Source organism: Alcanivorax sp. DP30, assembly GCF_009882945.1.
Lineage (GTDB): Bacteria > Pseudomonadota > Gammaproteobacteria > Pseudomonadales > Alcanivoracaceae > Alcanivorax.
Map to the genome: position 1 here is coordinate 1 of NZ_WTUY01000024.1, position 57,671 is coordinate 57,671.

The 57,671-nt window shown below is 56.6% G+C and carries 45 protein-coding genes (1 of these 45 running past the window's edge); 27 read left to right on the forward strand and 18 right to left on the reverse strand.

Annotation, left to right across the window (positions count from 1 at the left end; genetic code table 11):
* Nucleotides 1-405 precede the first annotated feature (405 nt).
* On the reverse strand, nucleotides 406-1,149 hold the full coding sequence (locus tag GQF00_RS15830; protein ID WP_161320221.1) for a ParA family protein: 744 nt from the start codon (nucleotides 1,147-1,149) through the stop codon (nucleotides 406-408).
* A gap of 197 nt (nucleotides 1,150-1,346) precedes the next feature.
* Between GQF00_RS15830 and GQF00_RS15835 the strand changes: the two genes are divergently transcribed.
* The gene (locus tag GQF00_RS15835; protein WP_161320223.1) at nucleotides 1,347-1,625 is read left to right on the forward strand and encodes a DUF4124 domain-containing protein; all 279 of its coding nucleotides are present in this window, start codon (nucleotides 1,347-1,349) and stop codon (nucleotides 1,623-1,625) included.
* 74 nt (nucleotides 1,626-1,699) lie between these two features.
* Nucleotides 1,700-2,437, forward strand: coding sequence for an FKBP-type peptidyl-prolyl cis-trans isomerase (locus GQF00_RS15840; RefSeq protein WP_161320225.1), 738 nt, complete (start codon nucleotides 1,700-1,702; stop codon nucleotides 2,435-2,437).
* Nucleotides 2,438-2,654: 217 nt separating this feature from the next.
* On the opposite strand, the gene GQF00_RS15845 is transcribed toward GQF00_RS15840, so the two are convergent.
* Nucleotides 2,655-3,047: a hypothetical protein gene (locus tag GQF00_RS15845; RefSeq protein WP_161320227.1), complete on the reverse strand. Its 393-nt coding sequence runs from the start codon at nucleotides 3,045-3,047 to the stop codon at nucleotides 2,655-2,657.
* Between the two features lie 113 nt (nucleotides 3,048-3,160).
* On the reverse strand, nucleotides 3,161-3,796 hold the full coding sequence (locus tag GQF00_RS15850; protein WP_161320229.1) for a TetR/AcrR family transcriptional regulator: 636 nt from the start codon (nucleotides 3,794-3,796) through the stop codon (nucleotides 3,161-3,163).
* 89 nt (nucleotides 3,797-3,885) lie between these two features.
* Here GQF00_RS15850 and GQF00_RS15855 point away from each other — a divergent pair, with 89 nt between their 5' ends.
* Nucleotides 3,886-5,046 (forward strand): efflux RND transporter periplasmic adaptor subunit, encoded by a 1,161-nt coding sequence (locus GQF00_RS15855; protein ID WP_161320231.1) that lies wholly within the window; start codon nucleotides 3,886-3,888, stop codon nucleotides 5,044-5,046.
* A gap of 11 nt (nucleotides 5,047-5,057) precedes the next feature.
* Nucleotides 5,058-8,120 (forward strand): efflux RND transporter permease subunit, encoded by a 3,063-nt coding sequence (locus GQF00_RS15860; protein ID WP_161320233.1) that lies wholly within the window; start codon nucleotides 5,058-5,060, stop codon nucleotides 8,118-8,120.
* A 363-nt stretch (nucleotides 8,121-8,483) separates the two neighbouring features.
* Here GQF00_RS15860 and GQF00_RS15865 read toward each other — a convergent pair whose 3' ends face one another.
* The gene (locus GQF00_RS15865) at nucleotides 8,484-8,861 is read right to left on the reverse strand and encodes a hypothetical protein (protein WP_161320235.1); all 378 of its coding nucleotides are present in this window, start codon (nucleotides 8,859-8,861) and stop codon (nucleotides 8,484-8,486) included.
* Nucleotides 8,862-8,982: 121 nt separating this feature from the next.
* Here GQF00_RS15865 and GQF00_RS15870 point away from each other — a divergent pair, with 121 nt between their 5' ends.
* Nucleotides 8,983-10,038 (forward strand): transporter substrate-binding domain-containing protein, encoded by a 1,056-nt coding sequence (locus GQF00_RS15870; protein ID WP_237440582.1) that lies wholly within the window; start codon nucleotides 8,983-8,985, stop codon nucleotides 10,036-10,038.
* A gap of 125 nt (nucleotides 10,039-10,163) precedes the next feature.
* Here the strand turns inward: GQF00_RS15870 and GQF00_RS15875 are convergent, their stop codons facing one another.
* Nucleotides 10,164-10,589, reverse strand: coding sequence for a PaaI family thioesterase (locus GQF00_RS15875; RefSeq protein ID WP_161320237.1), 426 nt, complete (start codon nucleotides 10,587-10,589; stop codon nucleotides 10,164-10,166).
* 142 nt (nucleotides 10,590-10,731) lie between these two features.
* On the opposite strand from GQF00_RS15875, the gene GQF00_RS15880 reads away from it, so the two are divergent.
* From GQF00_RS15880 to GQF00_RS15915, 8 genes are all read left to right on the forward strand, one after another.
* Nucleotides 10,732-11,028 carry a hypothetical protein gene (locus GQF00_RS15880; RefSeq protein ID WP_161320239.1) on the forward strand — a complete coding sequence of 99 codons (297 nt, stop codon included), beginning with the start codon at nucleotides 10,732-10,734 and terminating at the stop codon, nucleotides 11,026-11,028.
* An 89-nt stretch (nucleotides 11,029-11,117) separates the two neighbouring features.
* On the forward strand, nucleotides 11,118-12,365 hold the full coding sequence (locus GQF00_RS15885) for a TolC family protein (protein ID WP_161320241.1): 1,248 nt from the start codon (nucleotides 11,118-11,120) through the stop codon (nucleotides 12,363-12,365).
* 121 nt (nucleotides 12,366-12,486) lie between these two features.
* The gene (locus GQF00_RS15890; RefSeq protein ID WP_237440583.1) at nucleotides 12,487-13,737 is read left to right on the forward strand and encodes an efflux RND transporter periplasmic adaptor subunit; all 1,251 of its coding nucleotides are present in this window, start codon (nucleotides 12,487-12,489) and stop codon (nucleotides 13,735-13,737) included.
* 195 nt (nucleotides 13,738-13,932) lie between these two features.
* The gene (locus GQF00_RS15895; protein ID WP_161320246.1) at nucleotides 13,933-17,064 is read left to right on the forward strand and encodes an efflux RND transporter permease subunit; all 3,132 of its coding nucleotides are present in this window, start codon (nucleotides 13,933-13,935) and stop codon (nucleotides 17,062-17,064) included.
* A gap of 716 nt (nucleotides 17,065-17,780) precedes the next feature.
* Nucleotides 17,781-19,031 (forward strand): Shedu immune nuclease family protein, encoded by a 1,251-nt coding sequence (locus tag GQF00_RS15900; protein WP_161320247.1) that lies wholly within the window; start codon nucleotides 17,781-17,783, stop codon nucleotides 19,029-19,031.
* Nucleotides 19,032-19,156: 125 nt separating this feature from the next.
* Nucleotides 19,157-21,790 (forward strand): AAA family ATPase, encoded by a 2,634-nt coding sequence (locus tag GQF00_RS15905; RefSeq protein WP_161320249.1) that lies wholly within the window; start codon nucleotides 19,157-19,159, stop codon nucleotides 21,788-21,790.
* 301 nt (nucleotides 21,791-22,091) lie between these two features.
* Nucleotides 22,092-23,072, forward strand: a complete 981-nt coding sequence (locus GQF00_RS15910; RefSeq protein ID WP_161320251.1) for a transposase — start codon at nucleotides 22,092-22,094, stop codon at nucleotides 23,070-23,072.
* A 116-nt stretch (nucleotides 23,073-23,188) separates the two neighbouring features.
* Nucleotides 23,189-24,601: a hypothetical protein gene (locus GQF00_RS15915; RefSeq protein ID WP_161320253.1), complete on the forward strand. Its 1,413-nt coding sequence runs from the start codon at nucleotides 23,189-23,191 to the stop codon at nucleotides 24,599-24,601.
* Nucleotides 24,602-24,750: 149 nt separating this feature from the next.
* Here the strand turns inward: GQF00_RS15915 and GQF00_RS15920 are convergent, their stop codons facing one another.
* Nucleotides 24,751-25,170: a MarR family winged helix-turn-helix transcriptional regulator gene (locus GQF00_RS15920; RefSeq protein WP_370519517.1), complete on the reverse strand. Its 420-nt coding sequence runs from the start codon at nucleotides 25,168-25,170 to the stop codon at nucleotides 24,751-24,753.
* Nucleotides 25,171-25,289: 119 nt separating this feature from the next.
* Between GQF00_RS15920 and GQF00_RS15925 the strand changes: the two genes are divergently transcribed.
* Nucleotides 25,290-25,736 (forward strand): hypothetical protein, encoded by a 447-nt coding sequence (locus GQF00_RS15925; protein WP_161320256.1) that lies wholly within the window; start codon nucleotides 25,290-25,292, stop codon nucleotides 25,734-25,736.
* A gap of 33 nt (nucleotides 25,737-25,769) precedes the next feature.
* Here the strand turns inward: GQF00_RS15925 and GQF00_RS15930 are convergent, their stop codons facing one another.
* The gene (locus tag GQF00_RS15930; RefSeq protein ID WP_161320258.1) at nucleotides 25,770-26,432 is read right to left on the reverse strand and encodes a cupin domain-containing protein; all 663 of its coding nucleotides are present in this window, start codon (nucleotides 26,430-26,432) and stop codon (nucleotides 25,770-25,772) included.
* A gap of 325 nt (nucleotides 26,433-26,757) precedes the next feature.
* On the opposite strand from GQF00_RS15930, the gene GQF00_RS15935 reads away from it, so the two are divergent.
* The gene (locus GQF00_RS15935; RefSeq protein WP_161320260.1) at nucleotides 26,758-27,645 is read left to right on the forward strand and encodes a metal-dependent hydrolase; all 888 of its coding nucleotides are present in this window, start codon (nucleotides 26,758-26,760) and stop codon (nucleotides 27,643-27,645) included.
* A 110-nt stretch (nucleotides 27,646-27,755) separates the two neighbouring features.
* On the opposite strand, the gene GQF00_RS15940 is transcribed toward GQF00_RS15935, so the two are convergent.
* On the reverse strand, nucleotides 27,756-28,280 hold the full coding sequence (locus GQF00_RS15940; RefSeq protein WP_161320262.1) for a helix-turn-helix domain-containing protein: 525 nt from the start codon (nucleotides 28,278-28,280) through the stop codon (nucleotides 27,756-27,758).
* Nucleotides 28,281-28,423: 143 nt separating this feature from the next.
* Here GQF00_RS15940 and GQF00_RS15945 point away from each other — a divergent pair, with 143 nt between their 5' ends.
* A complete protein-coding gene (locus GQF00_RS15945; protein ID WP_202560575.1) occupies nucleotides 28,424-29,248 on the forward strand; it encodes a metal-dependent hydrolase in 825 nt (274 codons plus the stop codon).
* 58 nt (nucleotides 29,249-29,306) lie between these two features.
* Entirely contained in the window at nucleotides 29,307-29,738 is a 432-nt protein-coding gene (locus GQF00_RS15950) for a PaaI family thioesterase (protein WP_161320517.1), read from the forward strand.
* Between the two features lie 245 nt (nucleotides 29,739-29,983).
* On the opposite strand, the gene GQF00_RS15955 is transcribed toward GQF00_RS15950, so the two are convergent.
* From GQF00_RS15955 to GQF00_RS15970, 4 genes are all read right to left on the reverse strand, one after another.
* Complete coding sequence (locus GQF00_RS15955; protein WP_161320266.1) at nucleotides 29,984-31,813, reverse strand: ATP-binding protein; 1,830 nt, start codon at nucleotides 31,811-31,813, stop codon at nucleotides 29,984-29,986.
* A 560-nt stretch (nucleotides 31,814-32,373) separates the two neighbouring features.
* A complete protein-coding gene (locus tag GQF00_RS15960) occupies nucleotides 32,374-32,709 on the reverse strand; it encodes a hypothetical protein (RefSeq protein ID WP_161320268.1) in 336 nt (111 codons plus the stop codon).
* Nucleotides 32,710-32,760: 51 nt separating this feature from the next.
* Nucleotides 32,761-35,217, reverse strand: coding sequence for a YbcC family protein (locus GQF00_RS15965; RefSeq protein WP_202560576.1), 2,457 nt, complete (start codon nucleotides 35,215-35,217; stop codon nucleotides 32,761-32,763).
* Nucleotides 35,214-36,767: an NADH-quinone oxidoreductase subunit L gene (locus GQF00_RS15970; RefSeq protein WP_161320270.1), complete on the reverse strand. Its 1,554-nt coding sequence runs from the start codon at nucleotides 36,765-36,767 to the stop codon at nucleotides 35,214-35,216. Before GQF00_RS15970 ends, GQF00_RS15965 begins: the two co-directional genes overlap by 4 nt.
* 106 nt (nucleotides 36,768-36,873) lie before the next feature.
* On the opposite strand from GQF00_RS15970, the gene GQF00_RS15975 reads away from it, so the two are divergent.
* The gene (locus GQF00_RS15975; protein WP_161320272.1) at nucleotides 36,874-37,764 is read left to right on the forward strand and encodes a LysR substrate-binding domain-containing protein; all 891 of its coding nucleotides are present in this window, start codon (nucleotides 36,874-36,876) and stop codon (nucleotides 37,762-37,764) included.
* Between the two features lie 25 nt (nucleotides 37,765-37,789).
* Here the strand turns inward: GQF00_RS15975 and GQF00_RS15980 are convergent, their stop codons facing one another.
* On the reverse strand, nucleotides 37,790-38,287 hold the full coding sequence (locus GQF00_RS15980; RefSeq protein WP_202560577.1) for a DUF2938 domain-containing protein: 498 nt from the start codon (nucleotides 38,285-38,287) through the stop codon (nucleotides 37,790-37,792).
* Nucleotides 38,288-38,350: 63 nt separating this feature from the next.
* Between GQF00_RS15980 and GQF00_RS15985 the strand changes: the two genes are divergently transcribed.
* The 3 genes from GQF00_RS15985 to GQF00_RS15995 all read left to right on the forward strand — a co-directional run bounded on the left by GQF00_RS15985 (nucleotide 38,351) and on the right by GQF00_RS15995 (nucleotide 41,218).
* Nucleotides 38,351-38,806, forward strand: coding sequence for a helix-turn-helix domain-containing protein (locus GQF00_RS15985; protein WP_161320274.1), 456 nt, complete (start codon nucleotides 38,351-38,353; stop codon nucleotides 38,804-38,806).
* A gap of 33 nt (nucleotides 38,807-38,839) precedes the next feature.
* On the forward strand, nucleotides 38,840-39,880 hold the full coding sequence (locus GQF00_RS15990) for a spermidine/putrescine ABC transporter substrate-binding protein (RefSeq protein WP_161320276.1): 1,041 nt from the start codon (nucleotides 38,840-38,842) through the stop codon (nucleotides 39,878-39,880).
* Between the two features lie 189 nt (nucleotides 39,881-40,069).
* Nucleotides 40,070-41,218: a zinc-binding dehydrogenase gene (locus tag GQF00_RS15995; protein ID WP_161320278.1), complete on the forward strand. Its 1,149-nt coding sequence runs from the start codon at nucleotides 40,070-40,072 to the stop codon at nucleotides 41,216-41,218.
* 77 nt (nucleotides 41,219-41,295) lie between these two features.
* On the opposite strand, the gene GQF00_RS16000 is transcribed toward GQF00_RS15995, so the two are convergent.
* A complete protein-coding gene (locus GQF00_RS16000) occupies nucleotides 41,296-42,897 on the reverse strand; it encodes a GMC family oxidoreductase (RefSeq protein WP_161320280.1) in 1,602 nt (533 codons plus the stop codon).
* A gap of 247 nt (nucleotides 42,898-43,144) precedes the next feature.
* Nucleotides 43,145-43,507 (reverse strand): DUF6164 family protein, encoded by a 363-nt coding sequence (locus tag GQF00_RS16005; RefSeq protein WP_161320282.1) that lies wholly within the window; start codon nucleotides 43,505-43,507, stop codon nucleotides 43,145-43,147.
* A gap of 269 nt (nucleotides 43,508-43,776) precedes the next feature.
* Between GQF00_RS16005 and GQF00_RS16010 the strand changes: the two genes are divergently transcribed.
* Entirely contained in the window at nucleotides 43,777-44,646 is an 870-nt protein-coding gene (locus GQF00_RS16010; RefSeq protein ID WP_161320284.1) for an oxygenase MpaB family protein, read from the forward strand.
* Nucleotides 44,647-44,734: 88 nt separating this feature from the next.
* Here GQF00_RS16010 and GQF00_RS16015 read toward each other — a convergent pair whose 3' ends face one another.
* On the reverse strand, nucleotides 44,735-48,871 hold the full coding sequence (locus GQF00_RS16015) for a tandem-95 repeat protein (protein WP_161320286.1): 4,137 nt from the start codon (nucleotides 48,869-48,871) through the stop codon (nucleotides 44,735-44,737).
* Nucleotides 48,872-49,062: 191 nt separating this feature from the next.
* On the opposite strand from GQF00_RS16015, the gene GQF00_RS16020 reads away from it, so the two are divergent.
* On the forward strand, nucleotides 49,063-50,034 hold the full coding sequence (locus GQF00_RS16020) for a helix-turn-helix transcriptional regulator (protein ID WP_161320287.1): 972 nt from the start codon (nucleotides 49,063-49,065) through the stop codon (nucleotides 50,032-50,034).
* A 235-nt stretch (nucleotides 50,035-50,269) separates the two neighbouring features.
* Nucleotides 50,270-52,393, forward strand: coding sequence for a response regulator (locus tag GQF00_RS16025; RefSeq protein WP_161320289.1), 2,124 nt, complete (start codon nucleotides 50,270-50,272; stop codon nucleotides 52,391-52,393).
* Nucleotides 52,394-52,464: 71 nt separating this feature from the next.
* Here GQF00_RS16025 and GQF00_RS16030 read toward each other — a convergent pair whose 3' ends face one another.
* The gene (locus GQF00_RS16030) at nucleotides 52,465-53,871 is read right to left on the reverse strand and encodes a dicarboxylate/amino acid:cation symporter (protein ID WP_161320291.1); all 1,407 of its coding nucleotides are present in this window, start codon (nucleotides 53,869-53,871) and stop codon (nucleotides 52,465-52,467) included.
* 199 nt (nucleotides 53,872-54,070) lie between these two features.
* Between GQF00_RS16030 and GQF00_RS16035 the strand changes: the two genes are divergently transcribed.
* The 3 genes from GQF00_RS16035 to GQF00_RS16045 all read left to right on the forward strand — a co-directional run bounded on the left by GQF00_RS16035 (nucleotide 54,071) and on the right by GQF00_RS16045 (nucleotide 56,048).
* Nucleotides 54,071-54,433 (forward strand): DUF3817 domain-containing protein, encoded by a 363-nt coding sequence (locus GQF00_RS16035; protein WP_237440584.1) that lies wholly within the window; start codon nucleotides 54,071-54,073, stop codon nucleotides 54,431-54,433.
* A 154-nt stretch (nucleotides 54,434-54,587) separates the two neighbouring features.
* On the forward strand, nucleotides 54,588-55,598 hold the full coding sequence (locus tag GQF00_RS16040; RefSeq protein WP_161320293.1) for a hypothetical protein: 1,011 nt from the start codon (nucleotides 54,588-54,590) through the stop codon (nucleotides 55,596-55,598).
* 75 nt (nucleotides 55,599-55,673) lie between these two features.
* On the forward strand, nucleotides 55,674-56,048 hold the full coding sequence (locus GQF00_RS16045; protein ID WP_161320295.1) for an STAS/SEC14 domain-containing protein: 375 nt from the start codon (nucleotides 55,674-55,676) through the stop codon (nucleotides 56,046-56,048).
* Between the two features lie 261 nt (nucleotides 56,049-56,309).
* Here the strand turns inward: GQF00_RS16045 and katG are convergent, their stop codons facing one another.
* On the reverse strand, nucleotides 56,310-57,671 hold the 3' portion of the coding sequence (gene katG, locus GQF00_RS16050; RefSeq protein ID WP_161320297.1) for a catalase/peroxidase HPI. 801 nt of this gene lie beyond the right edge of the window; 1,362 of the gene's 2,163 nt are visible here — the last part of the coding sequence; its start codon lies off the right edge, out of view — the gene reads right to left on this strand; the stop codon is at nucleotides 56,310-56,312.

Consider the following 57,671-nt stretch of genomic DNA (forward strand, 5'->3'; position numbering starts at 1 on the left):
AGCTACAAGCTACAAGCTACAAGCTACAAGCTACAAGCTACAAGCTACAAGCTACGCTTGGATAGACAAAACCCAACAAGTTCCCGAGAGTGTCGGCTATTCTACGAAGCCGCTGTAGGAGCTTGCCTGCAAGCGATCCGAGCCTAAGCGAGGTAAAGATTCCAGAAACGGTTTTGAGCCACCTACAGGAACCGGAGTAAAACGAAGGTAACAGTTGCAATACGTGCCCGCGGGGTGAGCGTAGCTTGCAAGCGAAGAGGTGCCTGGAGAGGCTGATTCGCTTGCAGGCAAGCTCCCACAGAAGGAACGCACACAGTGCGGCCCGCAGGCTGAGACCGCTCAGGTCCCCACGGCCTCAGCAGCATGGCTCGCGTGTTGCCTGTTGCGTGAAGTGTGCTGGGTCTCCTATCGAAACCCCGGCATCGCCTGAATCAGGTGGCGCTGTACCTCCAGCCATTCACCGATTAATCGCCAGTGCTGCTTGTCGTCCAAGTGGCGGGAGACGGCGGCGTCCATGATGCCTTCGCCGCGGCTCATGGCCTGCACATAGGACTGGGTATCGCGCAGGGTCACCAGATAGGGAATCTTGAGACTGGAGAGGAACTGGCGCAGGGCCTCGTACATCTTGGTGCGCGTGCGCACCCGGTTGGCGATGACGGCCAGGCGGCGCGGACGTCGTCGATAGCTGGGGGTGAGCATCACGTTTTGCAGGAAGCGGGTAGTGGCACGAATATCAATGGGGCTGGGCAATACGGGTACCAGCACGATCTGGGAAAGCCGCATCAAGTGGTCAAGCTGGTGTGCATCCAGTCCGGCAGGAGAGTCAATGATCACGATTTCGCCGGCCTGATCCAGACGCTGCTGCAGCCGGCCAAGAGAAATGGGCTCCCCGGCGGGCCAGCCAATGCCGTGAATATAATCGGAGTTGCGCAGCTTGAGCCACTGCAGGGAGGACTGCTGAGGGTCCAGATCCATCAGGGTGACAGGGCGCCCCAGGGCTTCGTAATAACAGGCAAGGTTGGTGGAAATAGTGGATTTGCCGCAGCCACCCTTGCTGTTGGCAACCAGAATAACGGTACGTTTGGCCATGGAAGGGGCCTGCTGGTAAGTGTTGGCGCGATTTGTCGGTTTGTTCTGTGCGCTATTCATGCCGTTCGTTGCCGCATATTTCGTATCATTCTACCCCTCATGATAAGGGGGATGTTATCCCGGTCATGAAAAAGAGTGATCCCGCTCATACAACTCACACTACCCCATTTGATATGAAAGTGGTGTAAATTGTGGGCGATTTGCCATTACAGGGAACCTTCACGGGTTTTCCTGTCTTAACAGGGGGAGAAAACACCATGCGTTACTTTCTGATTCTGGTCGTGCTGATCCTCGTGGTGGGTGCGGCGCTGTTCACGGTGCCCATGGAAAATGGCAAGCCCTTGCTGGATTGGCAGCATGTAGAACAGAACTGGCAAAATCCTGACAAGTTGATGGAAGAAGGTCTGGATGGTCTGGCCGGTAAATCGAAAGAAACCACGCTATATCGCTGGCGTGACCCGCAGGGAAACTGGCAGTATGGCCAGATTCCGCCCCCGGGGATTGACGCAGAAGAGACGACAATCAAGGCCCGCTAGTCCACAACGCTGGCTATGCCGGTGTGGGATTGGGGTAACGAACACACAATAAGATGAGTCCATTTGGAGGCAGAATGAAGAAGTTGGGAATCGTGCTGGCAGGTACCGTGCTGCTGGCAGCCTGTGGTCAGGATAAAGCCGAGCTGAAGACTGACGACCAGAAAGGCTCTTACGCACTGGGTTTTGTCAGTGCTGAGCAAATGCAGCAGCTGGGCGTCCTGGACAAGGAAGCCTTCATGGCCGGCCTCAAGGACGGCCTGGTGGAAAATGCGGAAGGCCAGCTGACAGATGAAGAAATGGAAGCCGCTCTGCAGGCTTTTCAGCAGCGCGTGATGGAAGCGCAGCAGGAAAAGATGAAAGAGGCCATGGAACAGCAGCAGAAAGACATGGAAGAAGCGGGCGCCAAGAACAAGGCTGACGGCGCAGCTTTCCTGGAAGAAAACGCCCAGCGTGATGGCGTTACTGTGACCGAGAGTGGTCTGCAGTACGAAGTGCTGGCTTCCGGTGAAGAGGGCGCTCAGTCTCCGACGCTGGACGACACCGTTGAAGTGCACTACCACGGAACCCTGCCTGACGGCACTGTGTTCGACAGCTCTGTAGAGCGTGGCAACCCGGCGACCTTTGGTCTCAAGCAGATCATCAAGGGCTGGCAGGAAGTGCTGCCGATGATGAAAGAAGGCGACAAATGGAAAGTGGTTGTGCCTTCCGAACTGGGCTATGGCGAGCAGGGCGCAGGCCCGGGCAGCGACATTGGTCCGAACCAGGTGTTGATTTTCGAAATCGAGCTGCTGGATGTGAAAGGCGACGAGTAAAAGCGTTCGCGAGTTCTCGTAAAAAAGGGCGCCTTCGGGCGCCCTTTTTTGTTTGTATGCATGCCCCGGAATATGGGCCGACCGGAGACCTGATGTCGCAGGTCTCAAGGCAAAAAATCGAAACCCGCCTGCATTCAACACTTCCTGCTAGTCCGCGATGACCAAAAACCACCCCGGGGGTCGCGTTAAACGAGGAATTGCTGGTGCATGCCGTGCGTCAGTCGCCCCAGCCGTTCACCTTGCCGGAGCAGACCCAATCCTTGGAGGCCTTGGTCACGCCGGTCCATTCATAACTGTATTGCCCGCTGGCCTTGTAGGTGCTCCAGCCCTTGGTGCCACCCGGTGCAATGCCGGACGCGCCGCAGTCCGCCGAGCCGGATTTGCGTTCGTTGCAGAAGCGGGCGTAGATACGATGGCTGCACACATTGCGGTAGCTGACGATAAATTTGCCGTCAGTGTGGCTGCTCCATTTGGCGTCTGCGACCACCATGCAAGGGCCGCCGGTGTTGGTGAGGCCGTCCCAGCAGGTGTCGCTATCCACCGAGGACGAATAGTCTGCCGCCGCCAGCTGTGTGCACAGCAAGATTCCCAATCCGATTACCTTTCTCATTTCCCGCTCCTGTTGTGCCCGGTTTACCAATGGAGACCAAACGAAATCAGGGTAGCCGAAGCGACGGGCCTGCGCGTCACCCAAATAGGGTATCGCCCAGCATCAAGGTATTGTCAGGAATGTCCGTAGGCCCGCAGGAACATGTCTACCGCCTGCTCCACGTGAGGCTGGGCTTCGGTGGCTGTCATGGGCTCGCGGTAGCCGATCATGGTGCGCATGTGTTCGCAGCCCTGCAGCAGCGCGAAAAAGTTTTCCGCTGCGCTCTGGGGGGCGGGAACGGCCAGTAGCCCTTGCTGGTTGGCCGCGCGGATCAACTGTTCCATGGCGGTCAGTGTGCGCTGGGGGCCGGCTTCGAAGAACAGCCGGGACATCTCGGGATCCTGGGTGGCCATGGTGCACATCAGCCGTTCCAGCGCGATCACTTCCTGGCTGGTGATCAGATCAATAAACGCCAGACCGATGCGGGAGAGGGTGGCACGAATCGGCTGGGAGGGGTCCAGATCAAACAGGGGTTCCGGCAGGGTGTTATGACACTTTGCCGCCACCGCGGACGAAAATAACGTTTCCTTGTCGCTGAAGTGGCTATAAACCGTAAGTTTGGAGACGCCGGCCTGTTTGGCCACCGCATCCATGCTGGTGCCGCTGAATCCGCCGGACAGGAACAGTTGCTTGGCCGCATCCAGGATGGCGGCGCGTTTGGCTGGATCTTTGGGACGGCCGCGATTGGCCGTAGCGACAGGTGTGCTCATGATTTCAATACTGGACGGTTCAGTTTAGTAAACTTACTATACCGGTCAGTATAGGATACCGGCAAGCAGCCGGAGACGAGGGGAGTGCCATGTTGCGTTACGCGGTTATTCCGGCCCTGATGGCCGGTTTGCTTGGTCTGCAGGGATGTTCTGATTCGGATCAGGCGCATCAGGAAGCGCCCAGACCGGCGCTGGTCACACAGCCACTATCATCAGGTGCCAGCCAGGATGTTTTCCCGGGTGAGGTGCGTGCCCGCTATGAGCCAGAACTGGGCTTCCGCATTGGCGGCAAGATCAGCGAGCGTCTGGTGGACGTGGGCGATCGCGTCAGCGCGGGGGCCACGCTGGCACGTCTGGATACCGATGACGTTCGTCTCCAGCTGGATGCTGCCCGCGCCCAGTTTGCGTCAGCCCAGGCAGACCACAAGTTGGCCAAGAGCGAACTGGACCGTTACCGCGAGCTGCAGGAGCGTCAGGTTATCAGTCGCTCACAGTTTGATGCGGTGGAAAGCCGTTTTGATGCCAGTGCCGCGCAACTGCGTCAGGCCCGCGCCAATCTGAATGTGGCCCGCAACCAGGCCGACTACGCTTCGCTCAAGGCTCCCCAGGATGGTGTTGTGGCGCAGCGTCTGGCGGAAGCGGGTCAGGTGGTGTCCCCCGGGCAGCCGGTCTTTGTGCTGGCCGTAGATGGTGACCGCGAGGTGCGCATTGATCTGCCGGAACAGGATGTGGGCCGTTTCACTATCGGAATGCCGGTCGCCATCGAATTGTGGTCCCGTCCGGGCCAGTTATTTACCGGCAAACTGCGCGAACTCTCGCCCGCAGCCGATCCCCGTTCGCGGACCTTTGAAGCCCGTGTGACGTTTGATAATGACACCGCCGGTGCTGAGCTGGGGCAATCTGCCCGCGTATTTGCCCAGACTGCGGCCAGCGAGACGCTCAGCATTCCCCTCTCTGCACTCACTGCGGAACAGGAAGAAACGTTTGTCTGGGTGGTGGACCCGGCCACGTCTACGTTAAAGAAAACGCGGGTGGAGGTCGGCCCTTACCAGGAGCAGGTGGTGCCGGTGTTGTCCGGTCTGCACGCCAGTGACTGGGTGGTGGCGGCAGGAACCCATCTACTGCGCGAAGGCCAGCCGGTGATTCCGGTGGATCGCAGTAACCGTCAGGTAGAACTGACGCAGGCTTCCATGGATGTGGCCACCGAGGCGGATCACTCCGCTGACGCTCCCGCCGAGCAGCCGGAATAAGGAGCGCCGCCATGTCTTTCAACCTGTCCGAATGGGCGCTGAAGAACCGGGCCCTGGTGCTCTACGCCATGATCCTGCTGGGTGCCATGGGGGCGATCTCCTATGCCAATCTGGGGCAAAGTGAAGATCCGCCGTTCACCTTCAAGGTGATGACCATCAACACCCTTTGGCCGGGTGCCAGTGCCGAGGATGTGTCCCGACAAATCACCGAACGCATCGAAAAGAAATTGATGGAGACGGGTGACTTTGAACGCATCCAGTCCTACTCGCGGCCGGGTCAGTCGCTGGTCATGTTCATGGCCCGGGATGAAATGCGCTCGGCGGAAATCGGCGATCTCTGGTATCAGGTGCGCAAGAAGGTGGGCGACATTCGCCACACCTTGCCCCGCGATGCCCTGGGTCCGTTCTTCAATGATGAGTTTGGCACCACCTTCGGCAATATTTATGCACTGAGTGGCGAAGGCTTCGACTACGCCATCATGAAGGATTATGCCGATCGTCTGCAGCTTGCCCTCCAGCGTGTTCAGGATGTGGGCAAGGTGGAACTGATCGGGCTGCAGGACGAAAAAATCTGGATCGAGATTTCCAATACCAAACTGGCCTCACTGGGCATTCCTCTGGTGACGGTGCAGCAGGCACTGGAATCGCAGAACGCGGTGGCCGATGCGGGCTTCTTTGAAACGCCAACGGATCGGGTGCGTTTGCGCGTGTCGGGTGAGTTCACCAGCGTGGATGACATTCGCAACTTCCCGATTCAAGTAGATAACCGCACCCTGCGACTGGATGACATTGCCAATGTGTTCCGGGGTTTCAGCGACCCACAGCAGCCGCGCATGCGGTTCATGGGGGAAGATGCCATCGGCATCGCCGTGTCCATGAAAGACGGCGGGGATATTCTCCAGCTGGGTGAAAATCTGGATCAAACCTTTACCGAATTACAGAAAAGCCTGCCCGTGGGCATGGAGCTGCGCAAGGTATCCGATCAGCCGGCAGCCGTAGAGGCCGGCGTGGGTGAATTTGTTCAGGTGCTCATGGAAGCGCTGGTCATTGTGTTGCTGGTGAGCTTCTTCTTCCTGGGGTGGCGAACCGGCATGGTGGTCGCCCTGTCGATTCCCCTGGTACTGGCCATGACCTTTGCGGCCATGAAGTATTTCGACATCGGCCTGCACAAGATTTCTCTTGGCGCGCTGGTGCTGGCGCTGGGCTTGATGGTGGATGATGCGATCATTGCGGTAGAGATGATGGCCATCAAGATGGAGCAGGGTTTCAGTCGTCTCAAGGCGGCGGGTTTCGCCTGGACCAGCACTGCCTTCCCCATGCTTACCGGGACGTTGATCACCGCGGCCGGTTTCCTGCCCATCGCCACCGCAGAATCCAGCACCGGTGAATACACGCGCTCCATTTTTCAGGTAGTGACCATTTCCCTGCTGGCATCCTGGGTGGCGGCGGTGGTGTTTGTGCCGTATCTGGGTGACAAGCTGCTGCCGTCGCTGGCCCGTCGTAATGATGAAGGTGAAGTGCACGATCCTTACCAAAAGCCCTTTTATCAAAAAGTGCGGCGCTGGGTGGAATGGTGCGTGCGGTATCGCAAGACGGTCATCGCGCTGACCGTGGGTATCTTTATCTTCTCGGTGTTCCTGTTCCGGTTTGTTCCGCAGCAATTTTTCCCGGCGTCGGGTCGTCTGGAACTGATTGTGGACATGAAGCTGGAAGAAGGTGCGTCGTTGACCGCCACCCAGGAAGTGGCCATGCGCCTGGAGGAGCATCTGGGCGAGAATCCACTGATCGAAAACTATGTGGGTTACATGGGTAGCGGCACCCCCCGTTTTTATCTTTCCCTGGATCAGAAATTGCCGGCGGCTTCCCAGGCGCAGTTCGTCATTCTGGCGCGCAACGTGGAAGAGCGTGAAGAGATCCGTAGCTGGCTGATCGAACTCACAAACAAGGAATTCCCCACCGTGCGCACCCGGGTGTCGCGTCTGGAGAATGGGCCGCCAGTGGGTTACCCCTTGCAGTTCCGGGTGTCCGGCGAACACATTCCTGAAGTGCGGGCGCTGGCGCGCCGGGTAGCAGACAAAGTGCGCGCCAATCCCCATGCCATGAATGTACATCTGGATTGGGAAGAACCCAGCAAGGTGATTCGTCTGAACATTGATCAGGATCGGGCGCGTACCCTGGGGATTTCCACCGCCGAGCTGTCGGTGGCCTTGCAGGCCAGTATCTCGGGTGTGGCGGTGAGTCAGTACCGGGAAGATAACGAACTGATCAACGTGGAAGTGCGCGGTGATCGCCGCGAGCGCCATGCGCTTGGCTTGCTGGGTAACCTGGCGGTGCAGACCGAAAATGGCCGGGTGCCCCTGAACCAGATCGCCACACTGGAATATGGTTTCGAGGAAGGCATCATCTGGCACCGGGATCGCTTGCCCACGGTAACGATTCGGGCTGATATCGCGGATGAAGCATTGCCTGCCACACTGGTCAACCAGATCATGCCGACGCTGGCCGACGTTCAGGCCGACTTGCCGCCGGGTTACCTGCTGGAAGTGGGCGGCACGGTGGAAGAATCGGCCCGTGGCCAGAAATCGGTCAACGCCGGCATGCCGCTGTTTGTCCTGGTGGTAATCACCTTGCTGATGCTGCAACTGCGCAGTATGCCACTGTCGTTGATGGTGTTTGTCACCGCGCCGCTGGGTTTGATCGGGGTGACCCTGTTCCTGTTGTTGTTCCAGAAACCGTTCGGCTTTGTGGCCATGCTCGGCACCATCGCCCTGGCCGGGATGATCATGCGTAACGCGGTGATCCTGGTGGATCAGATTGGCCAGGATATGGCGCAGGGGCTCACTGCCTGGGATGCCATCATCGAATCCACCGTGCGCCGCTTCCGTCCCATTGTGCTCACGGCGCTCACCGCGGTGCTGGCGATGATTCCGCTGTCACGCAGTGTGTTCTTCGGTCCCATGGCCGTCGCGATCATGGGTGGTCTGATCGTTGCCACCGCGCTGACGCTATTGTTCCTGCCGGCACTGTATGCCGCCTGGTTCCGCGTCAAGGAAGAGCATGCTGAACCCCAGTAACGAACGCTGAGTCTGCCGGAACAATCCGGCCTCCTCTTGCCCCGGCAATTTGCCGGGGCTTTTTTATGGTTCATCGCGGATTTGAAGGAATGGCTTGCAGCAAAGGCCTTCCCGTAGGAGCGTCGCTCGCGGCGCGATTGCCAACGTCTTTAAAGGCCGATTTACCACAGCGTGCACAGAAACCACTGCGGGGAAACAGGTTTTCTTTGTGCTCTCTGTGGTGAAAACGCTTTTGACCCTGGCCTCGAATCGCGCCGCAAGCGACGCTCCTACGGAAAGGGGCTGGGAGAATTAAATCGGGCTTTTCCCGCTAATCCGCGATGAACCTTTTTTATGCTCCACTCTGCCTATTGCAAAAAAAAATCATCGCGCTTCCGGCACCACCGAAATTATCAGCGGCGCTTCCTGGTCCTGATGATCCGCCCGCACACAACGCAGTTCGAAAGTGCCCGTCACATCAAAACGCCAGGCAAGGCTCACTGTGCTGCCGGGCTCGCTGAGTCGGGTGTTGGGATAGTCCTTGCGAAGGTCGGGCATCAGGCGGTGGATCAGGTTCTGGTCACGCAGGGCGGTGCTGTCACCGAGAGCAAACAGGTGCCAGTCCGGGGTGCTATTGGCAAGGATCAGGGCGCGGGATGAATCTTGTATCAGCGACAGCGTCTGCGGTTGCCATTGACCGGAGAAGACAGCCTCGACTTCTGTCAGGGCGCCAGGCTCCCGCAGGGCCGTACCGGCGGCCATGGGGATCTCGTCTGGCAGAATGCCGTGGCCCCGGCTACCCTGTGTCCATAAAAGTGCTATGCACAGTATGACTGGAACGATCGTACGCAAAGCAGCATCCACAATTGAACAAGGAGGGATAATGTCGCTCAGAATGCGTGTCTTGGCTACCGGCTTCATGTTGCTGGCGGCGTCATTGGTGAATGCGGCTCCCCTGACGGTAGGCGTAAAGTCGTCGCCCCCATTCAGTTTTCTGAGCGGAGATCGCTGGGATGGTCTCAGTGTAGAACTGTGGGAGAACATGGCCGAGCAGGGTGGCCTGGAATACCGCTACCGGGTTTACCCGTCGGTGAGCGACATGTTGGTGGCGGTGGAGCAGGGCCAGGTCGATATGGCCATTGGCGCCATCAGTGTCACCGCCGACCGGGAACGGCGTCTGGATTTCTCCCAGCCCATGTATCGTGGTGGCTTGGGGATCACCACCCGCAGCGAGCCGGGTGGCTGGCTGGTGACCCTGCAAAGTCTGTTTTCCTGGAAGTTCTTCTCTGCCGTGCTGGCGCTGGTGCTGGTGTTGCTCATCGTCGGTGTGTTGATCTGGTTGTTCGAGCGGCGTCGTAACCCCGAACAGTTTGGCGGCTCAATGAGTGAAGGGATCGGCAGCGGCTTCTGGTGGTCTGCGGTCACCATGACCACGGTGGGTTATGGGGACAAGGCGCCGGTCAGCAGGGCGGGCCGGGCGTTGGGTCTGGTGTGGATGTTTGTCAGCATCATCACCATTTCCGGTTTCACGGCGGCCATTGCCTCCAGCGTTACCGTCAACCAGCTGCAGACCCGCATCAAGGGTGCGGCGGATCTTCCCAGAGTGAACGTGGGCAGTGTGGAAAATACCAGTGGTGCGCAGTGGCTGGCAGCGCAGGGGATTCAATTTCGGCCTTACAATAACCTTCAGCAGGCCATGCGTGCTGTGGCCCTGGGGGAGGTGGATGCGCTGGTGTCAGATGCGCCGGTAATGCGTTACATGATCCGGGACCGCGGTGACAAGAATCTGCTGGTTCTGCCCAACCTGATCCGCGAAGAAAGTTATGCTTTCGCCATGGCCAATGGCAGTCCCCTGCAGGAAACCGTCAACCGCGCCATGCTGGAAATGTTGCCCACCGAACAATGGCGCATGATCCAGAACCGTTACCTGGGACAGTAAGAATAGCTGCGAGCTTCGAGCTATGAGCTTTGAGGAAAAGAAAGGGCAAACCCCTTGTGCCCTTTCAATGGGCGGTTTTACTCTTTAACGCTTGTAGCTTGTAGCTTGTAGCTTGTAGCTGATAGCTAGTCCTTTAGCGTCAGGATCGATTTGGTCACCGAGCCGGTGGCAATCAGGCGCTCTTCGCCGTCCTTATTCACGGCGTAGGCTTCCGCACGCATGGCAGCCAGAGTGCGACCGATGCGGTCCGCCTTGCCACGCAAAATCACGCTTTCCCCTTTCTGCGCGGCGCGCAGTACGCTGTTGTGGGTTTCCACCGTTACCGGCGCCTGGTTATCTTGCAGGCTCGGCACCGCCGCAAAGAAACAGGCCACGTCCATCAGCGCATAAAGAATACCGCCGTGCAGGGCGCCCAACGGATTGGCGGTGAAATCATTCACCTGAAAGCGCAGCTCACTGGTGCCTTCCCCGGCGTGCAGCAGTTCCAGCTCGCAGGCGCGGTGCAGGGGGTGGGCAAGGACTTCATCGCGGGCAACATCCAGGCGGCTCATGGCAGTCATTCTCGTCGGTTGGCTTGAACGGACGCTACTTTGCCTGTGGCCGGAGGGGAAGTGAATGACCGCAGGGAACGTTACGGTTTGACTGCGGTCTCAATAATTCGCAGGATAGCCCCTCGACACTGTTGGCGGTTTCATGAAATCACTGGTCTGGACATTGCTGCTGGTCATCTGCACTCATGTGCTGGTGCTCGATGCGGTGCATCATGAACATGATGCAGCGGGCGGCTATGCACAGGCCGAGCAGGCAGAGCCCGCTCACCAGGACGTGCTCGATCAAGGCAGTGAACATTGCTGCCAGTGCCACGGTTTCATGACCGGCGTGGATTGCGCGCCGGCACGACAACCGGCCCCGTCGTCCATCCGTCTGGCTTTCCTGCCCCATCTCCCGGACACTCCGCCGGAATCCTTGTACCGCCCTCCCATCGCCTGATCTTTCTCGCGTTTCCTTGCAGCGTTGAGCCCTGTTTTCAGCATGGCCCCGTTGCGATTCATCGTGTCTGAAATATCAGGAGACTTCCCATGGGAAGCCATCATCTCGTGCGTGTCAGCGTGTTGCTGGCCGTGCTGTGCGGCGGGCCACAGGCCGCCGTTGCCGCTCCGTCAGCAGGGGCGGATACCACCGAATGGGCGCAGTGGGTGCGCCAACAGGTGCGCCAGTTGCCTGCCAGCCGTGCCATCACCGCCCGCCAGGAACAATGGCTGGCAGAAAGCCGCAAGGCGGAGCAACCGCTCTATAACCCCAATCTGAACATCGGTTATGAAGACAGCGTCGATGTGACCCAAACCGTTGGACTCAGCCAGACCCTGGACTGGTCCGGCAAGGCACGGGCCAGTCGCGATGTGGCCTCGTTGCGTACTGCCCTGGCGGATCTTCGCGCACAAAAGGCCCGTGCCGATCTGCTCGCGCAATCCCTCAGTGCGTTGATCGCCTACCACGCAGCCCAGGCACGTTTGCAAGCCGCACGCCAGCAGGAGCAACAGCTCATGGAGCTGGCGGACCTGATGCGTCGGCGTCAGAAGGCCGGTGACGTGGGGCAGGTCGATGCCCGCCTGTCCCTGCTGTCCGTGGGGCAGGCCCAGCAAGCCCTGGCCGAAGCCGAAGCCGCATCCACCCGTGCACAAACCCGCCTGCGGGAAAGCATGGCGTTGTCGTCCCCAGCGTATCCGTTGCCCAGCCAGCTCCTCGCTATGGATGCGTTGTTGCAGGCCCGCGTCGACGATGCGCTGGCGAACAACTTCGACCTGCAACTGGCCGAGCAGCAACTGGCCCTGGCCGAGCAGGGCGTCACCCTGGCTGACAAGCAGCGCAACAGTGATCCCTCGCTCGGGGTGTACGTGGGCAAGGAGGGTGACGAAAACATGTGGGGGGTGGATCTCAGCCTGCCGCTGAAATTCTTCAATACCGACAAACCCGCCTACCAGCAGGCCATGGCAGACAGCGATGCCCAGCGCGCCCTGCTGGAGAAAACCCGCAACGACATTCGTGCGCGCCTGCAAGGTGCTCTCGACAATGCACAGCAGCAACAACAGCGCTGGCAAGGCTGGCAGCAACTGGCCGCCACCTCACTGGATGACAATGACGCCTTGCTGAAACGGGTCTGGCAACAGGGCGAGCTCACCACCCAGAGCTATCTGCTGGCACTCAACCAAAGCCTCGACACCCGCCTGTCCGGCATCGCCCTGCGCGAAGCCTCGCAACAGGCCTGGATCGAATGGCTCCAGCAAAGCGCCCAGCTGGATGACTGGCTGAATAGCCTCGCTAACTAACAATGCCTCTGTAGGAGCACCTCTCGAGGTGCGAAAGGTTTAGGCACGGAGCCTGTGCAACGGCTTCGCGCCGCGAGCGACGCTCCTACAAAAAAAATGGAAATTTTTTATGAAAACCAAAATGAAATTTCAAAAAACGCCGCTGGCCATTGCGCTGCTGGCCACCCTGTCTTTTCCCGTCTGGGCAGAAGACGAGCACGGCCATGATCATGAGGCTGCGACTGCGAAAAGCGAATCCCATGGGCAAGAATCCCATGACGATCATGACAGCCACGATGACCATGAAGTCGATGAAGTCGATGAAGGTAACGAGGCAACCGCGCACAATCATGAAGCCGAACACGGCGGGCACGACGATGAAGAAACCGGCCTGCAACTGACGCCGGAACAGCGAGCCATGCTCAACCTGCAAGTCATCACCCTGCAGCCACAAACCAACGCCACGCAAACCCTCACCGTGCCGGCGGAGATCACCAGCAACCAGTACCGTACCTGGGTGGTGCCGGTGCGCATCGATTCCCAGGTGCAATCGCGAAGCGCCACCCTGGGTCAGCACCTGAACAAGGGTGAGCCCATTGCCACCCTGTTCAGCCCGGCCATGGCACAACTGCAAAGTGATTTGCAGGTGGCCGCCGATGCCTGGCGACGGGTGAATAATCTGGGCCGTCGCACCGTGGGCAATCAGCGTTATCTGGATGCCCAGGGGCAGTACCAGTCCCTGCGCGCCCGCGCCAAAGGCTACGGCCTGGATGATGACGCCATTGCCGCCATTGAAAATGGCAAGAGTGAAAAGGGTGTCTACACCCTCACCGCCCCGGACGATGGCCTGGTGCTGGAAGATGCCTTCCAGCAAGGCCAGTGGCTCACCGCCGGCAGTTCCCTGGTCACGTTGGTGGATGAATCCGAACTCTGGGCGGAAGCGGCCCTGCCACCCAGCCCCGGCCTGCACATTGCCACGGGCACCCCGGCCAAGGTGATCATTGGCGAAACGCAAGTGGCCGGGGAAGTGATCCAGTCCGGCCACCGGCTCAATCCCGTCACCCGCACCCTGTCCGTGCGCGTGGCTATTCCCAATGCCGGCCACCTGCTGCACCCGGGCATGTTCGCCGATGTGGCGTTGTCGTTAGCCGCACCGGAGAACGCGCTCACCGTCCCGGAAGAAGCGCTGACCCGAAGCTCCGATGGGGATTGGCAGTTGTTCGTGGAAGAAGCGCCGGGCCATTACGCGCCCATGGAAATCCAGCTCAACGGCCAACTGGAAAACCGTCGCATCGTCACCGGCATCGAGGCAGGCACGCGAGTCGTCACCCGCGGTGCCTTTTTCCTGGCCAGCGAAATGGCCAAGTCCGGCTTCGACATCCACAACCATTGAAGAGCCTGTCGGCACTCTCCCGATCACTGAGACAGCTGCGCTGTCCCTTCGGGATGCGACCAACTATCCGTCCAGGCGGTGTTGCTCGTCGCTCATTGGGCGTTGCCCAACCACGCTCCTCGCGCCTTGCCTGGCCAGATATTTGGCCTGCATCTCAGCGACCGGGAGAGCACCGACAGACTCCAGGAGTCCACCATGTTTAATCGCATTGTCGATTGGGCGGTGACCAACCGTCTGATTGTGTTGTTGCTGCTGGTGATCACCCTCGGTGTGATCGGCTGGCAATTGCCCAACCTGAAACTGGATGCCTTCCCGGACGTGACCAACGTCCAGGTACAAGTGAATACCGAAGCGGAAGGTCTGGCCGCCGAAGAGGTGGAGCAGCTGATCACCTACCCCATCGAGGCGGTGATGTACGCGCTGCCCCAGGTGGCCGAGGTACGCTCCATTTCCAAGACCGGCCTGTCCATCGTCACCGTGGTGTTCGAGGAGGGCACGGATATCTACTTCGCCCGTCAACTGGTGTTCGAACGGCTGCAGGCAGCGCGGGAAGATATTCCCGAGGGCGTGGGCACCCCGGAAATGGGCCCCAACACCTCCGGGCTTGGTCAGGTCTATCAATACCTGCTCACCGCCCAACCCGGCTCCGGCATCGATGCCATGCAACTGCGCAGTCTTAACGACTGGGTGGTGAAGCTGTTGCTGATGCCGGTGGGCGGCGTCACCGATGTGCTCAGCTACGGCGGCGACGTGCGCCAGTATCAGGTGAACGTGAACCCCACCCGCTTGCTGGCCTACGACCTGACGCTGCAACAGGTCATGGATGCCATCGCCGCCAACAACCGCAACGCCGGCGGCTGGTATCTTGATCGCGGCGCCGAGCAGCTGGTCATTCGCGGCATGGGCTGGGTAGGTAGCGGCGAGCAGGGGCTCGGCGACATTGCCGCCATCCCCCTCAAGGAAGTGGACGGCACCCAGGTGCGCGTCAGCGATGTGGCCAAGGTGGAGTTCGGAGGCGAGATCCGTCAGGGCGCGCTCACCATGACCCGCCGCGATGCCAACGGCGAACCGGAAGCGTTGGGCGAAGTGGTGGCGGGCATCGTGCTCAAGCGCATGGGCGCCAACACCAAGGCCACCATCGATGGCATCAAGGATCGCGAAGCGCGTATCCGTCAGGCCCTGCCGGACGGAGTGGAATTCCAGGTGTTCTACGACCAGGCCGACCTGGTGGAAAAAGCCGTGGGCACAGTCGTCACCGCCTTGCTGCTGGCCTTTGTGTTTATCGTTATCGTGCTGGCGCTGTTCCTCATGAATCTGCGCGCCACGGCCCTGGTGCTGTTGTCCATTCCCCTGTCCATTGGCCTGGCGCTACTGGTCATGGCCAGCTTGGACATGTCCGCCAACCTCATGTCCCTGGGCGGCCTGGCCGTGGCCATCGGCATGCTGGTGGATGGCTCCGTGGTGATGGTGGAAAACATCTTCAAACACCTGAGCCGGGTAGAGGGAAGCCATGATCAGCCGGGCGGCATCGCCCTGCGCGTGAAAGACGCCGCCCAGGAAGTGGCCCGCCCGGTGTTCTTCGCCGCCAGCATTATTCTGGTGGTGTTCATGCCCCTGTTCGCTTTCGAAGGGGTGGAAGCAAAAATGTTCGTGCCCATGGCCATCAGCATCATGCTCGCCATGGCCGCCGCCGTGCTGGTGGCGTTGATCGTGGTGCCGGCTCTGGCAGGCTTCCTGTTCCGCCACGGGGTGGAAGACAAACCCAACCGGCTGATGCAGTGGCTGGAAGCCCGCTACCGGGCCGTGCTGGCCAAGGCCATGCAGGCGCGCAAAGTCGTCATCGGCGGCGCGGTAGGGCTGTTCGCCCTGGCGCTGGCCACCACGCCTTTTATCGGCACCGAGTTCGTACCGGTACTGGAAGAAGGCACCCTGGCCCTGCGCGTCACCCTGGCCCCATCCTCCAGCCTCGATACCGCGTTAGCCGTGGGGGAAAAACTGGAACAGGAAATCATGACCTTCCCGGAAGTCACCTATGCACTCAGCCGGGTAGGGCGCGCGGAAATCGGTGGCGACCCGGAGCCGGTGAGCAACGTGGAAATCTACATCGGCCTCAAGCCGGTGAGTGAATGGGAAAGCGCCAGCAATCGCCTCGAGTTGCAGGAAAAAATTCAGCAAAAACTCGATGTGCATCCGGGCCTGTTGCTCAACTTTTCCCAGCCCATCGCCATGCGCGTGGATGAACTGCTCTCCGGCGTCAAAGCCCAGCTGGCCATCAAGCTGTTCGGCCCGGATCTCGCCGTGCTTCAGGAAAAAGGCGAGGCCATCACCCAGGCCGTGAAAGCCGTGGACGGTGCCACCGACGTGCAACTGGAACAGATCGCCGGGGAAGCCCAACTGGTGGTCACCCCGGATCGCAACGCCCTCAGCCGCTATGGGCTCAGCGTCAATCAAGTCATGGATCTGGTCAGCAACGGCCTGGGCGGCGGCAGTGCCGGGCAGGTGATCAACGGCAACGAACGCTACGACATCTACGTGCGCCTGGAACAAAACGCCCGCAACAACGCCGAAGCCATCCGCAACCTGCGCCTGAAAGCCGCCGACGGTGCCTGGGTGCGCCTCATGGAGGTGGCGGATGTATCCCTGGTGTCCGGCCCGCCGCAAATCAGCCGCGACGACGTGCAGCGCCGCGTGGTGATCCAGGCCAACGTGGCCGGTCGCGACATGGGTTCCGTAGTGGCCGACATTCAAAGCGCCATCGATACCGAGGTGGACCTGCCCGCCGGCTACAGCGTGGACATCGGCGGCCAATACGAAAACCAGCAGCGCGCCCAGCAACGCCTGGCCATGGTGGTCCCCGTGGCCGTGGGGCTCATCGCCCTGTTGCTCTACTTCGCCTTCGGCTCCGTGGCCCAGGCCGCCCTGATCCTGGTCAACGTGCCCCTGGCCCTCATCGGCGGCATCCTCGCCCTGGCGATCAGCGGCCAGTACCTGTCCGTGCCCAGTTCCGTGGGCTTTATCACTCTGTTCGGGGTGGCGGTGCTGAATGGGGTGGTGATGGTGGAAGCCATCAATCATCGCCTGCGCGATGGCGAAGCGCTGGAGACGGCGATCTTTGAAGGCGCGGTGTCGCGCCTGCGCCCGGTACTGATGACGGCGCTCACTTCCATGCTGGGGTTGATTCCCATGTTGTTGGCAACTGGGGTGGGCAGTGAAGTGCAGCGGCCATTGGCAGTGGTGATTGTGGGAGGGCTGGTGTCGGCCACGGCGTTGACCTTGTTGGTGTTGCCGAGTCTTTATGGGGTGTTTGACGCACGGCGTAAGACCTGACCCCGATATCCCGGTTGGCCTGTAGGAGATCCAGCTTGCTGGACGAATGCGGAGGTGATCGTGGTTCCTGCCTGTATGGCAAGTTGCCTGGCTGGGATTTTATCGCACCGATAACCGTGCTTGTCCTCGCCGGACGGGCCCAAAGGGGTGCTACGCGGCACCCCTCTGGACTCCCCCGCGCCCCGACTCCGTTCGGCCTGCTCCGCAGGCACACTCCGGTACTCGCCCTGTGACGGACGCAAAAAAGACTCGCTCCGCTCAGACAGGTTTTTTGCTCTACGCCGTCAGATCCTTCCGTTCCTCGACTCACTCTAACGGGGAAGGTGCCGTGCTGATGGCATTGGCGTTCTTTATCGCGCAAACGCTCAATGTTGCTGTAGGAGCTTGCCTGCAAGCGATCCATGGCGACCGTTTTTCACCCGCGCGCACGTTGAATTTGTAGGATATGGCTTACAGAAATTTGTAAGTGGCTGAGATAAGGTGGGTTTTCAGAAAAGCGGATGCAAGAAAAGTCCGAGTAAAAATTCCTGTTCAACACGCAAGTGCAAGAAAAATCTGTTGAGAGTGATTTCTGCTTGTAGGGCAAGTCACTGATTGGTAGACAGTTTGTTGGGGTGTTTGGGGTAGGGTAAATCGGGGATATACAGCAAAGTGATATATCGCATCTGCAATTGAATAAACTGTTATAAGCCCTGACCCTTGGCGATGGAGAACGAATGAAAGACGAAAAGCTAGAAAAAGACTTAAAAACAAAAAAAGTCTACAACTTCGTGGATACGGAAGCTGATATAAATCAACTCTCTAAAGAGGTCTACAAAAATAAAGATTTGGTAGTGCACTATCCGCGGGGGTTCGAAGGCGGGCAGAAATACAAAACGATCAAAAAGATTTCCTTTATTGGATTCGCCGGCAAGATTCCTGTCGGAATGTATAAATCTCCTTCTTATGGTTATGGCTTCACTAAAACTTTAGGTCCATTTGCAAGGTATATTGATGACAATTTCAAATTTAAGGAAGTTTTCGTTAAGAAAGGAGGTTTGACGAAGATAGATGGCGGGAAAAAGACGCTTCACTTAAATGAAATTTCATTGCAAAAGCTTAATACAGCTTTTTCTACAGTTTTTTCCAAGAATAAGGCCGAAGTACAGGTTGTGTTGGAAAGAGTAGTTCATGACTTGTTTCCAAAAGATGTCAGAGAGCCGAAGGCTAAATATATCAAAAACGCGCTCTCGCAGTCATTGGCGACATGGGGAAACTCGATTGATGAATTTTCAGAGCAAGACAAAGAGGCGATAGCGGAGCTTTTCGAGGCTTTATCGACTTCAACTGATTTTCTAACAACTGATTCTCTAAAGAGCACAAAGGGGATAGTTGATGTCCGGCTAATAGAGAAGGCTCTCTCAGAGTTCGATGAGCTGTACTCACAATCTAGCAATACAACAACATTAGAGAAAAAGTGGCAAAATTATTTAAAAGAAAATGCGTGGATATTCTCATCTATATTTGCTCAGCCGGTAATCCTATATCAGGACGAGGCGTATGCGGGTGGCAAGACCATTGACAATAAAAACGGGAAATATACTGACTTTCTCGTTAAAAATAGTTTAAGTGATAATGTTGCATTTTTTGAGATAAAAACTCATAAAACCAAACTCCTGGAAGACAGGTCGTACAGGGGTAATGATGTCTTCAGTACAACTAAGGAGCTAGCCGGATGTATAAATCAGGTTTTAAATCAAAGGGATAAATTTCAGAAATCATACGCAGTTCTAAAAATGGAAAGTGAAGAAGATTTCGAGTCATGCAACTCGGCATGTTTTGTTTTGGTTGGGTCTCTAGAATCTCTCACTAAGAAGCAAAGGTATTCCTTTGAGCTATTTAGAAGCAATAATCGGGATGTTGAAATAATTACATTCGATGAGATTAAGAAAAAAATAGAGATGCTTAGGTCGCTTATTAGCGGATAAGCTTATAACAAAGCGCTGCTGTCGGATAAATTTTACGCTGTGCTTCAAATTTACCGCAAAGCGCGGCTATGTGCCTTCATAGCCTCTGCTGTCGAAAACGAATATTCGAACTATAAGGAAGTAATATGGCTGGCGTTATCGCTGAATATCAAAGGTTTTTGGAGGTGTTAGCCGTCAGACCTGTAGATGATGATATTCGTCGAATGGCAAACCTAATATATTCAAATCTTCCGCACTTAGCACAGGTGGGCGCTGTTCGTAGAGCTCGATCATCACGATTAGCTCCAATTGCAATAAACCAATTTACAGAAACCTCCCCAGAGTTACCTGAATTTAATAATATAAATGCTGATGGCCATAATGTTGGCCGTCTGCATCAGTTAACCGTAGGGCCATTTAGAGGGTTTACAACTCAAGAGATTTTTGACTTAAGTAAACCAATTACTCTTGTCTATGGCGCCAACGGTACAGGGAAGAGTAGCTTTTGTGAGGCTCTAGAAACGGCGTTGTTGGGTTCTATAAGTGAGGCTCAAGTAAAACGGATTGATCATAACACTTATTGTAGAAATGTAAGACTAGGGCGATATATTCAACCCGTTATATCAACAGTAAATGAAAATAATCCCCCGGTTAATTTACAGCCAAATGAAGAAAAGTATAGATTTTGTTTTATTGAAAAAAACAGGCTTGATGATTTTGCTCGAATTGCTTCAAGAACTCCAAGCGATCAAAGACAATTAATTGCTACGCTTTTTGGTATTGACCAATTTTCAGACTTTGTAAGAGGGTTTAATCCTTCTCTTGATGAAAACTTAAATCTCACTGGCCAACGAGCACAAGAGCTTGCAATAAGACGGTATGCATTGGCGAGCGCAGAAAAAGTAATTCAGGAATACCCGCAACGTCTTTCACAAATTAATTTAAACGAAAGCCAAATTGCAGAAAGAATTCAGCCAGGAAGCAACTATGAAGCTGTTAAACTGTGGTTGGTTGGCAGTCAGGAGCAGCAAGGTCGTCTCCCATATGTGCAATCTCTGCTTGATGCCCCTTCGCCAACTGTTTACGGCCTAACTTCAGAACAACTTACATCTGCGTTTAATCGAGTATTCGCTATAAATAGTACATTGCAGGGCATCAACACTGAATTGGCTCGTCGTGCAGGTGAAGTTTCATATAAACAACTATATGAATCAGTGCTCCAGTTATCTTCTTCAAATCCACAAAGCTGCCCAGCATGCGGCACTAACCTCCAGTCAGTAGTTAAAAATCCATATGAGGCTGCGACCACTGGTCTTGAACAACTTAGTGAACTAGCTGATTTGCAAGAACAAGCAAAAGAACAAAATAACTCACTGAGTGAGTCGATGCGAAACTTACATCAATTGATGTTCAATACGATTAATGCGGCAAATCAAGTTTGCCCTCAAGTGCTCAGAGAGAATGCGCTACCAGTTTTACCACCGGCATCAACTGGTCAATGGCTGCAGGCATGGGTTAATGACAATAATAAATATTGGAATGCATTGCTAAATCTATGCGCACACATTGAAAGATCAGATGGTGAAGCTCGAATAGCTATAGCTCAACGCCAACAGCTAGCTGAAGAAAGAGCAAGACTTGATGGATATCGTATCGAGATAGAGAAAGCTAAGTTAATACGACAAACTGCAGAAAGTGAAATTACAGAAGCAAGAACAACTGTTGCTAATTTTGAGGAGGCTAATAGAGAGCTAATTGAGTTAGTAGCCTCTGAGACGCAAGTAGTCGAATTTCATAACAGAGTTAAAAGTTCATATGATGGGTTTTTGCAAGAGATCCAATCATATCTACGCGATCTACCATCTCAATTGCTTCAAGGTTTGGGACAAAGAGCTCGCGACTTATACAATTCATTCAATCGTGATGACTTACCAGTAGATTTATTACAAAACCTTTGGCTGCCAATTGCTGAAAATGGAAAAATTGAACTGGAGTTTCAGGGGCAATTAGGGGTTCGTTATGATGCGTTAACACTGCTTAGCGAAGGGCACATTAAGTGTTTGGGGTTGGCAATATTGCTTGCAAAGAATATTGAGGAAGGTTGTCATCTCGTTATTTTTGATGACGTAGTAAATGCTATTGATGATGATCATAGAAATGGGATCTGGAGAACATTCTTCGAAGATGGTTTGTTGGATGGAAAACAGGTCATTTTAACATCTCACGCTGAGGAGTTTCTTCATAGAATCCAACAAGAGCTTGGCACGGCACGAGTAGGTGATATAGCTTTGTATAAATTTTTGCCGCATCAAGGGGAGCATCATTTGCGTGTTGACACTAATCCTCCCTCGAAGAATTATGTTCTTAAAGCCCAGCAGGCATTTGCTAATGATGATAAACGAGAAACTCTTTATTACTCTCGAGCAGCTATAGAAAGTCTAACGGACCGACTATGGACTTGGATGGGAAGGCGTGGAGATGGACGCATTGAACTTAAGCTTAGTGGGCCACGATCACCCTGGGAGTTGAATAATAAGTGCAATAAAATTCGTTCTTCTTTGAGAAGGAATCAGAACCCGTCTAATGCAATTATATCCTCGCTAGGGGCTCTAGATGCGTTGTTGGGAGTAGCTGGCGGCTCAATAGAATGGGGATACCTAAATAGTGGGACTCATGATTCTCAGCGAGATGGCGAGTTCGACCGATCGGCTGTTGAAACTATTGTCCAAGCTGTGGGTACTTTAGATCAAGCGTTAACGGAGCTTCAAAATGGGCGATAAGCAAGTAGCACACGGAGATCCGGGCTCAGGTCTTGAATCGTGCATCGATAGGGCGAGGTGCGTTTGATTTTTCGCGCGGAGCAAGCGCTGCCCCCAATGTTTGCTTACTGTTTTGGCGGCAGATCAGGACGTTATCGGTCCATAGAGACAGCGATTCGCTTAAGCACAGACAGTGTTGTTTGAGGATAATCGGGGACACCCAAGAATTGGAAGATCTCCTACAGGTCTTTTAGCCTTTATCTGATATTGGTCTTTTCGGTTGGTCAGTATTGTTGGGTCATGGATAAGCAAGGAGGCTGCCATGACCCGTGCTCGCTATACCCAGGTTTCGCTGGATTCCACGTCTTACTATCACTGTATTTGCCGTTGTGTGCGGCGGGCCTTTCTGTGTGGACGCGATCACTATTCAGGCCAGGATTATGAGCATCGCCGTCAGTGGGTGCTGGATCGCCTTGCGGTGTTGGTTGAGGTGTTTGCCATCGACCTCTGTGCCTATGCAGTGATGTCCAATCACTATCACGTTGTTGTGCGTATCAATGAGAAACAGGCAAGCGCCTGGAGCGACACCGAGGTCGCTGAGCGGTGGATGCGGTTGTTTCGTGGCCCGGAGGTGGTCAGGCGTTGGTTGTCCGGTAAGGCAGAAGGGGGAGAAACACTGAAGGCGCTTGAAATCATCGGACTGTGGCGAGAACGGCTTTATGATCTTGGTTGGTTTATGAAGTGCCTGAATGAGTATCTTGCCCGTCGTGCCAATGAGGAAGATTGTTGTAAGGGGCGCTTCTGGGAAGGGCGGTACAAGTGCCAGGCATTGCTGGATGAAAAGGCGGTGCTGCAGTGCATGGCGTATGTGGATCTGAATCCTGTCAGGGCGGCGATGGCGGCGACACCGGAGCAGTCGGATTATACTTCGATCCAGCAGCGGGCGAGAGCGATCAACGATACTGACAAGCAGGCACAGACACCGCGGTTATTGCCGCTGGTGGATGAGACGCATGTTGAGGCCGATGATGGTGAAACGGTTTGTCGGTTCCGACTGATGGATTACCTGGTGCTTGTGGACAGTACAGGTCGGGCGATCCGTCATGACAAACGGGGAGCGGTTTCCCTTGAGGCCGCAGGGATTTTAGACCGGCTTGGCATTAGCGAATCTGGCTGGCTAGAGCATATGAGACCAAGGCGGAAAAGGTTGCCGGTGGCAATAGGAAGCGTGGTGAGGCTGAAAGAGTATGCGGCACACACGGGACGTCGTTGGGTTGCGGGTCAGAGGCAGATGGTTTGTTGAGGAAAATGAGCCACAGTTCTTAAAAATGATGCGTGTCCCATCCCGCATCCATCCCGCCTCTCGATCACCAATAATAGTGGTAAAAATATTTCCACCTTTTTTCACAAGGAGTGAAGATGATGTCACTAAAAGAAAGGATGCTTAATCCACTCACGGTCGCTGTGTTTGTTGTGTCTGTAGTGCTTGCGCTGTCGGCTTGCGAGAGTACGCGGAAAGAAGAGGAATCCAGTGACAATGACCAGAAAGAGGCTTATCCCGTTGCTATCGTCACTGTGCCTGCCCTTGTTGCTGTAAAGAGTGACTTTATCGAATTGGTCCAGTCTCGAGGGCATGCTGGCGGTATGGATGATGCCAGGGAGCTTGAGCGTCTTGCCGACGTGATTGTCTCGCTGGAAAACGTACTGGGATCGGACCTCGAGGCTACCCTGTATACCCGTGATCCGGCTCTTGCGATAGATATGATGGGCTGGTCGACGGATCTGGCCAGTGAGCTTCTCGCTGAAGTTGGCGGCAATGACAGGCTTGCTGAGCAGCTGGGTGAACGTCGGGGTGACAATGGTCTGGGTCGAGGAAACCCCAGTGGGCTTTCAGATTCGCCGGGGCTGTCGAAGTTCGAGTCCTCTCTGGGGGGGCTGATGGGGTCGTTATCAGATTATATGCAGAGCGACCCGGATGGCTGGCCTGGTGAAGGGGAAGATAATGATCGGGGGGCAAATAATGAGAGCAGTGACCCCTGGGTGAATTATCTGAATGACAGAGTCCCGCAGGGCGCCGATCCTGATCCGAACGATCCCGATGTGGACGCTACCGGTGATACCTGGAACGACTACCTGAACGATGATGCCGCTCCGGGTGCCGACCCGGACCGACCCGATGAAGGCAGTGGCAATGACACTGAAGGCGACGGTGAGGAGATTGAGGTTGGTGACGGTGATGTAGTCATCATTTGGACGGATGGAGATGGCAATCTGGACCGTGTCGAAAAAAACAAGGGTGAGGGAGAGAGTGGCGACACAGGTAATGACGACGCCGGTACTGATGATGGCGCTAGCGGTGGTGACGGTAACGGCACCAATGGTGGTAGCAGTGACCCTGATGATGGAACAGGCGGTGATGGAGAGGGTGGCACCGGAAGCGGTGATGAAGAAATGCCCTGTGACCCGAATATTGATGGCTGTAATACGGGTGGGGGAGCAGTGCCGGAGACGGACCCCAATGATGGGACGACTCAGCCGGGGCTTGGCGATGCTGGCAACGGCGATCCAGAGATCGATCTGGGCTCAAAGGGTGGTGGCCTTGGTCCCCTGATTCTTGTGGGTCCCGATCATCAACAGCGCGGCGCAGTGGTCTTGGTGGTCCGTTCGCCGACTTATGGGCAGACGCAGCCAGGTCTAGGGGGCGAACGTTTTAATGGTGGTTTCTGGAAAGGCGATGTTGATGCTATCGGCGGCAGGATTGAGCAGCTATTTTCCCGGTCGAGAGAGCTAGCCAGGGGAGTTGCAGAGCTCTGTGCGCCTCAGGATTGCTGAAGGGGCCTCCCGGTAGATGAGGTCTTGCCCCGAGATCCGGGGGCAGGTCTTGCATCGTACATTGATAGCGCGAGGAGAGTTTGATTTTTCGCGCGGAGCAAGATCTGACCCCGATGTTGGCCTTCCTGTTTTGGCGGCGGGTCAGGACGTTATCGGTCCAGAGAGACAGCGATTCGTTTAAGCACAGACAGCGTTGTTTCAAGTTCTTCCTTGCTCATTTCCTTTGAGCATGTCGTTGCCCATCCCGACTGCTTTTCATCCAGCTTCAAATATACCGTTTTCCCTCGCTCCGACAGGCTTATCAGTTTTGCGCGCTTGTGGCCCGGATTGTCCTGGAAAACCAGAAGCTCATCCTGATGCATGGCATCAACAAGTCGTTGTACGGCTTGTCGTGTCAGCCCCATGCTTCTGGCTATTTGCGGCACGGTTTGCGGTTCACCCGCGAGGAAAAGCGCCCCCAGAATCTTCCATCGGGCACTGGTAATGCCATATTCCGAGCCCATATCGTCACCTTCACTGACAAGCAGCCCGCCCAGCTTGAAGACTTCAAGCACGATTTCGGTGAACACCGGGCCTTTCTGTGGGTCGTTCATAGGCATCCCTTTTGCAAATTGACAACATGTTGACAAGGTGAGTGGCTCTTTAGCACAATGACAACATGTTACCAATTTTCCTGCCGGAGGAAACCATGGCGTCCCTGCTTCATCGCCTTGCCGCAATTATTGCCTTCTTGTGCATTGCCACGTTCTTTTCGGCAACCATTCTCGTTGAGCTTTTCGGTAGCGCAGAAGCCATCGCAACCCTGAAAAGCCTCATTGTCTGGCCAGGCTTGTTGATTCTTGTTCCTTCCATTGCATTCACTGGCGCGAGCGGGTTCGCCCTGGCTAAAGGCAGAGGCGGAAAGCTGGTACGACAAAAGCAGAAGAGAATGCCGTTTATTGGCGCCAATGGGATATTGGTGCTTATTCCCTGCGCGTTAGTGCTTGATCATTGGGCATCGATGGGGGCTTTTGATACTGGTTTCTATGTGGTGCAAGGCGTCGAATTGATTGCCGGTGCCGTCAATCTCCTTTTGATGGGAATGAATATGAGAGATGGCCTTAGGCTGAGTGGAAGATTGAGACGGTCCGGGTGAACAAAAGAAATTAGGTACACCCCCAATTGGCATTTACAAATGCCCCACCTTCACATAAATCAACGCCCCTTCCTCTTTCGTAAACGGCGTATGCCGACTCAGGTGAGGGCTGCGAAGCCAGCTGCCTTTTGGGTAGATGCCGTGCTCATCATAAAAGGTGCCTTCCAGGACAAAGATCTCTTCCCCGCCCCAATGCTGGTGTGGCTGGAATTGGGTATGGGGCGCCCATTTCACTAGCGCTACATGCTCGCTTTTGAAATCGTGCAGGGGCATCACCGTTAGCCCCTCCACGAGCCCCGGTCGCCAGGGGGTGTTCATGGTGTCGATGACTTTCTGCTCGGTGTCTTGCTGATCAAACTGATGCAGCTTCACCAGTATCGTTGCGCCTTCCTCGCCGATGCGTGGGGTATGAGAGGTGCCGATGGGATTGCGCACATAGGTCCCTGCCGGGTAGGCCTGATGTTCATCCGAGAACACTCCCTCCAACACCAGAAACTCTTCGCCGCCATCATGGGTGTGGGAGGAGAACGCACTGTGCGGGGCGTAACGGACGATGGAGGTGGCCCGTGCCACTTCGTCGCCGATACGATCCAGCATCATGCGCTCAACGCCGGGCATGGGCGACGCCACCCACTGGTAGTCCGTGGGCCGAATGACGACGCGTTGTTCGAAATCTGCATTGAGTAAGGTAGTCATGGTGCGCTCTTTGTAAATATGGCGGGTGCCCGTGTCTGCCAGTATAAAACCTGCCGTGTACCCGGCGCAGTAAAGCCTGTTCTCTGTTGCAAATGCGTGAAGTGAGGCGCTCGCTGTACTGGCTGACCTGGATCCGGGGCCGAGCTGATAAGGCGAAATCGAAAAAAGGGGCGAAATAAGATACACCCGCAAACCGGCACCCTCAGCCACAGATGCAAGTTTTGACATGGTGCCAAGCACCCTGACGTATGCTTAGATGATGCCTTGCTTTTTCGGGGCCCGTCTTTGGGTAAGCCCTGTTGCGTGATGATCAACGGAGATAACAATGAAAAAACTGTCTGCAGCACTACGTCTGGTATCTGATAACACCCGGGCAAAGCCCATGCTGGTGCCGACTCGTCGGAGCTTGCGGTTCAATCTGGACCCCAAGCGGATTTCCGACTGGCACACCGCAGGTGGGCCGGTGCTGACGGCCTTTCTGAATACCTTCTCCACGGTGCTGCCGGTGGGCGAGCGGTTTTTCATCGACAGTGTGCGGGCCTACCGGGACCAGATTACCGACCCGGAACTGAAGAAGGCGGTGACTGCCTTCATCGGCCAGGAAGCCATGCATGGCCGCGAGCATGAAGAATATAACGATGCCCTGTTTGCCGTGTCATCGGTGGCACCAAGGTTTGAGCGTATGGTCGAGGGTCTGTTGAAGACCTTCAACAAGTACAGTGCGCCGGTTTCTTTGAGCGGCACCATCGCTCTGGAGCACTTTACCGGCCTGCTGGCTGACAGCGTGTTGAGTGACTCGCGGGTGGTCGACGGGGCCGATCCGGCGTATGCGGCCTTGTGGCGCTGGCATGCCCTGGAAGAAACCGAGCACAAGGCCGTGGCGTTTGATGTCTGGACGGCGGTCATGGGCAAAGGGGTTGGTGCCTACGGGTTGCGCTGTTTCGGCTTGGGCCTGGCGACGGTGGTGTTCTGGGGGCTGGTGATTCCGGTCTTTCTGGAAGTGTTGCGTGAGCAGGGAAAGCTGACGGACTGGAAAGGCTGGCAGAAGTTTTTCCACTACACCTTCGGGGATATCGGCATGCTGCGTAAGCAGATTGGCAATTACCTGGATTACTTCCGCCCGGGGTTCCACCCCTGGGATCACGACAACCGTGAGTTGCTGCTGCAGATCGACAGTTTTCTGGCCGAGCAGGAAGCCGCAGCTTCCGCCTGACGTTGCCCGTCGTTCGTCATTGGCTGGCATCATGAATCCGGGGAAAGCCTCAAGTGCGCCTGTGAATCGACTGGGTTAACGGACGACAGGAGGCTTTCCCTTCGCCTGGCTCAGCCTCTTGAGGCCGTTCGCTGCTGTCCGGGGTGATGGCTGTCGCCGGTATTCTGGAGCATGCCTTCCTGTCCAGCGCCTTCCACCAGCAAAGGCTGCATATCCCGGGCGTGCAGTTCTTCACCACATTCTGAGCAACGTAGTTGTGGGTCGGTTTTATGGCCGCAAGGGTTGTGGATGAATTCCAGCGGTGGGTGATCTGCGCCGTCATTGAGCCAGTTATTTCCCCATTTCCCCAGCATGAGGATCACAGGATACAGTGCCTGACCGGCATCGGTCAGCCGGTACTCATAGCGCTTTGGGCCATCCTGGTAGAGCACTTTTTTCAGTACTTCCTTTTCAACTAACCGATTAAGGCGATCCGCAAGCAGGTGTCGGGTCATGCCCAATTGTTTCTGGAAATCTTCGAACCGGTGGGTTCTCAGAAAGGCATTACGGATGATGAGTAGTGTCCAGCGGTCGCCAAGGATGGACAGGCTACGGCCGACGGGGCAGTTCATATCGCCGAGTTGATGCCACTTCATATTCAGGACTCCAGGCCTCAGTGGACAGGCCGCTATTTTGTCAGTTCCAAAAAAGAATGGACAATTTGGCTGCCGATGTTTAGCCTTTTCTCCATGGTTCCTTTTTGGAACCTATGTTGAAACTAACTTTAGTGAGGTTGGACATGACTGGAGAGACCAGGGCTTCTTTCCCTGTACGCCGGATGGACTACGATTTCAGCGACATGCCACGGTACTGGTGTGATAACGAGCCGTCCCAGACGCATTACTTCACCGGGCTGTCCACCCTGTTTCCCGAGGGGGAGTCCTTTTTTGTCCGCTCGGTGCGTGCGCTGCGCCCAAGGGCCAAGGCGAATCAGCAGCTGGATCGTGATATCGGCGCCTTTATTGGTCAGGAGGCCATGCACTCCAAAGAGCATCATGCCTTTCATGAAAGCGCCAAGCGCTACGGTCTCAACCCGGAGTTACTGGAAAATGCCACCGGTATCATCCTTAAAGGGGTTGAGTCGCTGTTTCCGAAAAAATGGAACCTTTTGATTACTGCCGGGCTTGAGCACTACACGGCTGTACTGGTGACCAGCATGATGAGGGGCATCCATGAACAGATGGAGGATGAGACCATTCGCAACCTCTGGCTCTGGCACAGCATTGAAGAGACCGAGCACAAGGCGGTGGCCTATGACCTGTATCAGTATCTTTATGGCAACGGCCTGGGTGCCTATATCCCCAGAGTGTCGATTTTTACGTTAAGTGTTGCTCTGGTCATTGTCGCGAGCACGCTGTACCAGATGGTATTGATGAAGCGGGACAAGCAGCTTTTTAACCTGAAATCCTGGCTTAAATTCGGTGTTTTTGCTGCCAAACATTATCGGGTCTTTATTCCGCAATTCCTGGCGTACTACCGGTTTTCCTTTCATCCCAATGATACGGACGAGTCGGCACTGGTGGAACGCACCAGGTTGCTGATTGGTCTTGATGAAAAGCACTAAAAAACGACGGCAATACCCGCCGGGTATTTTCACTGAGGTTATTGAGAGGTAAAGAGTGATGAATCCAAAAGAGATGACGGGGTTGGAGATTATGCAGGCGTTTGCGGATGGAAAATTCCCCACGCCGGGCATCGCCAAAACCATTCCGATGCACCCATCAGAAGTGGAGCATGGCCGGGTTGTCTTTATCGCCACAGCCGATGCGAGTCATAGTAATCCATTGGGTGGGGTGCATGGGGGCTTTGCGGCGACAGTGCTGGATTCTGTCACTGGCTGTGCCACCCACACGGTGTTGGAGGTTGGTGAGGGCTACGGTACTACCGATCTGAATATCAAGATGTGCCGACCATTGCCCTACGATACCCCGCTGATTGCGGAAGGAAGGGTTATCAATGCCGGCCGTTCACTGGTGATTTCCGAGGGCTATCTGCGCGATGAATCAGGCAAGCTCTACGCTCACGCCACTGCCACCAATATGATTATTCGTTGAATGGAAACATGATATGGGTCTGGTCTTGGATTGTGCTGGTTATCCCGCCAGGCAAGGCCGCCCAGTCTTTGTCGCTGGCCGAAGATAAGACGGTCTGGCCTTGGGTGAACTGACAAGAAGAATGAATACGTTGAATTGACTGACCCATAAATGGATGGTGGGGCAACTGTTGTACGGGTGATAAGTGAGTTTAGTGACTGATTGAATTCATGCGTGTGACAGACTGAAAACTCTTGCGCCTCTGCTTACGCCACCAGTGTCATCGCGCGCAGAGGTACCTCCAGTCGGCAGAGGCATCCTGCGTTATTGTTGCTTTCCCATGTTGCCGTGGCGCCAATTTCCTGAGCTCGGTGACGGATGTTGGCAAGGCCCATGCCGCGTTGTTGCATTTCCTCTGATAGCCCCGGACCTTCATCACGGATTGTCAGGATGAGTATGCCGTTGTCGTTAGCATGATGGATTCTGCAATCAAGGTGCGCTGTGCCGGTGCCTGCATGCTTGATGATATTGGATGTCAGCTCACGCAGGATGCGGCTGAGGTGGTAGGCCTTGGTCGGGTCTGCTGGGGTGTCGGGTATCTCGCCGAGGCCGTTGTAATGAAACTGGATGCCGGCGTGGCTCAGCCGGTTTTCGCTTTCAGTGATGGCGTTGGCGATTAATTCATTGAGTGGAATGATATCCCGTTTGCTCTGATTCACGGTTTCCCGAAGCGACGATAGCGCTTCCCTGGCAAGTGAAGATTTTTCATGCTCGGCGCGGGAATGGAGGATAGAGAGCAGTTTTGCACCCACGTCATCGTGCAGATCTCGGTAGACCTTCTGGCGTTCCTGTTGTGCATGGTTGTAGAGGGCAAGGGCATGGTTTTCTGCATAGCTCTTTTCCAGTGAAGCGGAGATTTCCGCCACGCGGGTTTCCAGCTGACTGTTAAGGGTTTCACTGTGATTCAGGGCGCGCACGAAAGTCCGAACCAGATGGGCGAATATCAGGATAAGGAGGACGGCAAAGCCGTATTGCATGAAGGTGCCCTCCGGTAATCTGCCTGGCTGCTGTGCTGCTGCCTGAAAGGCATAGATGTCATGTAGCACTAGCAGGGAGATCACTAGGAAGCCGGGAATCAGTAGAAGTAACTCCTTGCTGCGTTTGCGGATGGCGAGATGGGTTCCGATGACGAGAAGGTAGATCACCAAAGCCAGGTGCATGCCATGAACAAAGGTGATCACCAGGGTGTGCAGTCGCATGGGCATGATGAACAAGAGAATACCGGAAAGAATCAAGGCAGCGATGGCGATAATTTTCAAGCGCGGCCTGTCTAGTTGCATCAGCCGGTAAAGAAACATAAACAGGAAGAAGCCGGACAGGTCCACACAGTAGAAGACGAAGCGTAACCAGGTCCCATGATTAATTGGGGCAAAAGGCACCGCCATATAGAACATCACTACTGACCAGCTAAAGCAGAGCAGAGAAAAGTACAGGTAAAGCCGATCACTTCGGCGAAGCAACCAGATGAACAGGGTGAGGCTGCCCATCACAAGGCAGGTGACCATGCTCCACTCTGCGATACGAATTTTCTGGAATACAGATTGTTGGTAATGACTTTGCAATACGGTCTGATCGCCGATGATCAGTGGTGACAGAACGGCGTTGGGTTCGCCGCTACGAATACGAATGATGAGCTGATTGCCGGAGTCCCGCCAGTAGGCAGCAGGAAGTCGGGTATAGAAAGGATGGTTCCAGCCGGTTGATTCCCTGCCATCCAGACGCTGCGTGCCGGCGACCGTGTGTCCGTTCAGAAAGATACTTATATCAAAGACATGGTTGCTGACAAACAAGCTATCACGCTGAGTATCGGGCAAGGAATCCAGATTAAAGCGAAACCAGAATGTCCCATGAATCTGGGAGTAAGAGCCCGCAAATGGCAGTGTGGTGTCTTTCCAGTCTCCGTCAGGGAGTTGGCTAGTAGGTTTTTCCGAATAAAGATACTGACCCTGGGTAATGCGGGTGAAGGCAGTATCTGCAGCAAGTAAGCCGGAATACAGCAGTGAAGAGAGGAGGAGCCATAGCCAGATTGTACGCATTGGGGTGTTTGTTTATTGTCCAGTAGATTGGCAATTTACCATGTTTATTTGCAATGAAGGGGAAATAATTGCGAGCCAGTAGCTGGCTACATCTATGGAAATAAGTAAGCAATAAAGGGCACCCAGCAATGGGTATTTATAAATGCCCCACCTTCACATGAATCAATGCCCGTCCTCTGTCGTAAACGGCGTGTGCCGACTCAGGTGAGGGCTGAGCAGACAGGGGGGTATTTTTTGCTTTGGCAGCGGTGGCGATTGCATCAAAAGGGCACGATACAATCGAGCCCTGTGCCACGCTGCTGCCGCAGCATCCAACGTTCGAATTCAGTATCAGCGCCGTGATAGCGGCCGCACACAGCAGTCCGGAAGTCGCGGGCGACTTTTCTCTTTCTGATGGTTCAGGGGGTGTGCATGCCATGCTCTCGAAAAACGTTGAGCCTTTTGTGGCCTGCGTGAACCTGCTCATCATGTCGTCTGGCAACACGGGGGCGGGTTCCAGTTACCCAGGGGTGTAGGGATGGTGGATCCTGCCCGTCGCATTCCTTTCATTCCTGTTTCCCTCAATACTCCAGCGTCAACCGTTGCGCTGAATGTTGAGGCGCCCCCAGTTCGTTGACGACTGCGATGTCGATGCTGCAGTTGATGGCAAGGCGCTCGCCGTTACGCGCTGCCTCGTCAATGAGCTTGGTGAGCGCCTCCTTGGTGTGCTGCAATTCCTCAATGCGGCGCGTCACAACAGGATTTTCATTGCCCAGGCGTTCTGCGCTACTCCACTTGTCCAACTGATGAAACTGAATCTTGTTGGTGATGAGCGTCATCAGGATGGTTCGCGCATCCTCGGTGGAGAATTCGCCGCTGATCAATTTGTGAGTGGAATGCCGTGTAGTGTCTGACATGCGTTTCTCTCCTGTTGTCTTGCATTGACGTGCTGGTGCCAGGTTGGTGCCTTACCACCTGGTCCAGGTTTCCCGCTGGTACTGTTCCACTTGCTGATCACCCAGCCGGAAAACGTAGAGCCATTGGTTGTCGATGAGCTGACGTACGGTGTCGTGCTGATGGATGACCTGTTCGATCCTTTCCCGGGGTGCCTCGATAAACACGCTCAGCCGCAGTGGCGTGTGTTGCCAGTGTTCGCCGTCATGCACGGACTGCATCGGCAGACCGATACGCAGGTCGCCACCATTACCTTCAAAGACGCCCAGTTTTCCGCCTACCACATTGTGTAGTGTCTTGTTGCCGCTACCGAACCGCAGGTTGTCGACGGTGGAGGCGAAGTACTGCATGTTGATCCAGTTCGCCACTACCATGGGGGCGGTCATGATCTGAGCCAGCCGCTCGCCGTCTGGGTCGGTGCGGTAATCGTAGTCATGCAGGAAGCTGCGCCCCTGCAGGTCCAGACCCCGCGTCCGTGACCGTGGCGCTATCATCATGGCGGCGTTGTTGGCGAGGGCCCACTCCGGCCGGGTCTGCGACCAGTCATTGGCCCGGTGACGCAGTGCCCGTGACAGGGCGTCGGGCTTTTCCTGCAGCTCGGCCAGTCCCAGTCTTGTGGCTTTTTCGGCACAGGCGCCGCGCTGTGCCTGATTCAGCTGTTGCTGGATGGAGGCCAGGGCGTCCCGGTGGCTCTCGGGCAGCCGTGCCAGGTCAAGCAGCGTCACTTCCTCGGTGACGGTGTTGTGCAGGCCGGCCAGGAAATGGGTGCTGTCGGGGATCGCAATGCCCGCATCCTGCATCCGTTCCCGCACGGCCGGATCGTTGAGCAGGTTGGCCAGTGTCCGCGCATTCACATCGCCGCTTTGGCCGCAACAGGCGCCGCAATCCAGTGCCGCCTGATGCGGGTTGTTGCGGGTCTGGCTGCCATGGCCGAGCAGCAACACCAGGGGGGCAAAGCCGGAGGTCAGCCCCATGCCGGTGAGGATCCGGCAGGCGAGTTCCGCCTGCTGTTGCGTATCGCCAGCGGTGGCGCTGTCCAGTCGCGGGCTTAACGCGGCAGCGTCTTTACTGGACAGGCCGTTCCGGGTCTCCGCTACCAGCGGGGCCTGGCTGGGCAGGGTCTGCTTGATCAGCTTGAACAGGTAACCTAGTCCCAGTGATTCCACCAGCACAAAGCCGGACAGGGGCATGGCCTTGAAGCGGCTCCAGCTGTGGTGGTGGCGCAGGTGGGATTGCCGCTTGCGGGTGATGGCCTGGTCCTGGCTGTCGCTGCCGCTGGTGTCGGTGACGGTCATGACCGGGCTCAGCAAGCCGGGTAACTGGGGCCGCTGCAGATCAGTGCCCAGGGGCTCATAGCGGATGGGCAGGCCGAAAAAGCCGGCAAAGCCCAGGGTCTGAATATGCGGGGACTGGGCTTCCAGGTGACGCCGGAATACTTCCGAGCGCACATCAATACAGAAAGCTGCCTGCACCTGGGGCAGGGTCCTGTCCGCCTTGTCATGTGGCGCGGTCAGGGTGTGAATCAGCCTGCGCTGATAGCTGATTTCCTGGGCCCGTTGCCAGATCAGGGTGGCCGGCAAGGTGTCTGCTTGCCGAAGGTGGATTGACCAGGCGCCTTGCCACTGCGTCCAGGGGGCGTCCGGGGCGCGGCTGCCGTCATCGATCAAGCATTCCCAGCTCAACCTGATGGCAAGCAGGTGCACCAGGGTGTCATCGTCCTTGCCTGTCAGCTGCGCCTCCCAGTTCAGGTAGGCACACCAGGCTGCCCAGCCGCTGATCCGGCCCAGCACCGCCTGCAGATAGTGAGTGATGTCGTCCCGGGCAATGCCCAGTTGCTGGATGGCCTGTTGAATCTGCGCGCGCGGTTGCGCGGCCAGCTGGCTAGCCCTTGCTGACAGCTGCGGCGTTTTCATGAGCATGGCGATGCCGTGATCCGTGCCGACCGCGTTGCGCCATTGTTGATAGAGTGGCGCGGACTGGTTGGGACGCCACTGGGATTGATGGTGATCGAAGTAGGCAGCACAGAACTGGGAGATCTGGTGGGTGATGGTGTCACACCAGGCCGGTTCGCGATGCAGATCACGATGCCGGTCCAGGGTGTCGGACAGCAACGGGGCCGGGGTGAGCGGCGCGGTTTGCGTCTCCAGTGCGTCCAGCAATGTTTCGACAGACCGGGCCGGGTCCAGTTCGTCCCGGGCCTGCGCCAGGGCGTCAGCGTCGATCTCGCCGCTCTGCCAGGCGCGCTGATAGTCACCGGCGCTCAGGGCCATGGGGCTGCCAGCCAACCGTGCCAGTTGCGCGGCGGTTTGGGTGAACGGCTGATCCCGGTGTCCCCAGTAAGGGTTGACGGCGATCATGCGGTCCAGCGGCCAGGTGGGGGCGATCCGCGATATGCTGGTCTGGATGGCGGCATTGATTGCTGCCTCAAGGTCATCCTCGTGGGCCATGTTTGCCAGGGGCTGTGTGCTCATGCCGGTTCTCCGTTGTCGGTGGCAAAACGATGGACCCGGGTCTGGGCCTGGGCCGGTTTCAGTTTGATGGGCCAGATCGGGAAGGTGACCCGGGTAAAGAGTTCATCCAGATAGAAGCCGTGGTATGCCCAGGGATACAGGGTGCTGGCGAGCTTGCCGTCGGGGTATTTCTGCAGCCAGAACTGCAGCCCGTAAAGACCGGAGAAGCACAGGATGACCGCAGCGGTCTGCAGCAGGTTGACCGGGCTGCTGTGTGGCGCGATAGCCGAGAACAGCACATGCCAGCCCAGGTAAAGCTGGGTAAGCAACAGCACCATGAAGGCGCCGCGGGCCATCAGGCCGGCACGCCAGCCCTGCTCACCGCTGAGCAGCGGGCCAAGCCCCAGGGCGACGATGACCAGCGCGGCAACCGGCACCGACAGCGCCGGGAAAACGCTCTGCCAGCCCCACAGCGATGCGCCAACCAGGGCACCACTGAGCAAGCCGGAGGTCAGGTAATGACCGGGCCAGCCACGGTCGGCCCCGCCGGTGAAGTACGCCTGTTGCCGAACCATGGCAACGGTTTCGCCGGCGCTGAGGAAGGCATGGGCCTTGTACAGGGAGTGGGCCAGCAGATGCAGCAGGGCCAACTCATACAGGCCCAGGCCGATTTCCAGCAGCATGAAACCCATCTGGGCACAGGTCGACCAGGCCAGCCGCACCTTGATGCTGACACGGGTCATCATCACCAGGCTGGCCAGCACCGCAGTGGTGGTGCCCGCCAGGACCAGAATCCCTTGCGCAATGACCGCCTGATTAAGCAGGTCGGCCAGGCGGATCAGGATGAAGCCGCCAATATTGACGATGCCGGCGTGCAGCAGGGCAGACACTGGCGTGGGCGCCTCCATCACCTGGATCAGCCAGCCGTGCAGTGGTAGCTGTGCGGTTTTCAGGATCACCGCCAGCACGATCATCAGCGCTGCCAGTTGCATGGAAAGCGGCAGGTCGGGGTGTGTCGCCAGATAGTGACGTAGCCCGTCAAGCTGCAGGGTGCCGCAGGCGTGGTAGATCAGTAGCAGGGCAACGATCAGGCAAAGCTCTGCGAGCCGGCTTACCAGGAATTTTTTGTGGGCCACAATCTGTGCCGTTTTGCGCTCGGCGTAATGGGTCAGCAGGAAATGCATACCGATACTGGTGCCGGACCAGGCCAGGGTGATCACCAGCAAATGCTGGCTCGCCAACAGCACACCGACACAGGCGATGGTGAACAGCATGGCGCTGACGAAACGCTGTTGCTGACGCTCCCCGGTCAGGTAGCGGGACGAGAAATGGATGATGACCCAGCCCAGCAGCGCCACCAGTGAGGCGGTGGTTAATCCGAGCAGATCCGGTGAGGGCTTGGCTGTATGAAAGGGGAAGATCACCATCATGGCCGCGCCAAGACAGAGCAAAAGTGCAAGGCGCCCGGTATGACGGGCGGTGGCCCAGTGGTGTTTCGGTTGCACCATTACCAGCAGCCAGCCGAGCAGGTAGGTGGCGGGTAGAAGCCAGGGGGTGATGAAAGCCTGCATGCTGTAACTCCAATACCGGGTAACGACGGGGGCGATATTGCGAATCTGGCGCCATTTTGTAAAATAGATATTTATTGCTGATTCGTTCTATTTAAGAGAATGATTTATGAGAGGACTGAATTTCCACCATCTCTATTACTTCTGGATGGTGGCCAAGGAAGGCCACCTGACGCGGGTGGCAAAGCAGCTCCATGTCTCCCAGTCCGCGCTGTCCTCACAGATTCGCCAGTTGCAGGATCAACTGGGGCATGAACTGTTCACCCGGGAAGGGCGAGTCCTCAAGCTGACGGAAATCGGGCATGTGGTGCTGGAGTACGCGGAAAGCATCTTCAACCTGGGCAGTGAGCTGTTGTCACTGACGGAAAATGGGGAGCTGCAGCAGTTGCGCCGGCTCCGTGTCGGTTCCGTGGCGACCCTGTCCCGAAACTTCCAGGAAAACTTCCTGCGCCCGATTATCAGCGAACCGGAAATCCGGCTGGAGATACGTTCGGCCACACTGGAGGAACTGCTGGAATTACTCCGGGTGCATAAACTTGATGTGATCCTCTCCAACCGCGCCGTGGTCTCGGACACCACCAACGCCCTGCGTTGCCAGAAAATTGCCCAGCAACGGGTCTGCATTGTGGGGCCACCTGGAGAGGGGGCAAAAGCGTTTCGTTTTCCTCAGGATCTGGCGGCAACCCGATTGTTGTTACCGGGACCGAGCAGTGAAATTCGCGGTCAGTTTGATGTGCTGATGGGGCAGCTCGGCATTGAGTTCGAGGTGGGGGCCGAGGTAGATGACATGGCCATGTTGCGGCTGCTGGCCCGTGACTCGGGGCGCCTGGCAGTGGTGCCGGAAGTGGTTGTTCAGGATGAGCTGCGTAATGGGGTGCTGCAAACCTACCGGGAGTTGGATGACATCGTGGAAAATTTCTACGCGATCACGGCCATGCGGCATTTCGAGCTGCTGCCGCTGAACGTGCTGCTGGAAAATTCACGCAACGATTTTCTCTAAGTCCGGCCTTGCGCCTTTTTGCCGATCATATGATCAGCCTTGCCACCCATCCGCCAACATATAAACCAGCCCCAAATATCCCGTGAGTGAGCAGGCTTTGCAGGCGCGCCTTGTTGGGCGCCGGGGTTTTCGCGGCAGCGATGCCTGCGCCCATGCCGGGCTGCATCAGCAGGAAGGGAGCGGCAACGGTCACGATACCCGTCAGTAATGCCGGACCCAGAGTTGGGGATTCCAGCCATTGCGGCCCGGTGACGAGCACCAGCAAGCCGGCAAATACCATGCCTGTGAAGTAATGAAACAACCATCCTGCCAGCTGTTCTCCGCGCATGACGGCGGCCTTGCCAATGGCGGGATGCCGGAAGCGGCCACGGCGCATGTGTAGCAGCCAGCGGCCTACCAGCCCGTAGTTGGGTGGGGCAACGCCAAGCAGCGGTTGTCTTAGCCAGCCCCATGCATCCATGACCAGCGTGGCGCTGCCGCCTATGATGACGACACTGACAAAATACGTGATGAAGCTGTCCATGGGGGCCTCCGGGCGATGATTTGGTGGTAACGTACAACTTCAAGTCAGCTTGAGGTCAAGGCCATGCTGGATATTTCTGAAGTGGCGCAGCGCACCGGCGTGCCTGCGTCTACCTTGCGATATTACGAAGAGAAAGGGTTGATCGTTTCAACCGGACGCCGCGGGTTGAAACGAATATTTGCGCCCGCTGTACTCGATCAGCTCTCACTGATCGCCCTGGGACAGGCGGCGGGTTTTTCGCTGGAAGAAATCGGACGGATGTTTTCAGCCAATGGCGAAGCCAGAATTGATCGCAAAGCGTTGAGCGCAAAAGCCGACGAGCTGGATGAGACCATCATGAAGCTGAGTGCCATGCGCGATGGTTTGCAGCATGCCGCCCGCTGCAGGGCGCCAAGTCACCTTGAGTGTCCTACCTTTCGCCGCTTGATGAAGTTGGCATCTGCTCGGGTACAGAAAGATAATAAAGCGGTGAACAAGGTTCGTCGGGAAAGACTTAACAGAGCGGTGGAGGGGGGTTAGGGTGAATGAAAACGTAAACATGGATGTTTTGATGTGAAAGCATGGTTTTTTGCGAGACAGTTGTTTCGGTGGTTTGTGGTCTCTTTGATTTTTTTTATGGGGGAGGCCAGGGCGAGCAGTGACAAACTCACCATTCTTAACTGGGAAGGCTATCTCGCCCCGAAGGTGGTGCAGAAGTTTGAACGCACAAATAATGTGGAAGTAAAACAGATTCTTTTTGACGAAGAAGCTGACATTGTGCCGCTTTTGGAAAAACATAAAGACCAGGTAGATCTGGTGGTGGCATCAACACTGACCATGAACAAACTGAAAGCGCGAGGCTCCCTTTTGCCGCTTGAGAAGGCATTGTTGCCAAATACGAAATTGATTAAAAATCGTTGGCAAAGTGATTCTGATTATGTGGTTCCTTACACTTGGGGGACTACCGGGTTTGCCTGGCGTAGTGACAGGTTGGAGCGTGGGCCGAAAAACTGGACAGAGTTTTTTTCACTGGTGGAACGCTTTCCCGGCAAAGTCGCACTGATTTCCGATCCGGGAGAGTATTTGTTGGCCGCGCACTTCGCACTGGGCAATGATCGCCCCTTCAGGACGGCGTCGGAGGTAAATTTGGCGGCCGCTTATTTACGCGGTTTTGATGGCAAGCTGCGGTATCTTGAAAGCGATACGTCTGAGTCTAACCCGCTGATCAGTGGTGATTTGGTTTTGATGCAAACCTGGAATGGTGATGCAGCCTTCTTGCACAATCATCATGATGCTCGGGTCAGATATGCGATTCCCGAGGATGGCTGCATGATCTGGCAGGACAGCTTTGCCATCAGTGCGGAAGCATCATCCCCCAGCCTGGCGCATCAATTTATCAATTTTATGAACGAGGGGCGTATCGCAGGCGCCAACGCCTCTTACCTGGGTTTCGCATCCAGTAACCCATTGGCGTTGCTGTATGCGGATGGCGATTATGTTAATGATCCGATCATTCGTCCCAGTCTGGCTGGGCTGGACGATTGCTATTTCTACGATACCTATCCTGACCAAGTGTCCCGCGCCATCAGTGATTCATTGCCTGAGAGAAAATGATCCAGGGGGGCTTCCCCGTTCCGTTCCCCATCGAACAGTCCTGCTTTTCAGTCCCATCGCTATTCGGCGTCTATCACTCTTTGATACGAGGAGTGCCAAAGTAATTGGCTCCACGCGACCTGTTGCACGGTGTCTTTTTCGCGACACTATCAGCTTGTCAATCAACCCTGCCTGCCGAGAGGAATGAGCATGAAGGCTGTCGTTTGTCACCACGGTGACTTTGAGGTTCAGGATGTTGCCGAGCCGGAGCCCGGCAAGGGACAGATCCTGCTGAATGTGTTGCGTTGCGGTATCTGCGGATCGGACCTGCATGCGCGCCATCATGCGGATGAACTGGCAGAAGCCACCGAGCGCGTTGGCTATCCACATATCATGCGCAGCCATGAGCATGTGGTGCTGGGGCATGAGTTTGTGGGGGAGATTGCAGATTACGGCGCAAAGACTCACCGCCGTTGGAAGCCGGGCAAGCGCGTTGTGGCCATGCCCATGCGCCGCAGTAACGGGGTGGCGCATCTGACCGGGCTGTCTGCAGCGGCCCCCGGCGCCTATGCGGAACGGGTGCTGGTGGAAGAGTCGCTGGCCTTTCCGGTCACCAACGGCATATCGGATGACCATGCTGCCCTGACGGAACCCATGGCAGTGTCCCTGCATGCGGTGAATCGCGCCGAGATTCGCCGCCGTGATACGGCGATTGTGATCGGTTGCGGGCCCATCGGTCTGGGCGTGATTGCCATGCTCAAGGCCAAGGGTGTTCGCCACATTGTGGCCAGTGATTTTTCGCCGACGCGGCGCAAACTGGCCAAGGCCATGGGCGCCCATGTGGTGGTGGACCCGTCACAGGGCAGCCCCTATGAAGGCCTGGCTAAGCGCGGATTTGTGGTGAATGCTCCGCAGTTGTTTGATATGGCCCTGGATGGCATGTCGATGCTGCGAATGACGCCGCTGCCCTGGGAGCCACTATGGCGCGCGGCGGAAGTGGCCGGCGTCACCAACCCGAAACGGCCGGTGATCTTTGAGTGTGTGGGCGTCCCCGGGGTGATCGACAGCATTATCGCGGAAGCCCCACTGCGCTCCTGTATCGTGGTGGCGGGGGTCTGCATGAAGCAGGACCAGTTCTTCCCGGTAAATGCCATCAACAAGGAAATCGATCTGCGCTTTGCGCTGGGGTACATGCCCATCGAGTTCCGCGATGCCTTGCACATGATCGCCGAGGGGAAAGTGAATGTGGATCCTCTGATTACCGGCACGGTGGGGTTGTCCGGTGTGGATGAAGCCTTCACCGCGCTGGGTAATCCGGAGCAGCATGCCAAAATTCTGATTGATCCCCGGAAGGCGTAGCTGGTGTTACTGTTCGATCCCGGAACGCATGGCGTTATGTGGCATTCGCAATCCATGCGTGTCCGGATCGGTGCGGGCTAGCTCACCCGCGATTGCCCTTTGATCATGTCTACCGCCTTTTCTGCGATCATTATCGCCGGTGCATTGGTGTTGCCACCAATCAGGGTGGGCATGATGGAGGCGTCGATGACACGTAACCCTTCAACGCCACGAACGCGCAGTTGTGGATCCACCACGGCGGCATCATCCGTGCCCATCTTGCAGGAGCCTACCGGATGGTAAACGGTGTCGGCCCGTTGCCGGATGATTTCACGGATGTCGTCATCACTGCGGATGTCTGCGGTGAACATGTCTTTCTTGATCCATTTCCTGAGTGACGGTGCTTCCATGATTTTTTGCGTGATCTTGTAGCCGGCCACCATGTCTTCCAGATCCTGGGGATCTTCCAGGAAGGCGGGATCAATAAGGGGCAGATCATCCGGATTGGCGCTGGCCAGCTGGACACTGCCACGACTGCGGGGGCGCAGCAGGCAGACATGGCAGGAATAACCCTGGGAAAAATGCAGCTTGCGACCGTGGTCATCCACCAGCGCGGTGACCATGTGCAGTTGAATGTCCGGGGCGGAGAGATCCGGTTGTGTTTTCAGGAAGGCGCCGGCTTCTGCGAAGTTGGAGGTCCACAGCCCGCGACGTTCCTTTTTATAAGTACGCATGGCCTTGAGTGCCCGCCAGATGCCGCCCAGTGAAAAGCCAAAGGTGTCCGGGCTGTTCGTGGTGTAGCCGAAGATAAAGTCCGGGTGATCCTGCAGGTTCTTGCCCACACCGGGAAGATGATGGACCACGGGAATACCGTGTTTTTTCAGTTCTTCGGCATCGCCAATGCCTGACAACATCAGTAATTGGGGAGACTGGAAGGCACCGGCGGAGAGCAGGACTTCCTTGCTGGCGCGAATTGTGCGCAGTGACTTTCCCTGTTTGAATTCCACGCCGACGGCGCGCTTGCCTTCAAACAGTATCCGTTGCACCTGGGCACCGGTTTCCACTGTCAGGTTGCTGCGATCCAGATGGGGGAACAGGTAGGCGCGGGCGCTGCTCCAGCGTTCGCCGTTTTTCTGCGTTACCTGAAAGACCCCGGCCCCTTCCTGCTCGGCGCCGTTGAAATCATCGGTAATCGGGATGTCGCACTCTCTGGCGGCATCAAGGAAGTAATCATGGAAAGGGCTGCCAGTGCGGCTGTCGCTGACGCTGAGCGGGCCGTCGGTGCCGTGGTATTCGTTATCGATACGCTCGTTGCCTTCGCTGCGGCGAAAATACGGCAGCACCTCCTCGTAGGACCAGCCGTCATTTCCCAGCGCTGCCCAGTGGTCATAGTCCTCGCGGTGTCCGCGGATATAGACCATGGCGTTGATGGCCGAGGAGCCGCCCAGGCATTTGCCTCGGGGCTGGAATCCCAGGCGCCCGTTCAGCCCCTTCTGCGGCACGGTTTCCATGAGCCAGTTGTTGACGGGTTTGGCGAGCATGGCCACAGCCCCGGCGGGCACATTCACCAACAGGCCATCGCCCTGACCGCCGGCTTCCAGCAGGCACACGCGGGTGTCCGGATCTTCGCTGAGCCGGCCGGCCAGGGCGCAACCGGCGGAACCGCCACCGATAATGAGGTAATCGAATTCGTTGTCCATGCGGCTTCCTTTTTATTGTTGGTTATTTCCGGTGCGGCGCTGTCAGGGGTGCGGTCTTGCCAAAAGTGCCCTGCAGCGAGCATGCGAAACACGTGAAACAGGTTAGCACCGGTTTTTTGGCTCGGTAAGTGTTGTTTGTGTGACTGGGGGAGCGTTAACGAAAAAGGATTGTTGAACCTGGTGTGAGCTGGAAATAAATGCCGAATCGACGGGCGGGGCTGCACGTCGAACTACAGTTGGACGATGGCTAACCCAGTGTCAGAAACGGTACAAGGGTTATCAGCAACAACGCGGTGACTGCGATAAGTACGCCTAATGCGCGCACCGGCTGCTCGCAAAAGCGTTGCCACAGTGTTGGTGCAGTGCCGTCCTGCTTGGCCTGCTCATAACGCTGTCGCTCACTTCGAGCGCGTTCTTCCTGGTACTCCGCCACCAGAGTCTTGGCGTTGTCCTTGTCCTCCGGGTTGCTCAGCCAGATGCCGCCAAAGGAAATGCCCCACAGGCTGGGTGCGGTTTCGTAGAAGGGAATGCCGTGCTCTTCAAGAAGGGCGCGAACCGCTTGCGCTTCGTCGTCGGGGACCTGTCGCAGGTTGAGCAGGAGAGTTGTCATTGTATCCGGTTGCTTGTTGGCTACTGGGTGGTGTCATTATGCCATGATCTGCGGGCAATGTTGTTTGACGCACTTTGCGTATTGAGCAGGAATTATGGGGGCTTCACGTTTTGTTCGCGTAGAGGGCAGATTCTGCGTTACCTGTTTCTTTTCATTACGAGCAGAAACATTAACTCTGCGAATGGGTAAACGGTGTGTGTACTTGCGAGTGAAAGGCCATGCTAGGCTGCAGAACAGACTTCGATCGTGATTCTGTCCAGGAGCATGGAATGAAAAAGCGCCTCAATGTAGAAAGAGAAATCGCACGGCTGGATCCTGAGAAGGATTGTCAGCGCATTGCCTTCCTGACCTCGTATCTTGAATTCCCCTGGGACATGACCCGCGCCCTGGAGCTGGCTCTGTTTCGCACCTTCGCAGTGCCCAGTATTGCTGAATTGCTGGACAAGACTGGAGAATTTACCGGGCAAACCCAGCGTCGCTATGACGACACCGCTGTCATCGTTAATGAAGTGTTGGAAAACGGTTTTGAATCAGAACGAGGCATGACGTTCATCAAGCGCATGAATCGTATCCATGGCAGCTACAACATCAGTAATGATGACTTTCTCTACACGCTATCCACGTTTATTTATGAGCCGGTGCGCTGGCTGGACAAGTTTGGTTGGCGAAAGCTTTATCCCAACGAGCGTCTCGGGCTGTTCTACTTCTGGCGTTCGGTGGGTGAGCGCATGCGTATCGACAATATTCCTGATACCTACGACGCTTTTGAAGCATGGAGTCTGGACTACGAAGAGCGAACTTTCGCCAATACCGATGCCACAGTGCGGGTGGCAAACTCCACCCGGGATCTTTTGCTGAGTTTCTATTTGCCACGACCTCTGTGGAAGACCGCTGAGCCACTGGTGTATGCACTGATGGATGAATCACTGCTCAAGGCCATGAACTATCCATTGCCCAGCGATCGGATGCGATCAGTTGTGGAAAGCATAATGCGGATGCGTGCTTGCGTGATGCGTGTGCTCCCGCATCGCAAGACGCCCAGGCTGCTGACCCTGGAAGAATTTCCGAGTCATCCCGGTGGTTATAGCGTGGAGGATGTGGGGCCGAAATCGTTGCGGGAAAAATGGTCGCGTCAGTAGATGAATGATGGCGGCTGACCGGGGATGCCCTGATACAAAAAGGCCCCCATGGTATCGCTACCATGGGGGCCTTTCTGTGGGGCGGGTTTTAGTTTGCGGAGTAAGCTTGTCTGCGTATCAGGCCCATTGCGGCCAGGATCAACAGGAGCATGCCACCGCTACTGCCGCTGGTGCCGCTGCCGGATGCGAACGGATCATACTTTTCTTCTATGGCTGCCACGTTAATGCCTGATGCAGCCGCGCCGCGCAGGCTGATCCGGCCGTTTGCCTTGCCGTCGGCATCGTGCGCACTGCCGTCGGTGACGGTGAGACTCACACAGTAATCGCCTGCATGAAGACCATTGCGATACTGGCTGTCATACGGGGAGGGGCAGTAACCCTCAGCGCCAGGAGCAGATTTGGCCGATGCCACGGGTTGCCAGTCCTGGCTGGCCAGGGCGATGAAGCGCGCGTCGGCCGGTAGCGGGCTGGATTGCGGCACGATCACAACGGCGCTGGCGCCGGGTTGCAGGCCGTCAATGATGAGGTCGCTGGCGTCTTGCACGATATCCTTGCGGATGCCGGCGGGCAGGGACACGTTGAAGGTGTCGATCAGTGTCTGGATTTGCAGGGTGGCCGCGCCATCCCCCAGTGCCAGGCTGGTGGCGCCCAGTTGCAGATCAAGCCCCGGCTCGGTTTCCAGCAGGTACTGGTTTGCGACGCCAGGTTGCGCCTGGAGTACGTGGCCCATTTCCATGGCATCCAGATAGTCGGGAACGCCATCGTTGTCCTGATCGCCAAACCCTTCCAGGTCATCGCCTGGCCCGTCGCTGTCACTGTCTTCGCTGCCCAACAGGGGCGCTTGGGTCAGCACGTTCAGTGTCAGGCTGGTGTCGTCCACGAGGGTGCCGTCGGAGACCGCCAGCGCCAAGGTATAGGTGCCGGCGGTGAGCAGGGCCGGGTCAAAGGTGAAGGTGGAATCATCAGCGTCGGTGTCTACCAGTTCCGCATCGGTGTCGGTCCAGTCGCTACTGAGGCTGTCTGCCGGGTTGGCGTCATCGACAGTGGCGGTGACGGTGACCGGGCCCTGGTCGGGAATGACGATGCGAGTCGGGCGACCGTTCTGGCTGGCGACCAGAGTGGCGGTCGGTGCAACATTGTCTTCGTGGATCACAATGTCCTGCTGGGTGTAGAGCCCGGGAACGGCTTGAGCTGTGTCCAGTTCTCCCATGACCAGTTGCAGGGTTTCGGTGCCTTCACCAATGCCGTCATTGGTAAAGTTCACGGTGGTGCTGGTCTCGAATTTGCCATCGTGAAGGTAGTCAAACGTGAGCACTCCCGCAGCTAGATCATGGTCCGCGCCATCGCTGGTGCCACTGAGAGTAAATGGCACGTTGACGACAGGAGCGTGAGCGGGGCCACTTAGATAGGCTGTGACCGTCAGGGTGTCTCCTTCTGCGCTGACCATTGGTGGCGCAAAGCTCACCTGGGGATCGATGTGCGCAGCCTGAAGAACGGTGGCTTGATTCCCTGCCTGGTCCGTGGCGGTTCGTTCAACATAATTAAAGCCTGACAGGTAATAACCGCTATCCGGAGTGGCCGCAATCGGCCCGTCGCGGCCATCCTCTGCCACAAGTTCGCCCAGATCCATCAGCGTGAACAGGCCGGTGGCGTCAGCATAGACAGGGCCTGGACCGGCCAGTACCGGAGGATAGTCATCCTCGGTGGGGTTGGAGCCATTGTTGAACTCGTCCAGGTTGCTGATGCCGTCGCTGTCCAGGTCGCCGCTGGCGTCACTGTCGTCGTAGGGATCGAGGCCGGCGGCTTCTTCGAAGTCGTTGTCCATGCCGTCGTCATCGATGTCGCTGTCATCCACATCGGGGATGGTGTCGCCATCGAAATCCGCCAGTACGGTGACGGAGAAATTGCGGGTGGCGGTGCTGTTGCCATCATCCACAGTGAGCGTCATGTTGGCGCTGCTGCCCACATCACCATTGCCCGGGGTGCCGGTCAGCGCGCCGGTGCTGTCATCGAAACTGGCCCAGTCCGGTTTGCCGGTGAGAGTCAGGGTCAGGGGCTCGGCTTCCGGATCCGTGATTGTGGGGGTGAAGCTCCACGGCACATTTTCCACTGCGGTTTCCAGCGGCGCGCCGTCGATGCGCGGTGTGTCGTTGCTGGCGGTAATGGTCAGGTAGACGGTGAAATCCGCGAAGCCGCCATTGCTGTCGGTGACGCGTACCACAAAGCTGTCGTTGCCGTTGTAGTCGGCATCGGGGCTGTACTCCACCACAGGCGACGGGCCGGTGCCGGAGACGGAAGCGGTGCCGTTGCCGGCGGCGCTCTGCAGGCTCCACACCAGGGTGTTGGCGGTGCCGTCTTCCACGTCGGAGGCGTTCAGCTGCAGGGCGAAGGCGGTGGGCGTGTTGTCTTCATCAATGGTCAGGTTGACGGTGTCACCCTGTTCGATGGCGGGCAGGTCGTTGACGGAAGTGACCGTGACGCTGAAGGCATGCTCGGCGATGCCGCCGGCGCCATCCTGAACCTGAACGGTGTAGCTGTCGGTGCCGTGATAGTTCAGTTCCGGGGTGTAGATGACGGTGGCGCCATTGATCTCCAGGCTACCGTGCAATGGTTGCAGGGTGGTAACGGTGGTGAGGTCAACATTGTCCACGTCACTGACGCTGAGGGTTACCGACAAGCTGTTGTCTTCATCGGTGGCGTAGTTGCCAGTGCTGCCTTCGGCAATTACTGGCGCGTCATTCACTGCGGCAAAGGTCAGGTTGGCTGACGTCATTGCGCTGCTCAAAGTGCCATCGGTGGCCTGCCAGCCAAAGCTGGTGGAGCCGGACCAGTTGCTGGCGGGTTCGAAGGTGAGGTGATCCAGAGAGGCCAGGGGCATGGCTTCGCCAAGGGATACTGCGCTGCCGTTGGCTTTTTTCAGGCTACCTGCGCTGGCGCCAACCGGCAGGCTGCTGATCACCACCGAGACCGCCTGGCCATCCAGTTCGGTAATGGCATTGGCAAAGGCCGAAGCGGGGATAGTCAGGGGGGTATCTTCCTGGCCGTTGAGCGAAAAGGCGGCGGCATTGGGCGGACGGTTTACCGTCAGGGTGAATGCCTGGGAGGCGTTGGGGCTGATGCCGTTGCTGGCAGTGATGGCCAACGAATAATTACCGGTGCTGCTGGTCGGTGTGCCGCTGATTACCCCGGCACTGCTGAGGGTGACGCCGGGCGGAAGAGAACCACTGGAGAGGCTGAACGTGGGCGCGGGGTAACCCGTGGCCGTCATCGTGAAGCTGCCATTCAAGCCCTGCTGGAAAGTGGTGGCAGCGCTGCTGGTAATGGTGGGCGGTGCTTCCACGTTCAGGGTGAAGGTCTTTGAGATCGATCCCACACTGCTGCTGGCCTTGATCTGCAAAGGATAGACACCGCCTGTGCCTGTTGCCGGGGTGCCGCTGATACGGTGTTCAGTGCTGTCCCACGTGACGCCGGACGGAAGCGTGCCGGTGAGACTGATGTTTGGTGAGGGTACGCCGGAGGCAGCAAACTGCACTGGGCTGCCGGCAGAGCCTTCGCGATAGGTGGCGTTGGTTGGCGCGGTGGTGAATTGCGGCGGGAAGCTGCCGCCGCCCGGGGTAACGTGGATCGAGTCCATCACCACGGTGGTGGTGTCCGCGGAATTCGCATAATTTTTCGGGAAGGCAAGCCAGACCCGAATCTGGGTAATACTGGAAAAGTCGGGGGCCTGCCCCTGAGAGAAGCAGACGGGATTCACATCACAATAGAAATTCAGCGCTAGAGACTGGCCGGCGGGTACGCTACCAATACCAGTGCCGTAGGTGCCAGTCCTGCCGCCGCCGGTGACATTGATGCTGACACTGAGGGCGGTGCTTTCTCCCTCGGGGGCATTTGGGCGGTTGATGCTGTCCATGACCAGGAAGAACTGATCATTGGTACCGCCATCAGTCAGGTCTATAGGGCTGGCGAAGGAATAGACAAGTTCCACTGCGCCAGCGGTATTGCCATTCCCGCCCAGAGTGAGGTTGGCCTTGCCGCCAGACTCGGAGAAGGTGGAGCCGTTGGTGGTCGTTGAACTGCTGGGTAATGGGTATTGTGTGACGGTGCGGTTTGCGCTGCCGATCACTGGTGTGAAACCGTCGATCTGAATAAAGTCTGCTTGCGCAGCGCCAGATAGCAGTGAGCCCGCTAGCACCAGTAGTGCAAGCGGAGATCGCCAGAATTGCATGATGTTTCCCCCGCAGAGCCAGATGTCTGGCTCCAATGTCGTATTTTATTGGCGTGCCAAAAATAGCATAAAGGGGTCGTGAGGGAATCGATCAAATGGGTGAGAGAGGGGGCAGCAAGGATACTTTGTCCGACTTTTTTGTATCATTTTGCAGATAATTATCATAAGTCTTGCCGGGGAGGCGTAGCGGCATGAATACACATACGAAAGCGGGGCTGAACAAGGCCCTGTTTACGGAGCCTCAGGATCAATTACGCATGCAGGAAGGCGAGCATTTTGAACTTCCCGGTGTGCAGGGGCGAATGGAAAAAATCGAATTCGGCACTGGCCTGTTTCTGCACCTTGCGGAGCTGGATGTGCAGCAGGATTCTTTCTTTGCGGTCCAGAATTACATGCCGCCGGGATGGCTTGGTGGCAGTCTGAATATTCTCGGTGATATGCAGATTCAGCCTCCCGGAATGAACGCGTTTTCCTGTAGTGATGATGAAGCCCTGATCATGCGCGTCGATATTCCAGGAACCCGGTATCTGCTACCTGCCTCACAGCTCATTCGTCATGTGGGTGTTACCTGCACGCTGGATTCTCTCTCCAGACGGTTTGCCGAGGATATTCCGGAAGGGCTTGCTGCTTTTCTGGGATCAGGAGACGAAGAGGTGGTGATGCATCGAGTGGGGGTGTCCACACAGATGCGCAATGTGGCGACCAGCATGTTTTCCCGTCAAATCCATGGACCCGGGCGTCGTTTTCAGCTGGAGGCGCTGGCGATTCAATTTCTTTATGAGCTCATTGATGGCTTCTGTGACATGGCGGCAGATGAAGAGCAGGCGATTCAGGAATGGGAAAGAGCGGCAGTGGAGGCCTTGATAGCACGGATTACCGCTGAGCCGGGAAAGGCGTGGCTAGCGGGGCAAGTGGCTGAAGAAGCGGGAATGACGGAGGCGCGCTTGAATGCGCTGTTCCGGTTACTGGCGGAAAAACGTTGTGCAGAGTTTATCCGCGAGCAGCGTATGCGTCGTGCCAGGGCGTTGCTGGAAAGCGGTCAGTGGCAACTCAAACAGGTGGCGGCGGAAGTTGGGTTTAACCATGTGAGCAATTTCTCCCGCGCTTACAAGCGCTGGTTTGGTGAAAACCCGGGGCGGGCACAGCGCCGTGCAGACGGATAACGGTTAAAAAGAGGCAGTGGCTTTATAGAAAAAAATTATAAGTCGCGGCTCTTGGAATTTTTTTGATATATAAAAGAGAAACAGTAAATAAAATCATGTTGTTACGCTCTTTTGGCTAAGGAAAGAAACAGAAGAGACCGCGGTGGTAATACTTGGCCTGAACCAGGATCAGGCGCACATTAAGATTTGAGGCCATACGGGTCTCGCCCGGTTTTCCCCCACGGAAGGGGAGGTTATGGCTACACTATCACTGGACTCTGTCACTCACTCGCTGGGCGTTAGTTATGAACGCATGGTAGAGATGGCTGACGAAGGCATATGGGCACTGGATCCGTTGGCACGGATCCAGTTTGTGAACCCGCGTCTGGCGGACATGCTGGGGTATTCACAGGCCGAACTTTATGGCCATTCTGCGATGGAGTTTCTCGATTCCCGAGAGTCTCGCCCACAGGCACTCCTCACTCTAACGAATCGCAATCGTGGCCATGAAGAGCATCACGAGCTGAAATTTTTCCGCAAGGATGGCCGGGCCCTTCTGGTGAAGGTGGGCTGTACTCCACTTTTCGACAAGGATGGCAATTACTCCGGCTCTCTGGGTGTGCTCACGGACATGACCCGACGGGCGCAGATCGAAGCGCGAGAAGCGGCGCGGGCCAGAGCCCTGTATCTGATCGCAACCGGCGCTGACCTCAATGCAGTACTGGATGCAATTGTCCTTGGCGTTGAGGCTCAGCACCCGCAAGCGCTTTGCAGTATTTTGTTGCTTGATGAAACCGGTGAGCATGTATTGTTGGGTTCCGCTCCTCATTTGCCTGCGTTTTACAACGATGCTATTCACGGGGCCCCCATCGGGCCCAAGGCGGGTTCGTGCGGTACTGCTGCCTATACCGGCAAGCGAGTGATTGTGGAAAATATTCGCACCGATCCGTTGTGGGAAAACTATCGGCCGTTGGCAGAAAAAGCCGGGCTGGGGGCATGCTGGTCTGAACCGATTCTCGATAGTCGTGGCAAGGTGTTGGGAACGTTTGCGATTTATCATCGTGGTGCCCACCGCCCGGATAATGAAGATATCGAAACCATTTCTGCTTCCGCCAGCCTGGCGGCTATTGCGCTGGAACGAAGTCGGGATCAACAGCGTTTACTGGAGCTGAATGCGGATCTGGAAAAAAAGGTGCGCCTGAGGACGCTGGAATTAAATCGGGAGAAGGAACGGGCTGAATCAGCGAGCCGGGCTAAAAGTGAATTTGTTTCCAATATCAGTCATGAAATTCGCACCCCCATGCACAGTATTCAGGGCTTGCTGGAATTGGTGGGGAACACATCGCTGGACGCCAGGCAGAAAGATTATCTTGGCAAGGTGGATCTTGCCGTACAGCACCTGCTTGGGATCATCAATAACGTACTGGATTTCTCCCGGATAGAGACCGGAAAGCTCCAGCTGGACCGCCAGCACTTTTCACTGCGATCGGTGCTGAACAACGTGGAAAGCCAGCTGGCTACCAGCGCTTCCAGCAAGGGCCTGGGATTGATTTTTCAGGTGGCCGGGGATGTGCCGGAGAGATTGTTTGGCGATCCCCTTCGCCTCGGACAGGTGCTGATAAATTATATTGGGAATGCCATCAAATTCAGTGAGCACGGTGATATTCGCGTGTCAGCCAAACTGGTGAATCGGGATGGGCGTACCTGCCAGTTGCGCTTTCTGGTGCGGGACCAGGGTATCGGTATTCGTCAGGAGGTGCAGAACAATTTGTTCCGGCCTTTTAAGCAGGCAGATAGTTCCACTACCCGTGAGTATGGCGGCACCGGATTGGGGTTGGCGATCTGCCGCAAGATCGTGGAAGAGACCGGTGGGCAGGTGGGTGTGGAAAGTGAGCCGGGAAAGGGTAGTGAATTCTGGTTTACCACGCGCATGGGCATTACTGATGGCGAAGCCCAGGTTCAAAAGGATCAGCTTGAGGCGAGTGAGTTCGAGCGGCTCAAAGGGCGTCAGGTTCTGCTGGTGGAAGACAACGAAGTGAATCAGATGGTGGCAAGGGAATTGTTGTCTCGGACAGGCATAGAAGTGACGGTAGCTTCCAACGGCAGGCAGGCCTTGCAGGCAATGGAAAAACAGCGTTTTGATGCGGTGCTGATGGATGTGCAGATGCCCATTATGGATGGCTATGAAGCGACCCGGCAGATCAGGGGGAACCCGGAGTTGCGGGATAATACGATTATTGCCATGACGGCCAATGCAGGCCGTGAGGACAAGCAGGAAGCCTTTGCTGCCGGTGTGGATGACTTTGTCAGTAAACCCATCAGAGCGGTACGGCTTTATCAGGCGTTACTGAAGAATATGAAGGACGCTGGCAGTCAGTGACGAGTGGCGATACCTGAAGGCGTAAGCGAAAACCTGCTCACAATAGTGTCTGCCTTGAAACCATCCGCATGCTAATTCTCCTTGCCGAGGCTGGAGTCCCGTGCCGGCAAACTGTCGCGGCAAGCGCCGGCCTCAGGCGTCGGATTGTCCTTGATCCAGCCATCCATCAGTTTGGCTGCCACCAGATCCCCGGTCACATTGATAGCGGTTCGGCTCATGTCCAGAATGCGGTCCACGCCCATGATCAGGGCGATGCCGGTGGCGGGGACGCCGATGGTGGTCAGGGTGGTGGCGAGAATGACGATGCCGACGCCGGGGGTGCCCGGTGAGCCGATAGAGGCGCCTACCGCCATGATGACCACCAGCGCCATGCCTCCCAGGCCGATATCGATATTGAATACCTGGGCCAGAAACATGGCGGCAATGGCCTGGTAGAGCGCCGTGCCATTCATGTTGATGGTCGCGCCAAGGGGAATGACGAACTGCGAAATGGCGGGGCGAACCTGAAGGCTGTCTTCCGCGGTCTTGATGGACAGCGGCATCACCGCCGCTGAACTGGAAGTGGAAAAGGCCAGCAGCACCACTTCACGGATCGCGCTCATGAAGTGGCCGATGCTGGTCTTGCCCAGCACGGCCACCAGCAGCAGATAGCTGATAAACAGCAGGGTCAGCCCGAGCAGTACGGTGGCGACATAAATCGCCATGCCGATCAGGGCATCAAGGCCAGTCTGGCTGGTGAGCTTGGCCATCAGGCCGAACACCGCCAGGGGGGCCAGCCGCATGGCCCAGCGCACGACCGTCATGCAGACCTGTTGTAGCGAGCCGAGCAGATCCAGCATGGGGCGAGCCTGCTGCTGGGTCATGGAGATCAATGCAACGCCCACCATCACGGCAAAGATCACTACCTGCAGCATTTGGCCTTCGACCATGGATTCCAGTGGATTACCGGGCAGGATACCCAGCAGATGATCAGGAATGGACGACAGGGTTGGACGCTGCACACTGGTAACGGCAGCGGGGAGCGACTCGCTCTGGATACTGATCTTGCTTGGGTCAAGAAAACGGCCGGGCTGGATAAGATTGGCGATCCACAGGCCGATGCCTGCTGCGAAGGCCGTGGTGACTACGAAGTAACCGACCACCAGCAAGCCCATGCGGCGCAATTGTTCCAGATTTTCCCCGGCGGCCAGGCCTCGGATGATGGAGGCAAAGACCAGCGGGATCACGATCATCTGGATAACGGCGAGAAACAGATGGCCGGGGAAGGCCAGCCAGCTGCCGATCACGGCTCCGGTCTCCGGCGAGAACCAGCCAACGGATGGGCCAAGCACTATTCCAGTCAGGATGCCGGCGACCATGGCGACCAGAACCTTTAGCCACAGATGACTCTGGACCAGTTTGTAGAGGCTGTCGCTAAGCTGTTTCAGCGGGCGGTTGGCGCGTGCCCTCACTGGGAACAGGCGAGATTTTTCTTCCATGAAGTCACCGCAGATGTGGCTCGGGAGTCCGGTGAAGTGGCAGCCGGGTTATGGAGCAGTATAAGCCAGTTCAAGCGCGCCAAGGTTGTTGGAAAAGCAGACAGCCGCAGCCAATGTGGGGATTGCTGAACTTGCCACCAGCGGATTTCCCGACAACACTGTGTTTTACATGAAGAATAATGTCTGGCCAGGAGCGGCCATGGCCAATACAGGACCTGCGGTGTCGGGGATGCATGTCGCAAGGTTTCACAAGTTGGGGTTATGCGTGTTGAATCTTTTCCGGGCTTTCAGTATCGCTGAGGGGGTGTCTTTCCTGGTTATTCTGGGTGTGTCTCTGGGCCTTATCAGCCGGGACCATGTGTTCCTGATCGGCATGACGCATGGCGTCCTCTTCCTGGTTTATATGCTGCTGTCCCTATGGGTGAGCAACATCCGCAACTGGTCAGTGTTGGTCTGGTTTCTGATATTTCTGGCAGCGGTGGTGCCGTTCGCCTTTATCGGGGTGGAGCTTTTTTTGCGGCGCGAAGAGAAAAATCAGGGCTCTCAATCGGCGCTGGCCTGAAAAACAGCAAGCTGGCTGGCGCGCCAGCATAAGAAATTAGTAGTATATGTGGCCTGCCGCGCGGGCTTTCTGAGAGACCCCGGCGGGAGTAGTCTGAAAACTGTGTTGCCCTGATGGGCGGGATACCAAGCAAGGGTGGGCTCCGGAAAACGACATGAATTCTGTCGATATCATTTACCGCATCAAGCTCGATCAGGACAGGCTGGAAACCTTTAATTTCCGGCTTGATGAAGACACCTTTGACCTGATTGGGGAAGAGGTGCCTGATCCGCCCAGGTGGACCGAGCTGGAATACAGTCAGTGCGGCCACTGCCCCCTGTCCAGTGAGGAGCACAGTCACTGTCCGTTGGCCCTGCAGATGCACAGCATCGTGGACCGCTTCCACGACACCCGTTCCATTGATGAGGTGGTTGTTGAGGTGATTACCGACGAGCGACGCATTCGCCAGAAAACCGGCCTGCAGCGCGTGGTCGCCTCCATGCTGGACCTGATCTACCCCATCTGTGGCTGCCCCAAGACCGCGTTCATGAAGCCCCTGGCCCGCTTCCATCTGCCGCTATGTTCCGAGGAAGAAACGGTCTTCCGCGTCACCGGCATGTATCTGCTGGCCCAGTATTTTCTCAGTCGCACGGCCACCGGCAAGGGGCGTATCGAGTTTGATGGGCTTACCGGAATCTATAACGATCTGCACACCCTGAACACCGCAGTGGCGCGCAGGCTGCAGTCGGCCACCAGCTCCGATTCTACCAAGAACGCCATCACTCTGATGGACATGTATTCCACCTTGGTGCCTTTGCTGCTTGAGGATGAGCTGGTGGAGATGCGTGGATTCTTCCAGGCCTATCTGCCGGAGGACAGCGAAAAGCCACAGGTCCTGAGCAACTATCTGGAAAAGGCCAAGGCCTTTTCCATGGACCTGGAAAACCTGGAGCTGACCCCCAAGGACGATGAACTGGAAGATAACGATGGTGTGCCGGAATGGATTAAAGCGGCCAAGGGAGAGCTTGTTGAAGCACCTCCGGAGCCTGTGGAGGATGAGGCAAAGGATGAGCCTGAGGAGAAAGACGATAGCCCTTTCATTACCTCCGATGGACTCAAGCTGGAGTTGACGCCGATGGAAGAAAAAGCCTCGGACGAGGATGAAGAGGTGCCGCCAGGGCAATAGTGACTGTTTGCCCCAGGGAACGGGCAGGATTTCGCTGCATCTTGCAGCGTTGAGCAGCGCAAGGGAGTGATGAAAATGAAAGTGGACTATGACGAAAATACCAATGTGGTTACGGTCTGGCCTGATGCAGCCTTGAGCCAGGATGATTTGGCCGATGCCGCCGCACACATTGATCCTGCCATCGAAAAATACGGCCAGCTGAATGGGCTCATTATCGCCACCGATTCGTTTCCTGGCTGGGAGTCGCTGGGTGCACTGGTGCACCATTTTCGTTTTGTCCGCGACCACCACCGGTCAGTGCGGCGGGTGGCGCTGGTGACGGATTCTCCGATCGGCGCAATCGCTGAAAAAGTGGCAGACCATTTTGTCGCGGCAGAGATTCATCACTTTGCCTTCAGCGACATGGCCGGAGCCCAGTCCTGGATCCTCGATAGCCCATCCAGCCCATAGACTTTTTGCAGTCGCCCCGGTCACGGACGTTGGGAATTTTCCGATCGATTAAGCGATTGGGGTGTAGCACGCGTTACGCACAAGGTTTAAAAATGGTTCATCCGGGCTAGAGGAGGGCACGGCTATCAGAGTGCTGGCCGTATCAAATGCAAGCGCGCTCTCACCGATAAAAATCTTAAAAACGCCTGGCATTAAAACTGGTGCTGAATGGGAAGAGAGGTTCCCCGCACGGACGTGCGGGGAACGATTGGCTGAGCGGGATTACACGTCGAAGCGGTCGGCATCCATGACTTTGGTCCAGGCGGTCACGAAGTCGTTGGCGAATTTCTCCTGGTTGTCATCCTGGGCGTACACCTCGGCGTAGGCACGGAGGATGGAGTTGGAGCCAAACACCAGGTCCACGCGGGTGGCGGTCCACTTCACCTTGCCGCTGTTGCGATCCACGATTTCATAGTGATTGTTCCCTGCCTGCTTCCAGCTGTTGGCCATGTCGGTGAGGTTCACAAAGAAATCATTTGTTAGCTGGCCTTCTCGGTCGGTGAACACACCGTCCTTGCTACCGCCGTGGTTGGTGCCCAGCACGCGCATGCCGCCGATCAGCGCGGTCATTTCCGGGGCGGTGAGCCCCATCAGCTGCGCGCGATCCAGCATCAGTTTTTCTGCCGGTACCGAGTAGTCCTTCTTCAGCCAGTTACGGAACGCATCATGGATGGGTTCCAGCGGCTCGAAGGATTCTCCATCGGTCTGCTCGTCGGTGGCATCGCCACGACCCGGGGTAAACGGCACACTGATATTCATGCCGGCCGCTTTTGCCGCTTGCTCCACGCCCACGTTACCGGCCAGCACGATCATGTCTGCCACGCTGGCGCCGACGTCACTGGCAATAGCTTCCAACACGCCGAGCACCTTGCCCAGCCTGGCGGGTTCATTACCTTCCCAGTCCTTCTGCGGTGCCAAGCGGATGCGGGCACCATTGGCGCCGCCGCGCATGTCCGAGCCGCGGAAAGTACGGGCGCTGTCCCAGGCGGTGCTGACCATTTCGCTGATGCTCAGGCCGCTGTCAGCGATTTTCTTTTTGGCCGCGTCCACGTCGTAGCCGGTGCTGCCGGCCGGGATGGGATCCTGCCAGATCAGGTCTTCGCTGGGCACTTCCGGACCGACATAACGGGCTTTCGGTCCCATGTCCCGGTGAGTCAGTTTGAACCAGGCACGGGCAAACACTTCATCAAAGTAGGCCGGATCCTGATGGAATTTTTCGGAAATCTTGCGGTACGCCGGGTCCACCTTCATGGCCATGTCGGCATCGGTCATGATCGGGTTGTGGCGCACGGATGGATCTTCCGCATCCAATGGTTTGTGTTCTTCCGGCATGTCGACCGGTTCCCACTGCCAGGCGCCGGCCGGGCTCTTTTTCAGTTCCCACTCATAGTTGAGCAGCAGGTCAAAGTAGCCGTGATCCCACTGGGTGGGGTGGGTGGTCCAGGCGCCTTCCAGGCCACTGGTGACAGCCTGATTGCCCACCCCGCGGGTGGCGGTGATGTTCCAGCCGAGGCCTTGCTCATGTACGTCGGCGGCTTCCGGTTCGGGGCCAACGTTATCGGCATTGCCATTACCGTGGGCCTT

What these genes read in the sequence shown, in the direction of transcription:
- GQF00_RS15830 (WP_161320221.1), bottom strand. Translation starts at nt 1,149, where the DNA reads ATGAATAGCGCACAGAACAAACCGACAAATCGCGCCAACACTTACCAG.
- GQF00_RS15835 (WP_161320223.1), top strand. Translation starts at nt 1,347, where the DNA reads ATGCGTTACTTTCTGATTCTGGTCGTGCTGATCCTCGTGGTGGGTGCG.
- GQF00_RS15840 (WP_161320225.1), top strand. Translation starts at nt 1,700, where the DNA reads ATGAAGAAGTTGGGAATCGTGCTGGCAGGTACCGTGCTGCTGGCAGCC.
- GQF00_RS15845 (WP_161320227.1), bottom strand. Translation starts at nt 3,047, where the DNA reads ATGAGAAAGGTAATCGGATTGGGAATCTTGCTGTGCACACAGCTGGCG.
- GQF00_RS15850 (WP_161320229.1), bottom strand. Translation starts at nt 3,796, where the DNA reads ATGAGCACACCTGTCGCTACGGCCAATCGCGGCCGTCCCAAAGATCCA.
- GQF00_RS15855 (WP_161320231.1), top strand. Translation starts at nt 3,886, where the DNA reads ATGTTGCGTTACGCGGTTATTCCGGCCCTGATGGCCGGTTTGCTTGGT.
- GQF00_RS15860 (WP_161320233.1), top strand. Translation starts at nt 5,058, where the DNA reads ATGTCTTTCAACCTGTCCGAATGGGCGCTGAAGAACCGGGCCCTGGTG.
- GQF00_RS15865 (WP_161320235.1), bottom strand. Translation starts at nt 8,861, where the DNA reads ATGGCCGCCGGTACGGCCCTGCGGGAGCCTGGCGCCCTGACAGAAGTC.
- GQF00_RS15870 (WP_237440582.1), top strand. Translation starts at nt 8,983, where the DNA reads ATGTCGCTCAGAATGCGTGTCTTGGCTACCGGCTTCATGTTGCTGGCG.
- GQF00_RS15875 (WP_161320237.1), bottom strand. Translation starts at nt 10,589, where the DNA reads ATGAGCCGCCTGGATGTTGCCCGCGATGAAGTCCTTGCCCACCCCCTG.
- GQF00_RS15880 (WP_161320239.1), top strand. Translation starts at nt 10,732, where the DNA reads ATGAAATCACTGGTCTGGACATTGCTGCTGGTCATCTGCACTCATGTG.
- GQF00_RS15885 (WP_161320241.1), top strand. Translation starts at nt 11,118, where the DNA reads ATGGGAAGCCATCATCTCGTGCGTGTCAGCGTGTTGCTGGCCGTGCTG.
- GQF00_RS15890 (WP_237440583.1), top strand. Translation starts at nt 12,487, where the DNA reads ATGAAATTTCAAAAAACGCCGCTGGCCATTGCGCTGCTGGCCACCCTG.
- GQF00_RS15895 (WP_161320246.1), top strand. Translation starts at nt 13,933, where the DNA reads ATGTTTAATCGCATTGTCGATTGGGCGGTGACCAACCGTCTGATTGTG.
- GQF00_RS15900 (WP_161320247.1), top strand. Translation starts at nt 17,781, where the DNA reads ATGAAAGACGAAAAGCTAGAAAAAGACTTAAAAACAAAAAAAGTCTAC.
- GQF00_RS15905 (WP_161320249.1), top strand. Translation starts at nt 19,157, where the DNA reads ATGGCTGGCGTTATCGCTGAATATCAAAGGTTTTTGGAGGTGTTAGCC.
- GQF00_RS15910 (WP_161320251.1), top strand. Translation starts at nt 22,092, where the DNA reads ATGACCCGTGCTCGCTATACCCAGGTTTCGCTGGATTCCACGTCTTAC.
- GQF00_RS15915 (WP_161320253.1), top strand. Translation starts at nt 23,189, where the DNA reads ATGATGTCACTAAAAGAAAGGATGCTTAATCCACTCACGGTCGCTGTG.
- GQF00_RS15925 (WP_161320256.1), top strand. Translation starts at nt 25,290, where the DNA reads ATGGCGTCCCTGCTTCATCGCCTTGCCGCAATTATTGCCTTCTTGTGC.
- GQF00_RS15930 (WP_161320258.1), bottom strand. Translation starts at nt 26,432, where the DNA reads ATGACTACCTTACTCAATGCAGATTTCGAACAACGCGTCGTCATTCGG.
- GQF00_RS15935 (WP_161320260.1), top strand. Translation starts at nt 26,758, where the DNA reads ATGAAAAAACTGTCTGCAGCACTACGTCTGGTATCTGATAACACCCGG.
- GQF00_RS15940 (WP_161320262.1), bottom strand. Translation starts at nt 28,280, where the DNA reads ATGAAGTGGCATCAACTCGGCGATATGAACTGCCCCGTCGGCCGTAGC.
- GQF00_RS15945 (WP_202560575.1), top strand. Translation starts at nt 28,424, where the DNA reads ATGACTGGAGAGACCAGGGCTTCTTTCCCTGTACGCCGGATGGACTAC.
- GQF00_RS15950 (WP_161320517.1), top strand. Translation starts at nt 29,307, where the DNA reads ATGAATCCAAAAGAGATGACGGGGTTGGAGATTATGCAGGCGTTTGCG.
- GQF00_RS15955 (WP_161320266.1), bottom strand. Translation starts at nt 31,813, where the DNA reads ATGCGTACAATCTGGCTATGGCTCCTCCTCTCTTCACTGCTGTATTCC.
- GQF00_RS15960 (WP_161320268.1), bottom strand. Translation starts at nt 32,709, where the DNA reads ATGTCAGACACTACACGGCATTCCACTCACAAATTGATCAGCGGCGAA.
- GQF00_RS15965 (WP_202560576.1), bottom strand. Translation starts at nt 35,217, where the DNA reads ATGAGCACACAGCCCCTGGCAAACATGGCCCACGAGGATGACCTTGAG.
- GQF00_RS15970 (WP_161320270.1), bottom strand. Translation starts at nt 36,767, where the DNA reads ATGCAGGCTTTCATCACCCCCTGGCTTCTACCCGCCACCTACCTGCTC.
- GQF00_RS15975 (WP_161320272.1), top strand. Translation starts at nt 36,874, where the DNA reads ATGAGAGGACTGAATTTCCACCATCTCTATTACTTCTGGATGGTGGCC.
- GQF00_RS15980 (WP_202560577.1), bottom strand. Translation starts at nt 38,287, where the DNA reads ATGGACAGCTTCATCACGTATTTTGTCAGTGTCGTCATCATAGGCGGC.
- GQF00_RS15985 (WP_161320274.1), top strand. Translation starts at nt 38,351, where the DNA reads ATGCTGGATATTTCTGAAGTGGCGCAGCGCACCGGCGTGCCTGCGTCT.
- GQF00_RS15995 (WP_161320278.1), top strand. Translation starts at nt 40,070, where the DNA reads ATGAAGGCTGTCGTTTGTCACCACGGTGACTTTGAGGTTCAGGATGTT.
- GQF00_RS16000 (WP_161320280.1), bottom strand. Translation starts at nt 42,897, where the DNA reads ATGGACAACGAATTCGATTACCTCATTATCGGTGGCGGTTCCGCCGGT.
- GQF00_RS16005 (WP_161320282.1), bottom strand. Translation starts at nt 43,507, where the DNA reads ATGACAACTCTCCTGCTCAACCTGCGACAGGTCCCCGACGACGAAGCG.
- GQF00_RS16010 (WP_161320284.1), top strand. Translation starts at nt 43,777, where the DNA reads ATGAAAAAGCGCCTCAATGTAGAAAGAGAAATCGCACGGCTGGATCCT.
- GQF00_RS16015 (WP_161320286.1), bottom strand. Translation starts at nt 48,871, where the DNA reads ATGCAATTCTGGCGATCTCCGCTTGCACTACTGGTGCTAGCGGGCTCA.
- GQF00_RS16020 (WP_161320287.1), top strand. Translation starts at nt 49,063, where the DNA reads ATGAATACACATACGAAAGCGGGGCTGAACAAGGCCCTGTTTACGGAG.
- GQF00_RS16025 (WP_161320289.1), top strand. Translation starts at nt 50,270, where the DNA reads ATGGCTACACTATCACTGGACTCTGTCACTCACTCGCTGGGCGTTAGT.
- GQF00_RS16030 (WP_161320291.1), bottom strand. Translation starts at nt 53,871, where the DNA reads ATGGAAGAAAAATCTCGCCTGTTCCCAGTGAGGGCACGCGCCAACCGC.
- GQF00_RS16035 (WP_237440584.1), top strand. Translation starts at nt 54,071, where the DNA reads ATGGCCAATACAGGACCTGCGGTGTCGGGGATGCATGTCGCAAGGTTT.
- GQF00_RS16040 (WP_161320293.1), top strand. Translation starts at nt 54,588, where the DNA reads ATGAATTCTGTCGATATCATTTACCGCATCAAGCTCGATCAGGACAGG.
- GQF00_RS16045 (WP_161320295.1), top strand. Translation starts at nt 55,674, where the DNA reads ATGAAAGTGGACTATGACGAAAATACCAATGTGGTTACGGTCTGGCCT.